At 72.0% G+C, this 57,671-nt stretch carries 48 protein-coding genes and 1 tRNA gene (2 of these 49 only partly in view); 6 read left to right on the top strand and 43 right to left on the bottom strand.

The genetic code is table 11. The features are described 5' to 3' along the window. Nucleotides 1-175, bottom strand: partial view of an MFS transporter gene (locus P2424_RS19860; RefSeq protein ID WP_276477100.1) — the start only. The gene continues 1,295 nt to the left of window position 1, outside the view; only the first 175 of its 1,470 coding nucleotides appear in the window; it begins with the start codon at nt 173-175; the stop codon falls past the left edge of the window. A 478-nt stretch (nt 176-653) separates the two neighbouring features. On the opposite strand from P2424_RS19860, the gene P2424_RS19865 reads away from it, so the two are divergent. After that, nucleotides 654-2,345, top strand: a complete 1,692-nt coding sequence (locus P2424_RS19865) for an APC family permease (protein ID WP_276477101.1) — start codon at nt 654-656, stop codon at nt 2,343-2,345. A 102-nt stretch (nt 2,346-2,447) separates the two neighbouring features. On the opposite strand, the gene P2424_RS19870 is transcribed toward P2424_RS19865, so the two are convergent. From P2424_RS19870 to P2424_RS19910, 9 genes are all read right to left on the bottom strand, one after another. Continuing rightward, complete coding sequence (locus tag P2424_RS19870; RefSeq protein WP_276479038.1) at nt 2,448-3,974, bottom strand: FMN-binding glutamate synthase family protein; 1,527 nt, start codon at nt 3,972-3,974, stop codon at nt 2,448-2,450. Nucleotides 3,975-4,288: 314 nt separating this feature from the next. Continuing rightward, nucleotides 4,289-5,551 (bottom strand): PP2C family protein-serine/threonine phosphatase, encoded by a 1,263-nt coding sequence (locus P2424_RS19875; protein WP_276477102.1) that lies wholly within the window; start codon nt 5,549-5,551, stop codon nt 4,289-4,291. Beyond that, nucleotides 5,548-6,597, bottom strand: coding sequence for a SpoIIE family protein phosphatase (locus P2424_RS19880; RefSeq protein ID WP_276477103.1), 1,050 nt, complete (start codon nt 6,595-6,597; stop codon nt 5,548-5,550). The genes P2424_RS19875 and P2424_RS19880 overlap by 4 nt, the downstream gene beginning before the upstream one ends. Next, entirely contained in the window at nt 6,594-7,154 is a 561-nt protein-coding gene (locus P2424_RS19885) for an ATP-binding protein (protein WP_346660106.1), read from the bottom strand. Before P2424_RS19885 ends, P2424_RS19880 begins: the two co-directional genes overlap by 4 nt. Further along, nucleotides 7,151-7,540: an STAS domain-containing protein gene (locus tag P2424_RS19890; RefSeq protein WP_276477104.1), complete on the bottom strand. Its 390-nt coding sequence runs from the start codon at nt 7,538-7,540 to the stop codon at nt 7,151-7,153. The genes P2424_RS19885 and P2424_RS19890 overlap by 4 nt, the downstream gene beginning before the upstream one ends. Then, nucleotides 7,537-8,448: an STAS domain-containing protein gene (locus P2424_RS19895; RefSeq protein WP_276477105.1), complete on the bottom strand. Its 912-nt coding sequence runs from the start codon at nt 8,446-8,448 to the stop codon at nt 7,537-7,539. The genes P2424_RS19890 and P2424_RS19895 overlap by 4 nt, the downstream gene beginning before the upstream one ends. A 461-nt stretch (nt 8,449-8,909) precedes the next feature. Beyond that, entirely contained in the window at nt 8,910-9,302 is a 393-nt protein-coding gene (locus P2424_RS19900) for a hypothetical protein (RefSeq protein WP_276477106.1), read from the bottom strand. Nucleotides 9,303-9,475: 173 nt separating this feature from the next. Continuing rightward, nucleotides 9,476-10,531: a Gfo/Idh/MocA family oxidoreductase gene (locus tag P2424_RS19905; protein ID WP_276477107.1), complete on the bottom strand. Its 1,056-nt coding sequence runs from the start codon at nt 10,529-10,531 to the stop codon at nt 9,476-9,478. A gap of 373 nt (nt 10,532-10,904) precedes the next feature. Further along, nucleotides 10,905-11,357 (bottom strand): SH3 domain-containing protein, encoded by a 453-nt coding sequence (locus P2424_RS19910; protein WP_276477108.1) that lies wholly within the window; start codon nt 11,355-11,357, stop codon nt 10,905-10,907. Between the two features lie 49 nt (nt 11,358-11,406). Here P2424_RS19910 and P2424_RS19915 point away from each other — a divergent pair, with 49 nt between their 5' ends. Continuing rightward, nucleotides 11,407-12,369: a LysR family transcriptional regulator gene (locus P2424_RS19915; RefSeq protein WP_276477109.1), complete on the top strand. Its 963-nt coding sequence runs from the start codon at nt 11,407-11,409 to the stop codon at nt 12,367-12,369. Nucleotides 12,370-12,407: 38 nt separating this feature from the next. Here the strand turns inward: P2424_RS19915 and P2424_RS19920 are convergent, their stop codons facing one another. Then, nucleotides 12,408-13,061 (bottom strand): TetR/AcrR family transcriptional regulator, encoded by a 654-nt coding sequence (locus P2424_RS19920; RefSeq protein WP_276477110.1) that lies wholly within the window; start codon nt 13,059-13,061, stop codon nt 12,408-12,410. A 254-nt stretch (nt 13,062-13,315) separates the two neighbouring features. Between P2424_RS19920 and P2424_RS19925 the strand changes: the two genes are divergently transcribed. Next, entirely contained in the window at nt 13,316-13,966 is a 651-nt protein-coding gene (locus P2424_RS19925) for a DUF5701 family protein (RefSeq protein WP_276477111.1), read from the top strand. 259 nt (nt 13,967-14,225) lie between these two features. Here P2424_RS19925 and P2424_RS19930 read toward each other — a convergent pair whose 3' ends face one another. The 3 genes from P2424_RS19930 to P2424_RS19940 form a co-directional block, all read right to left on the bottom strand. After that, nucleotides 14,226-14,381, bottom strand: a complete 156-nt coding sequence (locus P2424_RS19930) for a hypothetical protein (protein WP_276477112.1) — start codon at nt 14,379-14,381, stop codon at nt 14,226-14,228. Between the two features lie 557 nt (nt 14,382-14,938). Beyond that, complete coding sequence (locus tag P2424_RS19935; RefSeq protein ID WP_276477113.1) at nt 14,939-15,367, bottom strand: hypothetical protein; 429 nt, start codon at nt 15,365-15,367, stop codon at nt 14,939-14,941. Between the two features lie 359 nt (nt 15,368-15,726). After that, entirely contained in the window at nt 15,727-16,686 is a 960-nt protein-coding gene (locus P2424_RS19940; protein WP_276477114.1) for an XRE family transcriptional regulator, read from the bottom strand. Nucleotides 16,687-16,835: 149 nt separating this feature from the next. On the opposite strand from P2424_RS19940, the gene P2424_RS19945 reads away from it, so the two are divergent. Next, complete coding sequence (locus tag P2424_RS19945) at nt 16,836-17,387, top strand: peptidoglycan-binding protein (RefSeq protein ID WP_276477115.1); 552 nt, start codon at nt 16,836-16,838, stop codon at nt 17,385-17,387. Between the two features lie 12 nt (nt 17,388-17,399). Here P2424_RS19945 and P2424_RS19950 read toward each other — a convergent pair whose 3' ends face one another. After that, nucleotides 17,400-18,335, bottom strand: coding sequence for a helix-turn-helix transcriptional regulator (locus tag P2424_RS19950; protein WP_276477116.1), 936 nt, complete (start codon nt 18,333-18,335; stop codon nt 17,400-17,402). A 253-nt stretch (nt 18,336-18,588) separates the two neighbouring features. Between P2424_RS19950 and P2424_RS19955 the strand changes: the two genes are divergently transcribed. Next, the gene (locus P2424_RS19955; RefSeq protein ID WP_276477117.1) at nt 18,589-20,709 is read left to right on the top strand and encodes an AfsR/SARP family transcriptional regulator; all 2,121 of its coding nucleotides are present in this window, start codon (nt 18,589-18,591) and stop codon (nt 20,707-20,709) included. Between the two features lie 514 nt (nt 20,710-21,223). On the opposite strand, the gene P2424_RS19960 is transcribed toward P2424_RS19955, so the two are convergent. From P2424_RS19960 to P2424_RS20095, 28 genes are all read right to left on the bottom strand, one after another. Next, the gene (locus P2424_RS19960) at nt 21,224-22,441 is read right to left on the bottom strand and encodes a type VII secretion protein EccE (protein WP_276477118.1); all 1,218 of its coding nucleotides are present in this window, start codon (nt 22,439-22,441) and stop codon (nt 21,224-21,226) included. Continuing rightward, nucleotides 22,438-23,907 (bottom strand): type VII secretion protein EccB, encoded by a 1,470-nt coding sequence (gene eccB, locus P2424_RS19965; protein WP_276477119.1) that lies wholly within the window; start codon nt 23,905-23,907, stop codon nt 22,438-22,440. The genes P2424_RS19960 and eccB overlap by 4 nt, the downstream gene beginning before the upstream one ends. A gap of 4 nt (nt 23,908-23,911) precedes the next feature. Further along, a complete protein-coding gene (locus P2424_RS19970) occupies nt 23,912-25,300 on the bottom strand; it encodes a S8 family serine peptidase (protein WP_276477120.1) in 1,389 nt (462 codons plus the stop codon). Next, nucleotides 25,297-26,781: a type VII secretion integral membrane protein EccD gene (gene eccD, locus P2424_RS19975; protein ID WP_276477121.1), complete on the bottom strand. Its 1,485-nt coding sequence runs from the start codon at nt 26,779-26,781 to the stop codon at nt 25,297-25,299. The genes P2424_RS19970 and eccD overlap by 4 nt, the downstream gene beginning before the upstream one ends. A gap of 1 nt (nt 26,782) precedes the next feature. Further along, entirely contained in the window at nt 26,783-30,820 is a 4,038-nt protein-coding gene (gene eccCa, locus P2424_RS19980) for a type VII secretion protein EccCa (protein ID WP_276477122.1), read from the bottom strand. After that, nucleotides 30,817-33,327: a hypothetical protein gene (locus P2424_RS19985; protein WP_276477123.1), complete on the bottom strand. Its 2,511-nt coding sequence runs from the start codon at nt 33,325-33,327 to the stop codon at nt 30,817-30,819. The genes eccCa and P2424_RS19985 overlap by 4 nt, the downstream gene beginning before the upstream one ends. Nucleotides 33,328-33,365: 38 nt before the next feature. Further along, complete coding sequence (locus tag P2424_RS19990; protein ID WP_276477124.1) at nt 33,366-33,728, bottom strand: hypothetical protein; 363 nt, start codon at nt 33,726-33,728, stop codon at nt 33,366-33,368. A gap of 130 nt (nt 33,729-33,858) precedes the next feature. Continuing rightward, nucleotides 33,859-35,283 carry a hypothetical protein gene (locus P2424_RS19995; protein WP_276477126.1) on the bottom strand — a complete coding sequence of 475 codons (1,425 nt, stop codon included), beginning with the start codon at nt 35,281-35,283 and terminating at the stop codon, nt 33,859-33,861. A gap of 6 nt (nt 35,284-35,289) precedes the next feature. Beyond that, nucleotides 35,290-35,649: a hypothetical protein gene (locus P2424_RS20000; protein WP_276477127.1), complete on the bottom strand. Its 360-nt coding sequence runs from the start codon at nt 35,647-35,649 to the stop codon at nt 35,290-35,292. 119 nt (nt 35,650-35,768) lie between these two features. Further along, complete coding sequence (locus P2424_RS20005; protein ID WP_276477128.1) at nt 35,769-36,074, bottom strand: hypothetical protein; 306 nt, start codon at nt 36,072-36,074, stop codon at nt 35,769-35,771. Between the two features lie 78 nt (nt 36,075-36,152). After that, the gene (locus P2424_RS20010) at nt 36,153-36,500 is read right to left on the bottom strand and encodes an aliphatic sulfonate ABC transporter substrate-binding protein (RefSeq protein ID WP_276477129.1); all 348 of its coding nucleotides are present in this window, start codon (nt 36,498-36,500) and stop codon (nt 36,153-36,155) included. 549 nt (nt 36,501-37,049) lie between these two features. Continuing rightward, nucleotides 37,050-37,134 (bottom strand) — tRNA-Leu (locus tag P2424_RS20015). Between the two features lie 147 nt (nt 37,135-37,281). Then, nucleotides 37,282-38,343, bottom strand: coding sequence for a sugar phosphate isomerase/epimerase (locus P2424_RS20020; RefSeq protein ID WP_276477130.1), 1,062 nt, complete (start codon nt 38,341-38,343; stop codon nt 37,282-37,284). Beyond that, complete coding sequence (locus P2424_RS20025; RefSeq protein ID WP_276477132.1) at nt 38,340-39,743, bottom strand: nucleotide pyrophosphatase/phosphodiesterase family protein; 1,404 nt, start codon at nt 39,741-39,743, stop codon at nt 38,340-38,342. The genes P2424_RS20020 and P2424_RS20025 overlap by 4 nt, the downstream gene beginning before the upstream one ends. Further along, complete coding sequence (gene eboE, locus P2424_RS20030; protein ID WP_276477134.1) at nt 39,740-40,921, bottom strand: metabolite traffic protein EboE; 1,182 nt, start codon at nt 40,919-40,921, stop codon at nt 39,740-39,742. The genes P2424_RS20025 and eboE overlap by 4 nt, the downstream gene beginning before the upstream one ends. 13 nt (nt 40,922-40,934) lie before the next feature. Beyond that, entirely contained in the window at nt 40,935-41,810 is an 876-nt protein-coding gene (locus P2424_RS20035; protein ID WP_276477135.1) for a TatD family hydrolase, read from the bottom strand. Between the two features lie 46 nt (nt 41,811-41,856). Continuing rightward, the gene (locus tag P2424_RS20040; protein ID WP_276477136.1) at nt 41,857-42,678 is read right to left on the bottom strand and encodes an EboA domain-containing protein; all 822 of its coding nucleotides are present in this window, start codon (nt 42,676-42,678) and stop codon (nt 41,857-41,859) included. Then, nucleotides 42,672-43,595 carry a sugar phosphate isomerase/epimerase family protein gene (locus tag P2424_RS20045; RefSeq protein WP_276477137.1) on the bottom strand — a complete coding sequence of 308 codons (924 nt, stop codon included), beginning with the start codon at nt 43,593-43,595 and terminating at the stop codon, nt 42,672-42,674. The genes P2424_RS20040 and P2424_RS20045 overlap by 7 nt, the downstream gene beginning before the upstream one ends. Further along, entirely contained in the window at nt 43,592-44,524 is a 933-nt protein-coding gene (locus P2424_RS20050; RefSeq protein WP_276477138.1) for an SCO3242 family prenyltransferase, read from the bottom strand. The genes P2424_RS20045 and P2424_RS20050 overlap by 4 nt, the downstream gene beginning before the upstream one ends. Next, nucleotides 44,521-45,768 carry an inositol-3-phosphate synthase gene (locus tag P2424_RS20055; protein ID WP_276477139.1) on the bottom strand — a complete coding sequence of 416 codons (1,248 nt, stop codon included), beginning with the start codon at nt 45,766-45,768 and terminating at the stop codon, nt 44,521-44,523. The genes P2424_RS20050 and P2424_RS20055 overlap by 4 nt, the downstream gene beginning before the upstream one ends. Nucleotides 45,769-45,897: 129 nt before the next feature. After that, on the bottom strand, nt 45,898-47,265 hold the full coding sequence (locus P2424_RS20060; protein ID WP_276477140.1) for a ThuA domain-containing protein: 1,368 nt from the start codon (nt 47,263-47,265) through the stop codon (nt 45,898-45,900). Nucleotides 47,266-47,278: 13 nt separating this feature from the next. Continuing rightward, nucleotides 47,279-49,741, bottom strand: a complete 2,463-nt coding sequence (locus P2424_RS20065) for a PQQ-dependent sugar dehydrogenase (RefSeq protein ID WP_276477141.1) — start codon at nt 49,739-49,741, stop codon at nt 47,279-47,281. A 285-nt stretch (nt 49,742-50,026) separates the two neighbouring features. Further along, the gene (locus tag P2424_RS20070; protein ID WP_276477142.1) at nt 50,027-51,025 is read right to left on the bottom strand and encodes a sugar phosphate isomerase/epimerase family protein; all 999 of its coding nucleotides are present in this window, start codon (nt 51,023-51,025) and stop codon (nt 50,027-50,029) included. A gap of 9 nt (nt 51,026-51,034) precedes the next feature. Then, the gene (locus P2424_RS20075) at nt 51,035-52,249 is read right to left on the bottom strand and encodes a Gfo/Idh/MocA family oxidoreductase (protein ID WP_276477143.1); all 1,215 of its coding nucleotides are present in this window, start codon (nt 52,247-52,249) and stop codon (nt 51,035-51,037) included. 124 nt (nt 52,250-52,373) lie between these two features. Continuing rightward, entirely contained in the window at nt 52,374-53,459 is a 1,086-nt protein-coding gene (locus tag P2424_RS20080) for a substrate-binding domain-containing protein (protein ID WP_276477144.1), read from the bottom strand. Then, nucleotides 53,456-54,466 (bottom strand): ABC transporter permease, encoded by a 1,011-nt coding sequence (locus tag P2424_RS20085; protein ID WP_276477145.1) that lies wholly within the window; start codon nt 54,464-54,466, stop codon nt 53,456-53,458. The genes P2424_RS20080 and P2424_RS20085 overlap by 4 nt, the downstream gene beginning before the upstream one ends. 124 nt (nt 54,467-54,590) lie before the next feature. Continuing rightward, the gene (locus tag P2424_RS20090) at nt 54,591-56,093 is read right to left on the bottom strand and encodes a sugar ABC transporter ATP-binding protein (RefSeq protein ID WP_276477146.1); all 1,503 of its coding nucleotides are present in this window, start codon (nt 56,091-56,093) and stop codon (nt 54,591-54,593) included. Nucleotides 56,094-56,251: 158 nt separating this feature from the next. Further along, entirely contained in the window at nt 56,252-57,433 is a 1,182-nt protein-coding gene (locus P2424_RS20095) for an ROK family transcriptional regulator (RefSeq protein WP_276477147.1), read from the bottom strand. Nucleotides 57,434-57,630: 197 nt separating this feature from the next. Between P2424_RS20095 and fdhD the strand changes: the two genes are divergently transcribed. Further along, nucleotides 57,631-57,671, top strand: partial view of a formate dehydrogenase accessory sulfurtransferase FdhD gene (gene fdhD / locus P2424_RS20100; RefSeq protein WP_276477148.1) — the start only. Its footprint extends 841 nt past the window's final position; 41 of the gene's 882 nt are visible here — the first part of the coding sequence; it begins with the start codon at nt 57,631-57,633; the stop codon falls past the right edge of the window.

Genomic DNA, 57,671 nt, shown 5'->3' on the forward strand with positions numbered 1-57,671 from the left:
CCAGGTAGAGGCCGGAGACCAGCCACGCCGTCTGCGAGGGAGGCGCGCCCAGCGCCGCGCCGATGGGCACGAGCGCGATGGAGATGATCGTCGAATTGACCGGGTTCAGAACCGAGCCCAGCAGCATCGGCGCCAGCAGCCGCCGGTCGAATCCCGGCCTGTCCGCCTGCCTCATCGCATCCGTTCCCGCCCTGGTCGTGGGTCGGCCGCTCCGGTCGCCCCTGGCCGCGAGCACGGCGCGGCACTCCTCTTCCGTGCGTCTGCCCCTTCACGGCGAGTTCACAGCGAGCGCGACGGCCACCGCCGCCATCGGCCGGTCCGCGCGGCTTCGGTCGGCGGCGAGGGTGTCGTCCTCCTCGCTCGGCAACCGGGCGGCACGTCGCCCGCCCCCGGGCGACGTCCTCGACACCGGTACGGTCTGCCGGACCGCGCCCCTCCGGGGCAACGGCTCCCCTCAGGGAGACCGCGTCGGATCGCGCCCGGGATTCTCTCGCTTCACTGTACATCTTTGTCGTTTCTTTAAAGCCATGGATTCAATCATCGCTTCTACTGGACCCCTGGACGGGCCTACGACGGCGGCCCACCGAAGATGTTGCGCGAAATTCCCAGATGCGGCAAATCGCGACATCTGAGCAAGCAGAGGAGGTTCCTGAATGGCCATGGACAACAAGACCCCGGATACATCAGTATCCGCCGGGGACGACAGTCGGCTGAAACGTGAATTCGGCACCGTGGGCCTGCTGTTCACCGCAGTCGGCTCCATCATCGGTTCCGGGTGGCTCTTCGGCGCACTCGATGCCGCTCAGATGGCCGGACCCGCCGCCGTACTCTCCTGGGCCATCGGCGCCGTGATGTTCATTTTCATCGGCATGACCTATTCCGAACTGGGCACGATGTTCCCGCACTCGGGGGGCGTGGCCCGCTACCCGCACTACTCGTTCGGCTCCTTCACCAGCTTCTCGATGGGCTGGGTCACCTGGATCGCGGCGGCGGCGGTGGCGCCTGTGGAGGTGCTGGCAGTCGTCCAGTACTCCACGAACTGGCTCTCCTGGCTCCAGCGGCTCGACGAGAACAACGAGGCCGTTCTGACCCCGGCGGGAACGGGTGTCTCCGTGCTGCTGATGGCAATTTTCGTGGCCGTCAACTTCTTCGGAGTCCGTTGGTTCGCCCGAATAAACAACGTACTGGTGTGGTGGAAGCTGGCCATCATTCTGCTGGTGATAGCGGTGTTCTTCGCGCTGGGCTTCACCACCGACCACTTCAGCATGGGCGGAGAGGTGGGCGGCTTCGCGCCCTACGGGGCACAAGGCGTCTTCTCGGCGGTGGCGAGCGCCGGTATCGCCTTCTCCTTCTTCGGATTCCGCCAGGGCGTCGAGCTCGCGGGCGAGACGGACAACCCGAAACGGAACGTCCCGCTCACCATGATCGGCTCCGTCGTCCTGTGCGGCATCATCTACGTCCTGCTGCAGATCGCTTTCATCGGCGCAGTGCCCACCAGCGCCATCAAGGCCGAAGGCTGGCAAGCGGTCGGCGCCCACTTCAGCTCGCACGGCGACGTCCTGGCCACCTTCGGCCCGCTCGCCGCCATCGCAGGCATTCTCGGCGCCGTCTGGCTGGCGGGGCTGCTCTATGCCGACGCCATCATCTCCCCAGGTGACACCGGGCTGATCTATGCCGGTGTCACCGCCCGCATCTCCTACGCCATGGGACGCAACGGCAACGCGCCGGCCGGCCTGGCGAAGGTGAACGCCACCGGGGTGCCCTGGGTCAGCCTGATTCTCGCGTTCGTGGTGGGCTGCTTCTTCTTCCTGCCGTTTCCGGGCTGGAGCCAACTGGTGGAATTCGTGACCAACAGCACCGTGCTCTCCTTCGGCTGCGGGCCTCTGGTGCTGCTGGCGATGCGCAAGCAGCTGCCCGAGCAGACCCGTCCGTTCAGTCTGGGCAAGCTGGGTCCGGTGGTGTCCTTCGTCGCCCTGTGGTCCACCAATCTGATCGTCTACTGGACCGGGTGGGACACCAACTGGAAGCTGTTCCTCGCCATCGGACTGGGCTATGTCCTGATGGCGGTGCACCACGCCACCACGAAGCAGCGCACACCCGCCCTCGACTTCCGGTACGGCTGGTGGGTGCTGGTGTGGTTCGCCGGACTGGCTCTCGTCAGCTACCTCGGCGACTTCCCGAAGGAGTCGGAGGACGCGGGGAACCTCGGCGTGCTGGGCCTCGGCCTCGGAGCCGCCGCCACCTTCGTCCTCAGCGGCCTGGTGGTCTGGCTGGCCCTGCGGTCGACGCTGCCCGCGGCCAGGGTCCGCGAGATCCTCGCGGAGCAGGACCCGCAGGACGCCTGAGCCCCCCACTCGTCCCGACCCCGCCGAGCGGGCGGTGCGGGCGCCCTCCACACGCCCGCACCGCCCGCTCGGCCGTCGTACGCGGAAGCGACGAGGTACGGGTCAGGCAGCCGCGAAGCGGTCCGGGTCGGCGGCGGCCCAGTCGGCGGCCCAGTCCTCCGGCGGGTCCTTGAGCAACTGGCCGGGGGCGAGCCACTCGTGCAGGTGCGCGGCGGAGCGGATGGTGACGGGGTCCAGGCGACGGCACAGCATGTGCGGCCCGAGATCGCTCACCGAACTCGCGCCCATGGCGGCCATGATCCGCAGGGCGCTGCGGACGGTGGCGTCCTGGAAGCGGTGCACGCGCGCCGACTTGTCGGTGACGTCGAGCGCCCGGGCCCGCCGCTGGTCCTGGGTGGCGACGCCGCTGGGGCAGGCGTTCGTGTGGCAGTTCATGGCCTGGATGCACCCGACGGCGAACATCATGCTGCGGGCCGCGTTGGTGTAGTCGGCGCCCTGGATCAGCCGCTTGACGATGTCGGCGCCGGTGGCCACCTTGCCGCTCGCGCCGATGCGGATCCCCTCCCGCAGTCCGGAGCCGACCAGCGCGTTGTGCACCGTCATCAGCCCCTCGGACAGCGGAAGCCCCATGTGGTCGCAGAACTCCAGCGGCGCGGCGCCCGTCCCACCCTCGGCGCCGTCGACGACGATGAAGTCGGGCGCGGTCCCCTCCGCGAGCATGGCCTTGCACAGGGCCAGCACATCGCGCCGGCTGCCGACACACAGCTTGGCACCGACCGGCTTGCCGCCGGCCAGCTCTCGCATCCCGGCGAGGAACCGCACCAGCTCGCGTGGCGTGGAGAACACCCGGTGGTAGGGCGGCGAGATCACCGTCCGGCCCTCCGGCACCCCGCGCACCCGCGCGATCTCCGCGTTGACCTTTCCGCCGGGGAGCACACCGCCGATCCCCGGCTTGGCCCCCTGGGAGAGTTTCAGCTCCACGCACTTGACCTGGTCGAGCGCGGCCTTCTCGGCGAACTGGTCCGGGTCGAAGTCGCCGTCCTCCGTGCGGCAGCCGAAGTACCCGGTGCCGATCTCCCACACCAGGTCGCCGCCGTGCCGCAGGTGGTAGTCGGATATGCCGCCCTCGCCGGTGTCGTGCGCGAAGCCGCCCAGCGCAGCGCCCTGGTTGAGGGCGAGGACGGCGTTGGCGGAGAGCGATCCGAAGCTCATCGCCGACACGTTGAGCAGCGCCATGTCGTAGGGCCGCGTGCACTCCGGACCGCCGACGCGCGCGGTCGGCGGCGTCTCGGGGACCGGCACCGGGCCCAGGGAGGGGGTCAGGAACTCGTAGCCCGTGGCGTAGAGGTCCCGCTCGCTGCCGAAGGGCTCCTCGGCGGCGGTGCCCTTCGCCCTCTGGTAGACGAGGTCGCGGGTGTCGCGGTCGTAGGGGCGACCGTCGTGGTTCCGCTCGATGAAGTACTGCTGCAGCTCCGGACGGATGCTCTCCAGCAGGTACCGCAGATGTCCCAGCACCGGGTAGTTGCGCAGCACCGCGTGCCTGCGCTGGAGGAGGTCGTACACACCGATCACGGCGGGCACGAGAAGCAACGCGGCGGGCAGCCACCACCACGGGGACTGCACGGACAGGGCGGCGGCCAGGACAGCCGCGAGCGCGAGAGCTGCGACGCTGAGAATTCTGATCACTGTGGAGACGGTCCCTGATCGGCGGCGAGGCGGCTGGTGCGGCGGCCGAGGCGCACCACGGGTGTCCTCGCCCCGGACCGCACGGCGCCGGGTGCCGACGTGATCACGCTCGCCGCCTCCTCCGTACGGCGGATATGGCGTGTGCGTCGGTCCGTGTGCCCTGCACGCAGAAGTTCACGCCTCCGAGACGGCCGGGGAGTCCCCGCCCCGGCCGGAGCCCCGGCCCGCGGCCGCCCGGCCGCGGAACAGCCTGCCGCTCAGCGACCGGGCAACCGCAGCGCCAGGGCAAGGGTGTCGTCCGGGTGCAGCACGACGGTGTGCATGTCCTCGGCGATCGCCTCGGGGATCTCCTCGATGGGGCGCCACCGGTGCCGGGCCGCGGAGTCGACCAGCCGGGCCTCGCCCTCCAGGGGGTCCTTGCGGCTCTCGGTCAGCCCGTCGGTGTACAGCACCAGCAGATCGCCGGGGGCGAGACGGATACGCAGCACATCCTCGCTGCCCGGCAGCGGGAAACCCACCCCGCGTCCGGCCACCTGGAGGTAGGAGGAAGTGCCGTCCTCGCGTACGACCAGAGCCGGTGGGTGGCTGCCGTTGGCGAGCAGCACCTCCCCGCGGTCGGGGTCCACCCGGGCGAGCAGGACGGTCGCCAGCAACTGGGCGTCGATACTGGCCAGGATCTCGCTCGCCCGCTCGACGATGGTCCCCGGCGGATGGCCCTCCAGCGCGAGCGTCCGCACGGTCTGGGTGACGTTCAGGGCGGCTCCGGTGCTGCGGACCCCGTGCCCCAGCGCGTCGACCACGGTGATGTGCACCGTGCCGTCGGGCAGCCGGAACCAGTCGTACAGGTCGCCGCCGGTGGGGGCGTCGGTGTCAGCCGGGGCGTAGTGCACGGCCAGCTCCAGACCGGGCACGCTGAGCGGTGCAGGGCGCAGCGCGTCCTCCAGCTCGCGCAGCATCTGGCCGTGGGCGCGGCGCAACTGCTCGTCGCGCTCCTCGAGCTGGACGTAGAGGGCCAGGACCCCGCTGTTGGTCTCCGCCAACTCCGCTTTCAGCAGGCGGTGCTCGGCCTCCACGGCGTCGCAGCGGTCCAGTACCGCGCGCAGTTCCTCGTGCACCACCTCGCATTCGGGGGCCGCCCCGCCGTCCGGAGGAGGCACGGCACCGTTCCCGGACGCGCGGGGCGGAAGGTGCCATTCCGCGGCACCGTCCGCGCCGGCCGTCGCGGGCAGGGGCAGTCCGTCGAGCTCGCGCCGGCCGGTCTGGCAGGCGGTGCCCACAGGCGCCAGGACGCACGCGAGGGTTGCGCCGCTTTCGGACGCCTCCCCCGCGCCCTCCCGCACGAGGCTGACCCGGACACCGCGGCCCTCGGCGAGCGCGTCCCGTGCCACGGCGGTGACGGACACCACCAGCCGGGCACGCAGTTCGGCCGGGAGACCGTGGGTCCGGGCGAGGCGGCGCACGGCCCGCCGCACCCCGCCCACTGTGGTCAGCTGCCCGCTCTCCTGTCTCGGCTGGTTCATCGCAGTCCTGTCAGTGCCAGTGCGGTGGCGTCGTCCCGGTGCCGACGGTGCCGGTGTGCCAGAGCCGCGGGCAGCAGCGGCGCCGGCAGTCCCGACAGGAACCGGGAGGGGTCGTGCGCCCAGCGGGCCTGTATACCGTCGGTGTGCACCACCGCCATCCGGTCGGGCGCCAGCGGCTCGGTGCGGACATGCGGGGTGGGGAGATTCCACCCGACGATCCCCGGGCGGCTCTCCATCCGCCGCGGGGTGCGGTCGTGGTGGAGCACGCAGACGCGCACGTTGCCGACCCCGCAGAAGTGCAGCCGGCCCGGTTCGAGGCGCACCAGACCGACGGCGGCGCCGCGGGTGTGCCGCAGAGCCCGGTGCATCTGCGTCATGAGCTCCGGGAGGGCGCTCTCCGGCGCCTCCCGCGCGATGCGCAGCGCCACGCGGGTGGCGCGGGCCGCGGCCTCGCCGTGCCCCAGACCGTCGACCACGGCGGCCGTCACCTGCCCGGCGGTGGCGTGCAGGGACCATCCGTCCCCACAGTGCTCCTCGCCCTCGGCGGGCAGGCAGATCGCGCCCGCGCGGTGGCCGGGCAACCCGTCCGGGCCGGACGGTTCGGCAGACCCTCCGGCCGGGGAGCCGCCGCCGCGGGGCGTCAACCGGGCGGAGGCGACGGTGCCGTCCGGCACCCGGGTGCGGATCACAAAGGCGTCCGCGAGCCGGCTGACCGCGCCCAGGCCGGTGCCGAGCGTGTTCGTGGTCGTGTAGCCGTCGGCCAGGCAGCGCTGCAACTCGCCCATGCCCGGCCCGCGGTCGACGGCCAGCACCTCGAATCCCTCGCCCAGCGGGAGGGGCTGGAGGTAGACGACGCCGTCACCCGCGTGCTTGTCCAGATTGCTGGCCAGTTCGCTGGCGACAGCGGCCGCCTGGTCCGGCAGCGAGCCGTCCAGCCCGCACCGCCGTGCCGTACGCCGGGCCACGTCGGCGGCGAGATGGACAGCGCTGTGGTGATCGATGCGCACCTGCGCCGTCGGCACGGCCCCGGACTCGCCTCCGCTCACCACTCGCTCCACCGTACGGCGGTGACGCTGGCTCCGCTGCCCGGTTCCGAGCGCACCTCGAACTCGTGCATGAGCCGCCGCGCACCGCCCAGACCGTGGCCCAGCCCCGCCCCGGTGGTGTACCCGTCGGCCAGGGCACTGGACAGGTCGTCGATCCCGGGACCCTCGTCCCGCACCGTCAGGCGTACCCCACGCCGGGTGCCGTGGTGCAGCAGCTCGATGGTCAGCGCACCCCCGCCGCCGTGCACATAGGCGTTGCGGGCCAACTCGCTGGCGGCGGTGACGACCCGCGTCTGGTCGACGAGGCTGAACCCGGCCCGCACCGTGGCCGCGCGCACCGCGTGCCGCACCAGCAGCAGGTCCTCGTCCGTGCGCACCGGATGGGTGGCGGTGTCGGCACCCTCCGCCGCACCGGGCGAGCCGCCGGCAGGCTCCGGCGCCCGCTCCCGGGGTTCCGCACGCCGACTCGGGATCGCCGCACCGGCGGCCCCCTCGCGCGCGGGGGCTTCCCGACCGGCGGCCGACCGCTCGCCGTCGGCGCCGCCGAAAGTCCTCACGTCGGCGGCTCCTGCATGCCGGAGGGCGAGTGGCGCCAGCCGAGGGCCGTCATGCCGTGCTCGGCGTTCAACGCCGTCTCCACGCCCTTCAGTTCGATGCCCAGCTCCACCAGGGTGATGGCCACGGCCGGCCGCATGCCCGCCACGACCACACGGGCTCCCAGCAGTTGCGCCATCGTCGAGAGTTCCATCAGCGCACGCGCAACGAAAGAGTCGATGATCTCCACGCGTGAGATGTCGATCAGCACGCCGCGCGCCCGGTCGGAGACGATGCGGTCGGTCAGTTCCTCGGCCAGCGCGAGAGCCGAGGAGTCGTCGAGTTCGTTGAGCAGGCCGGTGACCAGCGTGTCGCCCAGCCGCAGAATCGGTACCGGTCCTCCTCTCACGGCGCCGCCCGCACCTCCGGCGCCCCGGGCGCCGAAAGCGGCCCCGAGACGGTCCCGGACCCGTCCTCCCCCGTCAGCCGTACCGCGGTGGCCAGCGCGTCCGCCAGATTGGCGCGGGTGAGGATGTCCGAGAGGTCGATGCCCAGTTGGACGATGGTCTGGGCGATGGCGGGCCGGATCCCGCTGATGACGCAGTCGGCGCCCATCATCCGTACCGCCTGCACGGTCTGCATCAGATGCTGGGCGACGGAGGTGTCCACCGTCGGCACCCCGGTGATGTCGATGATGGCGACCGTCGCCTCGTGCTGCTGGATGGCCTCCAGCAGCGTCTCCATCACCACCTGGCTGCGCGCGGTGTCCAGGGTGCCGACCAGCGGCACGGCCAGGACGTGCCGCCACAGCCGGACCACCGGAGTGGAGACCTCCAGCAATTGGCGGCTCTGCCTGCGGATGATCTCCTCGCGGCCCTCGACGTAGGTCTCGAAGCACAGCACCCCGGCGGCGTCCAGCAGCCGGTTGAGCAGCAGGGCCGCCGCCAGCATGTCGTCGGCCGCGAGCGACTCCTGCTGCGCCGCCTCCAGCAACACGTCCTTCAGCGCCAGCACGGACAGCGAGATGGCGGTCGGCGAGGAACCCGCACGCGCCCGCCGCATCGACATGTCGCCCACCGCTTCACGCAGCTCCTGATGGGAGGCGACGACCCAGTCCGTGGCCAGCTCACTCGCCATCGCCTGGCGCAGCGCGGTGACCAGCGCGTCCGCCTCCTCGTGCAGGTCCTCCTGGGCCAGCCCCTCACTCAGCGAAACCCGCTCCACCTGCTGCCGCACCCAGCGGTCGGCGATCTCGTCGCCCCGCCGCACCAGCACCTCGCACAGGCGCTCGCGCAGGGCGGACTCGGTGACACTCATCAACGGACCCCTTCACTACACATTTGACTGTCGTACCCACCCGGGCACCGCACACCCACCGGAGCCCTCGCGGGATCCCGGACGCACAGAGCGGCACCGGGCGCGGAAACGGCACCAGGGGAACGGGGGAGGTACTCGCGCGCATCAGCCCGACGGGCGCCGGCCCGGACCGGTTCTGTACCTGTCCTCGGCGGCCTCGGGCGCTCTTCTCACCAGGGTGCGGGCAGGGCCCGGTCGGGAGGGCGCGGCAGGAACTCTGTGGCGGCGGCACTCATGAAAGGTCGATGCTCCCGTCTGCTGACCGGTGGGGGGACGGGAGGAAGTCGACGCGACCGCACGCCACAGTCCGCTCCCGCGGATGGTGTGCCTGCTGTCTAAGCACGGAGTTGCTGCGTTCGTAGCATCTCACACGCCGCCCGGCTCCCCCGGCCGGGGCGCCGACGCCGGCGGGGCCGGGCGAGCTATGCGGCGGCAGCAGCCCTCCCACGGGCAGTCTCCAGCTCCTGGACATGCTTGCTCATCCGCACGCTGAGCCTGCCGTAGGTGAGGAACACCGCGCCTGCGACGGACACCGGGACGGACAGCCCCAGCAGCACGACCGCCTCGGGCCAGTCCCGTTCGTCCGCGCGGGGGGTCTCCGTCCCGCCCTGATTGGCGGTTCCCGCATCGGTGGACAGCCGCGGCTCGCACTGAAACGACTCATCACTGAAGCGGCGCTGCACCTCGTAGGACATCGTGAGGAGCACACCGCACCAGATCCACAGAACGGCCGCCACCATCAACAGCACAATCCCCAAGTTCCCTATTCTGTCGCTGCGTTCGCGGAACCGGTTGCGGATCACGTCCGGATGCATGCGGGGGAAGGTACCACCGGGCTCAGCGGTGCGGACGTGGTCTCCCTGCAGTCGGCGGGCCCGTCGGCGTGACCCGGTGCAGCACCGGCACGGGCGTGCGCCGGGTACCGGGAGCCGTCGGCCCGGGCGACGAAGCTCCGACCGGGACGGATCCGTGCCCGGGCCCGCGCCCGTCACCCCGGAGCGAAGTCCGGCACTCGCACCGGCCGTGAACCGTTTCGGAGCGACTCGGCACCGGCCACGCCGACGAGCGAGGCGGCCACCGCGGGGCGTACCGGGACCAGTGGCGGCTCCCCGCCTTCCATGGTGGCCCGGAACGCCTGGAGGACGCGCACCGTGCCCTCGGCGTGCCGCTCCACCGGCCGCCCGCGCACAGTGAAGGGTGGCGGGACCCTTTCTTCCTCATGAGTGACACCGTCATCGCGTGTCCAGGCCTCGGCACGGACGCGGACGGACCAGGACCGTTCGCCCGGTGCGCGGACGGACTCGGCCAGCGCCCGGGTACCGCGGACGGAGAGCCAGCTCCAATGGCTGTCGGGCTCTCCCTGGAGGAAGCCGTGGCGGGTGACGGCCAGCGCGCCCGTGGACAGCCGGACCACCATGACGACGGCCTGATCCGGACCCGCCTCGTCCGCCCGGAACGCCGTGACCTCGACCGGCCAGGCTCCCGTGACCGCCAGCACGGGCGAGACCGAGTGTGTGCAATAGGCCGTCGCGGCGATACGGGCGCGCCAGCTTTCGGCGTCGCCGAGGAGTCCGGTGATGCCCTCCGGTGACATACCGTGCAGGTAGTCGGCCTCGATCAGGCTGATCCGGCCGACCTCTCCGGCCTCGACCGCCTCGCTGATGACACGGACGTGGGGGTGGCAGACGTAGTTCTCGGCAAAGGAGTAGGTGGCGGTTGACCGTTCCGCCGCGGCGACCAGCAGCCGTCCCTCTTCCGTGCCCGTACAGGCCGCGCACTCGGACAGAACGTGCACGCCCCGCTCCAGGAACGCGATCGCCAACGGCGCGTGTGCGTCGAAGTCGTTGGCCAGGACGACCCCGTCCAGGCGCAGGTCCAGAAGATCCTCCCACCGGTCGGTGAGCGGCACCTGGGGCAGTTCCTTCCTCGCCGCATCCCGCCGATCGGCGTCCCGGTCGCAGGCGGCCACCACCCGCATGCCGACCCGCCGGGCCCAGCCCGCCAGGAACAGCCCTCTCCGCAGCCCGATCACTCCGATACGCATGCGCACATGATCTTCTGCCGCACCGGTCTCACGGCAAGCTGATTTCCGGCAGCCGCCCTCCCCGCGACCGGGAACAGGTGCCGGTGATGCTCATACTGGCAGGTGAGTGATGGCGCCTGTCCCGCGGGGCTGTGGGGAGAGGCGCCATCGATCGCCCGGCGGAGCGTGCTCCTTCCGGGATCGGGAGGAGCACAGCCCGTTCGGTGTCGGCATGCCCCGGCCTGAACCGGATCGGTCGTTCCGGAGGCTCATGGCAGTTGCTGTCGCGCGCCGGTCGAAAGCTGCGCCGGCACCAGTGCGCTTGCCGAAAGCAGATGACACGCTTCCGGCAAGCGCCTTGATGCCTCCCCCCGCAGGCTGCTCGGGCGCGGCATCAGCACCGTTTCGTGCTGCCCCCGTCGTCCAGGTGCTCGTTCCAGACCCAACCGTTGACCGAGGTTCCCGCAGCCCGCACGTGGGAGCACTTGTTGCCGCACTTGTTGACGACGTAGCAGTGGTAGTACACCTTCACCCCGGGACCGGCCACCACCACGGTGCCGCACGCCCCGTAGGGGCCGGCCTGCATCCGGGTGAAGGTCGTCGTCCCGCCCGCTCCCGCGTCCGTGTTGGAGTGGGCACAGGAGCAGTCGACCGCGTCGGCGGACGGAGGCGAGGCCGCGCTGCCCGGCGTCGCACCGACGACTGTTCCCGCCAGGGACAGCCCCGGTGCCCCGACTGCGGCGGCTGCCTTCGCGATGCACCGGCGGGCGATCCTGAGCGTCTCATCGCTCTCCTCGGTGTTGGCGGCGGTACCGCAACCGAGTCTGGTGGGCGATTCGGTGGCCATGGAAGGCATTCAGTGATGACTTGTCGCGCTCGGCGATAGCCTGGCGGGCATGGTTGCAGGTCCAGCGGGAGCCGCAGGGAGCGTCGGTCCGACAGTTCACCAGGATCCGACCTTCCACCAGTTGCGGCTGTTCCTGTTGCTCGCCGAGGAGCGGCACTTCGGACGGGCCGCTGCCCGTGCGTTCGTCTCCCAACCCGCGTTCAGCAAGCAGTTCCGCGCGCTCGAGCACCGGCTCGGAGTCGAGCTGGCGGAACGCGACGGCAGATCGTGCCGGCTGACCGCTGAAGGCACGGAGCTGGTCGGGTACGCGCGGACGGCGCTGGAGGCGCGGGCCCGCATGGCGGAGTTGGCCTCGTCCTCCCGGCTCACGGTGCGGCTGGGGGCGATCGGGGCCGAGACGGCCATGCCGTACACCCGGGACGTGCTGGGCCACCTGGCACGCCACCATCCCGATGTGCGGGTGGAGATACGCAACGTGGACTTCGTCGAGCAGGTACAGGCCCTCGCCCGCGGGGCGGTGGACGCCGCCTTCCTGCGGCCGCCGCTGCCGCCCGACCTGGAGGGGGTGACCCTGGCCCACGAGCAGCGGGTCGCCTGCCTGCCGGCCTCGGACCCCCTCGCGGAGCGCGACTGCGTCGACCTCGCGGAGCTCCGCGAGCACACCGTGGTGGACGTACCGCCCGAAGTCCCCCGGATGTGGTGGGACTACTGGACCGCCAACCCGCGTCCCGACGGCACACCCGTGCGCTTCGGGGCCGTCTGCCGGGACCTGGAGGCCGCCCTGCTCGCGGTGGCTCAGGGACAGGCCATGCTGTTCCTCCCCGAGGCGGCCGGCACTCTCTACCGACGTCCGGGGCTCGCCTATGTGCGGGTCCGGGGGCTTCCTCGGACCACCGCCGCCCTGGCCTGGCAGACGGCACGCCGGGACGACCCGGCAGTCGCGCTGGTGCGGGAGGCGACATGTGCGGTGGTCGGCCGGCAGGCGTGGCGGATCCCACCCGGACGGTCCTGAGTGCGAACGGGCGCCAGGCACCAGGCAGCGAACAGCCGTCAGGCGACGGCGTAGCCGCCGAGGGCGGGTTCGACGAGGCCGAACGCGTCCGCGGCCGCTGCAGTGATCTCGGTGCGGATCCGCGCTTCGTCCTCCCCGACGAGGGTGAGGCGCTGGATGCGGTCGAAGAGGATGCGGTGGACCGCGCCGAGCAGTCCGGCGGCGGTGCGTACGCCCACGTCGTCGGGTTCGGCGCCGGTGGCCTCGGTGAGCGCTCTGGCCAGGGCGGCTTCGCGCAGGTCGTGCAGTTCGCGCAGCCGGGCCGTCAGGGTGGGGCTGTCGGCCACCATGCGCGCGAACTCGGCTCCCGAGAACCCGGCGACCGGATCGGCGGCGGCTACCGCGTCGCCGAAGGCACGTCGCAGCGCGGCCAGCGCCGACTCGCCCGGCCGCCGGTCGGTGACCGCGCGGGCCAGCGAGGCGATGAAGGCGTCCTGGTGGTCCAGTGCCAGGTCCTCCTTGCGCGGGAAGTAGTTGGTGACCGTCTTCTTCGCCACCCGCGCGGCGGCGGCGATCTCGGCGATGGAGGTCTGTTCGAAGCCCTGGGCGAGGAACAGCCGGGTGGCGGAATCGGAGATCAGCTGACGGCTCTCCTGTTTCTTCGTCTCACGGAGTCCGGGCTGCGGCGTCGGCGGTGCGGTGCGGGTGGCCATGGAAAAATCTTACACCGATAGCATTTTTATGTTGACCCCCTTCTTCGTTCATAGTATTTTTACACTGGTAGCAAGATTCCTCGCCGCCGCAGATCCCCGCGATGGACTCCCGCCACTCCCCGCTCGACTCCCACTCCTGCTCCCAGTGGCCCCCTGACCGCCCCGCGCGCATGTGCGCAGTACCGAACAACTGCTCAGCGCCGCCGAGGCCCGCCTTCACGTCCACGTCCGTTCCCCGCTCATCAGGGAGTGCTTTGCCCACCTCGACGTCCCCCGCCCCCATGCCCAAGCTGCCGACCCTCACCACCCAGGCAGAACACCTGATCGCGCTCGGCGTGCACGACCCGGCCCGGCTGCCCACCCACGTCCTCCGATCCTTCGCCGCGGAATCCGCCGCCGACGGCGCCCTCCTCGCCGTCCACCCCGACCGGGTTCCGGCCTCCGCGCTCGCCCCGCTGCTCCGCCACGGGGACAAGCCCGGCTTCGTCGTCAGCGACATGACCGACGTCGACCGCTTCACCTCCTGCGGCATCGACCTGCCCGACGCTCCCCTCTACCTCGCCGCCGGCATCGACCGCGGCGACCATATGGCGAACTGGAGCCCGGAGGAGGCCCTGCCCGCCCTGGCCGAGCAGGGCCGTACGCCCCTGCTGCTCACCGAGGGCATCCACTGGGTGCTCAACCAGCCGGCAGCGCTGGAACGCAACCGATGCTTCATGACCATCGGCTCCCGGCTGCGGAAGCCCGACGGCACCCTGGACGCCCGCACCCCGGCCCTGTGGCTCAGCAACGGCACCGGCCGGGACGGGCGGGAACGCCGCGGAGCCCCGAAGGTCGGCTGGTGCTGGTGGCGCAACCGGCACACCTGGCTCGGTTTCGCCTCCACGGAGGGGCGCAGAATCTAGGACCTGCCCTGTCCGACAGATGAACGTCGACGGCCTTGGCGGGCCTCGAAAGCGCACCTCGTTCCGACACAAGGAGTTCACCACACCGATGGCCATGCACCTGGTGATCGAGAGCGGCCGGATCGTTCGTATGCACCTGTACGAGGACCCGCTGACCGTCACCGAGGCGTTCAACGCAGGTTGAGCGGAAGGCACTCGGGGCCTCCATGACCCGAGGCGGATCCTGACCAGACACTCGCACTCCCACCGGAGGGTGCACTCATCGGCAGACGTTCTTGTGGACAGGACCCAGGGCACGGTAGGGAGCCAGGAAGGAGTGCAGGGCTGACAGCAGTTCCTGCGAGGTCTCCTCCGCCGGAAAGTGACCGCACTCCGGGATGAACAGGCTCGTGACGTCGTCCCCCGCAATCTTCATGGTCGCTCCGACCGCCGCCCCGAGGTTCCGGGCGGCGCCGATCGCCAGAACAGGAAGTGTCAGACGGCGGGTTTTGCGTTCCTCGTTCTGCGCGACGGTCTCGTCGAGCGCACGGTAGGGCTCGAAGCTGGCGCGCAGCGCTTCGGGACCGGCGGTGAGGGCGTCGACGTAGTGCCGGACCGCGTGGTCGGGCAGGGGATGGACGGCCTTCGCGTGAACTGGTAGCCGAAGAAGCGGTGTTCACGCCCCTCGATCAGTTGCTCATTGATACCGCTGAGGCGGTTGAAGGCGAAATGCCACAGACGGTCGTTGGCTTCATTGCCGCTGAACAGGGGCGGCGACGGGGTCAGGCCGGGGATGGCGGCCTCCGCGACGGCCAGCCGGGCGAGCCGTCACTCTCCGAGAACAACATCATCCCGGCTGCCGGTTGGCCACCGAGTCCGGAGCCCAACCGGTGGGGCAGGCCACCAACCCGCGCAGCAGTCCCAAGCGTAGGGGCGCGTACCGGCTGCATGGGGAAGCCCCCGGCCGGCTGCCGGGGGCTTCGCAGGCGCCTGTCAGTAGTACGGGCTGTCAAGCGCGCCGGATGTCCGGCAGTACACGCCGTCATTGCAGATTTCGACAGTCATGTAGGAGGTCGGGTCCTCCCCCCTGAAGCCCAGGCCGTTCCAAGCCTTGTATCCCCCGTGGCAGCCGCTCTTGTTGTAGTGCCACGGACCCTTGTACGTGTACCAGGTCTGATTGCTGTAGCTGTACTGACGAGCCTTGATGCGAACCTTGGCAGCGTGTCCGTCGCACTTCGTGTCCGCGACGGACATGCTGACGGTGGCCCTGTACTTGTCGTGGAAACTGACCGTGGCGCTTCCGCAGGCCCCTACGAAGCAGACGTCCTGCCGTACCGCGTCGGCGCTGGCGGACGCGGAGCCTGTGAGGCCGGCCATGGTCAGGGTGGCGACACCGGCGGCGACGGTTGCTGCACGTGCCATTCGCTTCATTGCTTCCCCCTCAATCGGTCGTTGCGGCAATGACTTGAAGGTAGAGGCTTGTGCTTCTCAGGTCGTCAAACCGGAGATTGACAGCGAAGAGACAACTTGCGCGGTACAACCGTCTGGAACCGTTGCGGTATGGACGGGCAGCCGTCGACCGTGTCCGGTCCGCCTGGTCAGTCGTCGTACGCCTGCACGCAATCAGGTTGGGCCTGGGCGGAGCAGCGGCCGCAGCAGCACACCGAACAGGGCGGGCGCCGTGCAGGCACGTGGCGTACGCCGCCGGGTATCGCGGGGTGCGCAGGCGGAAGAACCACTTGGGGTGCGATGGGCGGAGCCTGGATGTCCTCACGCACCACTCACGACGGCACGGGTGAAGCTGCTGGGAGTTCCTCGCTTCCGCCGAAATCGGTGCAGCCCTTGTTGCCCGACTTCAGCTCCCAGCACGCCCTGACCTGCTGAGGGGTCGGAGCACCCAGCATGAAGGTGAACGCCGCGAGATTGGCGTCATCCGGTACGACCTCGTCGTACGTGCGATCGTCTTTCCGCACGAGTTCGATCCGGTCGCCGGGCGTCGCGGACTTGATGCGCGCCCAGGCGGCACGGCATGCGCTGCTGTAGCGCACCTCGACGTAGGACTTCTCCACCCGTTCGCTGGCCGCTGTCCACGCGTCTCCGCCACAGCCCTTGTCGACAGGGTCCTTGCCGTTGCACGAATCCCCGTGGCAGCTCACCTGCACGTCCTTCACGGGAGATTGCGTGGCGTTCGTTCCCGCGGAACTCCCGTTCTCCGCCTCCGACGTCCTCTCGCCGGAGAAGGCGAAGGCGGCGAGGACGGCCGCACCGGTGAGAAGAGCTCCCAGCCCGGCGAGGACAGCTGTGCCCATCGGTCGGCGTGGACGTCCAGGGGTCTCACCTATTGGCGCCCTTCCGGGCCCGGCCGGCTCTCGGGGCTCGGCCGGTGCGGTCCCCTCATCCTCTACACCTTTCCGGCCCGCTACGTCCGTCTCCTCCGTCTCACCGGCACTGTCCTCACGCCTCGTCCTGCCTCTGTCGCTCCACGTGGCCTCCGCGAACTCCCACAGGGCCAGCAACTGCTCCGGGTCCGTACCCGCCCGGGTGGCGAGCGCTTCGACAGCCTGGGAAGGCGGGAGCTGACTCCCGTTGAGGCAGCGCTCCCAGGACGACTTGCTGTAAGCGGTGGCTTCAGCGAGCTGAGCGAGCGTGAGACCTGCCATGTCCTTGGTACGGCGCAACTGCTCGACGAAGCGCCGCACATCCAGTTCGAGCGCTTCGGGCAATGTCTTCCACCCACTCATCGACCCTGTGGCCCCTCTCTGGTCGTCCCGTCCGTTGACCGCGTCGGCCGCGGCGCGCTGACAATTGTCCATAGCTCCTGCTCACCTGTCCCGCTTTCCTGTCCCGGGCAGGGCAGACAACAGTCGCCAGGCGGGGAGAGGATGTCCTCATGTCTCAACGCCTGGTTCGTCTCCTCACCCTCTTCGTGACGCTCGCCGGAACGGGCTGCTCCGCCGACGGCAGCGACGCCTCGCCCAAGGAGAAGGCCAGCCCGCGATCTCCGTCGGTGGCGGGAGGTCATGTCTATGTCCGTGGCGGCGGCACAGTCACCGACGACTGGGACGACGAGGGCCTTCTCGGTGAGAACCTTCCCGACCGCAGTGACCTGGCGGCAATGTGGCAGACAGTCCTGTGGGCGGACGGATATCTCAAACGCTCCAGTATCGACTGCCACTATTCCAAGGCCACCCGCCGGGCTACGCGTGCCTGGCAGAGCAATCACGCGCTGCCCGCCGACGGCATCGTCGGCCCGCGGTCCTTCGGGCGGGCGACGGAACGGCTCGTCCGGCGCGGTGGAATGACCGTCTTCGAGGGCGAACGGCACGACGTCCCCTTCAAGCTGGCCCACGACGGAAAGTACCTGGTCGAGGACTCCGGCACCTACAAGCCGCTGCGGCGGGACAGGCCCACGCTGCGGGTGTGCGACAGCGCCAGGGAATGAGCGGTGGCCTCCTCAGTCCGTCCAGGCCCGCTTCCCGGCGTCCACGCAGGAATGCCTGGCCTCGATGACAGCGCACACCTGCACGTTCGAGCCGAGATTCTCGGGCGCCGGCGCCATTGCCGTACGTCCGCTCGAGTCCTCCCACCACATCTGTCCGGCACCGGGGGCACTCAGTGAGATGCCTTCTACGTCCTCGGCGGGCGTCACCGCACCCCAGACCGCTACGCACCCGGTGCTGTGGAAGACCTCGATGCGATGGTGCCTGATGTCGTAGCGGCCCACCACCCGCCCGTCCACCTGGCAGCCGGCCTGTACCGGGTCACGCCCTTCGCACGCCTTTCCTCGGCAACGCGGTTGTACCCCGTCGGCAGGGCCGGCAGCCTCGGGCGGGAGAGGATAGGGCCAGTCAGGCCGTCCGATCCCGCGTCCTGACGCATCCGGTACGGACGCCAGTAATACAAGCGAGGCGAACGCGACCGACCATCGGGCTGCTCGGGTGGCAACAGACCAGCCGCTGGGGCGGCCCAAGGTCCGCCGGCCACTCAGGTCTGCTGTACCGGACGCCACTTCGCCGGACGTGGCAGGAACCGGCGAAGTGGCCGGGACATCAGGAGCAGCAGGGCCGGCCGGGGCCGTCGGCACGGGCTTGGTCCGCGCACGGCGGCGGTTCGACTCCTCCCACGCCTCGTTCGCCGACTCCCACAGGACGCTCAGCCGCACCAGCAGGCGGTGGTCGGTCCCTGAGAGCTTCGCCAGTGCTTCCGCCGCCTCCCACGGCGGGAAGGTCACCGCGCTGAGGTAGCGCTGCCAGGTTGACGCGCTATAGGGGGTCTTGGCGGCGAGTGCGGTATAGCTCAGGCCGCCGCGGTCCTTGAGCAGTCTCAGCCGCTCCACGAGCCGACGCACTTCCGGCCGCACGTCCTCCGGCAGTGGGCGCCAGCGTCCCATCTTCCTCTCCCCTCCCCAAGCGCGCCCCCGACACGCCGGGCGCCGCACGCCCGGGCCCGCACCGTCCCAGTGTCCCCCACCGTATTCACCGGGCCGGCCCAGCGTCCCACGGGACTGTCATCCCGGGCCGCATCGTTGCTGGTCACAGCGCTGGTTTCCCATCGTGACCCGGGTTGGGGCCATCGCCTTCCTCCTCCGCAGGTCGCGGCGCAGGCTTGGTCACCAAGCCGGTCAGGCGGCGCGACCGGCCGGGATGAACAGGAACGGCGGAACAGAAGCGGGGGCAGGGGTGTATCGGTTTCACGTACGGGTGCTGGGGAGGCTGGAGCTGGACCGGGACGGTGTGCCCGTGTCCCTGCCGAGGGGACGGCAACGTACGCTGCTCGCCACTCTGGCCCTGAGTCCCGGCAGGCCGGTACCGACTGGTGTAATCGCTGACCGGCTGTGGGACGAAAGGCTTCCGGCCAGCGCCCAGGTGACCATCCGCAACCATGTCAAACGTCTGCGCCGGCTGCTGGACCCGGCCGGAAGCGCGCCTCTCATCCCGTTCGCGGACGGCGGCTACCGGCTCGACATCGCCGACGACGAACTCGACCTGTACCGCTTCCGGGAACTCACCGGGCAGGCCGCGGCCACCGCGGACCCGGAGGACGAGGCACGGCTGCTGCGTCAGGCGCTGGCTCTGTGGCGCGGTTCCGCGCTGAGTGACGTCGAGAGCGCTTCCCTGCACCGGGAGGTCGTACCGACGCTGGCGGAGGAGTACGCACAGGCCCTGCATCGCCGGATCTGCCTCGACATGCGGCGGGGCGCCGACGCCGAGGTGATCACGGAACTGCGGCGCCTGGTGAGCGAGGACCCGTTGCGGGAGCGTTTCTGGGCACAGCTGATGCGGGCGCTGCAGCGTTCGGGCCGACAGGCGGAGGCGCTGGTCTGCTACGAGCAGTGCCGACGGGCGGTGGCGGACGCCCTTGGTGTGGAGCCCAGCGCGGAACTGCGCGAGCTGCACCGGCAACTGCTCGCCGGGGACGCCGGCGTCCTTGGTCCCGAGCCGTCCTCGCCGGTACCGAACCCGACCTCGTCCGGAAGCCGGTCCGAGCCTTCGCGCCGGCAACCGCGTGGGCCGGGGGCGGCAGGTCGTGTGCGACCGACGTATCCGCCGCGGCAGCTTCCGCCCGGCCCCGCCCATTTTACGGGGCGATCACCCCATCTCGGCGCCCTCGACAGGGCCTTCAGGCCCGGCGCAGGGCGGTCGCCCGCCTCTGTAGTGGCCCTCGTGGGTGAGGCCGGTGCGGGCAAGACCGCGCTGGCGGTGCACTGGGCCCACCGCGTGCGCGAGTCGTTCCCGGACGGCCAGCTCCATGTCGATCTGAGGGGTTACGCCCCCGACGCACCGCTTTCTCCTTCGGCGGCACTTGGGATCCTGCTGTCCGGCGTGTACGAGGGTCCGGTACCGGAGGGAGCCGACGCCCGCGGCGCGCTGTTCCGCAGTGTCCTGTCCGGCAAGCGATTCCTCGTACTGCTGGACAACGCCCGCGACACCGCGCAGGTGACCCCGCTACTGCCCGGCGGCGACCACACGGTCGTGGTCACCAGCCGTAACCAGCTACGCGGGCTGGTGGCCCGGGACGGCGCCCATCGCCTGCCGGTGGACCGGCTCACCGCCGCGGACGCCGCCGCCCTCTTCGAAAAGCTGATCGGCCACCATCGGTGTGCGGCCGAACCGGAGGCCGCCGCGCAGCTCCTCAGTCGTGCTGCACATCTGCCGCTGCTCCTGCGGAGCCTTGCGGAACGGGTGAACCGCTATCCCCACGCCCGCCTCGCGGAGGTGTCCAGCTCCTCGTACGGCGAGGGCGAAGAAGCTGAGGTGCTGAGCCCGCACGGAGCTGCCACCGATCCGCCCAGGCTCGTGTCGTGGTCCTACCGCACGCTGCCCCCCGACGCCAGGCGGCTGCACCGGTTGCTGGGGACGCGTTCGGAACGGGTGATCGGCCCCCGGGCCGCTGCTGCCGTGTCGGGCACCTCCCTACGGGAGACAGACAGGCTCCTCGACAGGCTGGCTGAGGTGAACCTGCTGTTGCAGCGGACACCGTACGAGTTCGAACTCGACGCCCTCAGCACTGCCCGGACGCGGGCCGACGCCGCGGCACAGCCGCCTCACCCCGGTGTCAGCAAGGCGGTCTCGGCCGGGGCGATGTCCGGGCGCAGGATCTCGGTGGCGCCCGCGCGGAACAGCACAATCTCGGTCGGCTCAAGCGACGCCGTCACCTGGGCGGCGTACTCACCCGCCACCGGCAGTACCGCGCCGGCGAAGGATGGGCCCAGCGCGAGCAGCGCGTCCAGGCCATGCCAGAAGCCACCGTGCCGGGGCGCCTGACGGCGCACGTGCACGGCCGTGCACCAGCGGCCCGAGCCCTCCCTGGCCGGCACCGGCGGCGCACGCCGCACGTCGGAGATCAGCGCCTGCGGGCCGTTGTCCACGCCGAGCGGTTGCGGAGCACGGGAGGGCCAGGACCCCGGGTCGTCGTCCAGCAGCAGCCGGTCTCCGGCCGCGTCACCCAGCGTCCCCCACAGGGCGGGACCGCGGGTGACGGCGGTGACTTGCACGCCTATCGCCAACAGCCGACAGGCCAGAAGTCTTCCGAACAGGGATTCGCCCAGCACCCCGATCCGCACTCCCACTGCCCGCAGCGTGACGGAGCGGCCCGTCCGGTCGGTACCGAGATGGATGCCGGCGAGTGCGTCGTACAGCGGGACCCCGGAGCCCGCCTGGGCACCTCCGCCGACGCCGCCGGTGTTCCAGCGGGTGGCAGGCAGGCCGACAAGACCGGGACCGAGGGACCGTCCCGACGGAGGGCCGGGCGCGTTTTCCGCCGTGTGCGGCATCGTGTTCACCGTTCTCCCATCCCGACCGCGAAGCCGGTCGTCTCCACCAGCGACCGCCCGGGGCAGGCCAGCGGCAACGTCGCCACCAAGCCGTCCTCCTGGTTGCCCGTCAAGGGCTGTGCCAGGCCGGACTCGCGCACCAGGCGGTCGCAGGCCCGGACGGCGCGCTGAGCGAGCGGGCTCACCCACCGCACCGCGGTCCGCACCTCGGTGACCGGCTCGTCGCCGTGCTCCGTGGCAGCAGGACCACTGAGAGACACGGTCGCTGCGGCGACGACACGCTCCGCTCCGGATTCGGCAAGCGCGACGAGGAGATTCCGCCACCCGTCGGCCGAGCGGATGTCGGCGACAGCCGTGCAGTGCGTCGCGGCCGCTCCGGCCCAGCACCCCGGCGTGGCACGCCCGTTCCCCTCCGGGTCGCCCACCTCCCGCAGCAACGCCTGTACCGCGTCGGCGCCCAGGGGCCCGGTCGGCACATCCGCCTGGGCCAATACGGCACGCAGCCGCGCGGTGGCGGCGGCGGTCGCGACCCGTGCACCCACCGCCCCGCCACCCCTGCGTTCCGCGGCTTCGGGCGCCTCCCAAAGTTCGTACCGCAGGACGAGCCAGGAACTCACCGCTACCACATGGCGCTGCGCGGGGAGTTGCCGATAGGCAGTGGTGGGCTCGAAGTGCTGCTCGACGTCCCAGGACGGCAGCCCGTGCTGCTCCACCAGAAGTTGAGCGGCGGCGGGGCGGACCGGATCGGTCCGCAGCCAGTTGGCGAGCAGACCGACGGGCAGGCCGGGGTGTACACCGGCGGGAAGCCGCAGTACGGCGGCGAAGCCGCGCCCGTCACATACGACGCCCACTGCCGGTCCGTTGCGGTTGGTGACCGGAGTGATCTCCAGAGCGGGGAAGAGGGACCCTGCGAGACCGAGGCGCTCCGGGTCCCGGTCCGGCGGCGCACCGTCCAACCGGGCGGTGTCGTCGGGCCGGGCTCGCTGCCGGGGAGCGGGGGCGGCGAAGGCACCGCGGCGCAGCCACCACACCAGATGTCCGCCGGCTGTCCGGCCACGCACCCGCAGCACCGTGAGCGCCGCGACGAGGACTCCCGCACCAGTCAGGGCGTAACCGCCCGCGCCGTCGAGGGCACCGCCGGCGGCAGCGCAGCCCGCACCGGCCTGAAGTGCGACGAGGCGTCCCCGCCGCACGCGCCGGAGCCATGGCACCGTTGTGGTCATTCCCGCTCCCCCTCGCCGGACTTGTCGCCCTTGCTCCTGTCCTTGGCTTTACCGTCCGTACGTTCCGGGGGTTCCGTGCGACCGCCCTGCTGCTCCTCGGCAGCGGAGCGCGGATCCAGCACCGGGCCCCTCGGCAGCAGCTCTACGAACCCTTTCGGCAAGGAGGGCGCCTGCTTCGCCACGTAGCCGAGCCGGGTCACCGCGTCGGCCGAGGCGAAGGGGTAGGCGGTGCCTGTGTCGGTGACCAACGTGTATGTTCCGCCGGAGCCGGCTGACGCCGTGGCCCGGACGACCGCGCCCCCGCCCGGCGGAACGTACAGTTCGTCCACCCGGCCGAGTGGCCTGCCGCCTGCCGCCGAGACCGGGGCGAGGCCGTCGGGCCGCGGCATCCGCTCAGGCAGCGTCACCGTCGCCTGCCACGGGGCGTCGCCAGGGGTGCTGCCCGGGGCCGTACTGACGCAGAGCGGCCGGCCCCGATCGCGGGACGCGGCCTCGGGCAGCCGCTCGGGCCAGGCCGGATCACCCGGCGCAGCTGCCTCGGAGCGCGGTGCAGCGGCCGCCTGTGCAGGCGTCAGCTCGAGCTCGTCGACGCCCGTGGTGCGCAGCAGTGTGTAGACGAACTCGGAAACAGCGACCAGCCCGTCGTCCCGCACTTGGTAGTACTGCGGGTTGACACCGCCCAGGTCGCTCCCCGCCAGGTCACCGATGGTGGCACGTACCGGTAGCCGGGCGTTCGGCTCGTCGCCCTCTCCCTGCACCGACTGAGGTGTCCGCATCGCCGGCCCTTCCGGGACGGTGGCCAGGACCTCGTCCGCCAGCGGTATCTGTTCGCCGCGCTGGAGACCCAGCGCGTCACGGACCGGCTCGGACAACGAGAACCGGCGTCCCTGGGTCAGCAGCCACAGGTCTCCGCCCGGTGACTTGGCGATCACGGTGGCCTCAGCATTCCCGGACACGGTGTCGGGCACCGCGACGTACAGGTGGGTCCTCGTCTGCTGACCGGATTCCTCGCCGGGCACCGTGCAGACCGTCCACTCCTCGGTGGAGAGTGCGGATTTGCCGGGCAGCGCGTCGGGGGCCGCCGGGATACCGACGGGCGGCCCCCGCCGCACGCCCTTGAGCGCGTCCGCTCGGACCTCGGTCCGCTTACCTCCGCCCACCAGGAGTGCGGAGGACAGGTTGAGCGCCGGGTGCAGCACCCCGTCCGACATCACGTAGCGGTCACCGCTGCCGCTGACCACCACGGCGCCGTCACCCGGCAGGTCGGGGCCCTTGCCGCCGCCCAGCCAGCCTGCGATGCCGAAGCCGGCCATCACCAGGACACCGAGCGCGACCCCACCGCCCAGCGAGCGGTTGAGACGGCGCCGGGGATCACGCAGGGCCTCGTCGGTGCCGCGCAGCAGGCCGGTCTGCTGACGCCGGTTGCCGTACGCATGGGCTTCCGCCAGTTCTCGGGTAGTCGCCATCAGCTCAACTCGTCCGGTGGGTTCTGTGGATTCGGCCACGCCGGGTCCGGGGGGCGCTGCCGGTCAGCCCGTCCAGGGCAGGTGCTATCGGTGGCCGGGACCGGTCGTCACCGGAAGGGGCGGTATCGGCGCGACAGGCCCCCCGGCCGCCGACGGGCGCCGGTCGCCAGCGTCGGGCGGCGGCGCGGCGGACGGCAGGGGCGCCGAGCACCGCGAGCAGCACGGTCACCAGCAGCCCGCCGCTCCAGGCAAGGGCAGCCGCACCGGTTGGCGAGAGCAGCGGCCGCGGACGTGGCACGGCCTGCACGGGAATGGCTCCGGGCCGCGCTTCTGCTTCCTGATCCTCTTCTGATCCGGTCCCCGGGTCTTCTCCTGCGAGATGGGTGAGGGCACCGAACGGGTCCACGACCCCGGCGCCCGTACGGTCGTTCGCGCCGCCGCCGACGGGCGCCGCCGCGCCCATGAGCCGCTCGCGCACTTGGCGGGCTGACAGTTCGGGAAAGCGCGAGCGGACCAGTGCCGCAGCGCCGGAGACCTGCGGGGCGGCGAAACTGGTGCCCTTGTCCCGGCGGTAGCCTGACCCACCTGCTGCCAGAACGACCTCGTCCTGACCGTAGCCGGCGAGGTCGACCCAGCCGCCCCTGTTCGACTCCCGCATCGGCTGCCCTGTCGTCCGCACCGCGCCGACCGCGAGCACCCCGTCGTAGGCCGCCGGGTACATCTTCTTCCCGTTGGTGCCCTCATTGCCCGCGGCAGCGACCACGACGACGTCCTTGGCCACCGCGTGGTCGATCGCCTTCCGGACGGGGGCACGGTCGACGGGCAGCGCGAAGGAGAGGTTGAGCACCTGCGCGCCGCTGTCCACGATGCGGTCGATGGCTGCGGCCAGGACCTCTGCCGGGGCGTTCTCCACCCCGCCCACCACTCGCACCGATACGATACGTGACGCCGGCGCCACCCCCGTGACGCGGGCCTCCCCACCCCGGCGTGCGGCGATGAGCCCGGCGACAGCGGTGCCGTGGCTCTCGCAATCGAGCGCGGGCGGCTTGGGCCGCTGGGCCCGGTACCCCTTCTTCGTACGCACCGTCGCCAGTTCGGCCCCCTGCCGGACGGCACCGGACAGTTCCGGGTGACGGTCGTCCACCCCGGAGTCGACGACACCGACGGTGACCCCCTCCCCTTCGGCGAGATCCCAGGACTGTGCCAGCCCGAGGCGGTCGGTGAGGCTGCGGCCCGGAAGCGCGTCCGGCAGCGGCTCACCCTGCTGCGGGGGACGACGACACGACGTATCGACCCGGTCAGCCGCGAGGGCGGCAGGAGCGGGCAGCGACAGCTGCCCCAGCACGGCCGTCACAGCTACGGCGGCCGCCGCGCGAACCCTTCGGCCTGTCATGCCTTCAGCTCCAGCAGAGCCGTATAGACCTCCCACACGGCCAGGATCAGCGGCACCACCGCAAGCAGCAGCAGGGTCTCCACCGTGTCCAGCAGCCGCGACAGCCGGGGGTTGATCCGGCGACGGCCGCTGAAGAGCCCAACCGCGCATGCCGCCAGGGCGATTGTCAGCGCCAGCGGCAGCACCACGCCGAGGAGCGGCAGCGAACGCCCGGCGAAGTCCAGGACAAGCAGGACGGCCGCGCCCAGCAGGACGGCCACGCCCGTGGCGAGCGCGACGGCCATTTGCGTGGCCTCCCGGAAGAGCCGCGCCCGCAGCAGTGCCAGCACACCGAGCACTCCGGCCAGCACACCGGTCCACAGGTCACCTGTGCCCAGCAGCACCAGTGTGCCACCGAGTACGACGGCGTTGCTGCCCGCGAGCAGCCCCGTCAGCAGTTCCCGTGCCCGGTCGACACGGACCCGGAGAGGCCCGTGGCCGATGAGCCCCGGCAGCTGCTCCAACTCCTCCACGTCGCGCGCGAGCTGCGGCCCCGGTATGTGAGCTAGGCGCAGGGCGAGGGCCGGCCACAGCGTGGTGACGGCCAGAGCGAGGGGCGCGCACACGGATGCGGCCTGGGCAGGCATGACATCCCACACGGTGGCGGTGAACGCCCCGACAGCCGCCAGCACTCCTCCTGCCACCAGCACCGCGAACGGCCCGTCCCCGCCCCCGACCACAACGGGCCCGGCGGCTCCGACGACTGCCACGACGGCACACGCCAGCAGCAGATGCGCGGCGCCCGCCCCGCCGAAGGCATCGAGGCCGCGTACGGCATCCGGCGTGCCGGGGCCGAGCAGCCGTACGGCTCCGACCGCAGCGAGAAGTGCGGCGAGGACCACGGCGTAGGTGGCCGCCCCGGAATCGGCGAACGCCCGGGAGAGCAAGGCTCCCAGACCGATCCCGAGCAGTGCGCCCGCCAGTCCGAGGAATCCGGCAAGCGCTCCGGGTGCGGCGGCCAGCGCTCCCGCGGCGGCTGCGACGGCGACCCCGGCGAAGACTGCGGCGGTACGGCGCACCGCCACGGAGGGCCAGGCGCGTTCAGCGCTGCCGGCGCCGATGACCTCCACGACATCGTCGTAGAGGGGCGGGCCGAGGTCCTCGATGCCGTGCCGCAGGAAGAGGATGTCCCCTTCGTGTACGTCCTGGGCGCCGAGAGTGCGGGCGCCGTCCAGTCTGGCGCCGTCGGCGGTTCGCAGAGCCCAGCCTTCGTGCAGAGCGCCACCATCCGGGCCGGGTTCCTCGCCTGCGTGCCGCAGTAGTGCGGGCATCAGCCGGGAGAGGGGGACGCCGAGCGGTACGGCGAGGTCTGCGCGACCTGTCGGGCCTGCTATGGCGACCCGGCAGAAGGCGCTGCCGGTGCGGGCTGTGCTGTCCGCCACCGCGTGCGCGTTCACGTTCGCGTCGGTATCGCCTGCCGTGGGCAGGGTGGGAGCTGTCATGTCACCTGTCCACACTGAGGTCGGAAGCGGAGGTTGAGGGCGGGTCGTCGCCGTCCAGAGCCGGGGCTTCGCAGCGCACCAGCTGCACCGGCGTCGTGCCGAGCTTGCGGTGGAGCATCAGTGCCCGGCCGCGGTTGCGCCGGGCCGAGCGGTGGCCCCACACAGCGCTCTCCTCCCTGGGCATGCTCATCAGCAGTCCCGGGAAGTTCAGCTCCCGCATCCGGGACAGCACCGGGTCTCCGGTGGCGCGCCCCGCTCCGCCTGCCTGTCGCGTCACATACAGGTGCAGTCCGACGGCGCGGGCCTGCGGCAGGAACTCGACGAGCTGTTTGAGCGGGTTGCCGGCCGAGGTCGCCACCAGGTCGTAGTCGTCTACGAGGAGGTAGATCTCGGGCCCCGACCACCAGGAGCGGTCGCGCAGTTGTTCCGGGGTGACGTCGGGGCCCGGCAGCCGCTCCCGGAGACCGGCGACCAGGCCGGCCACCACCTCGATGGACGTGTCGTGGTTGGTGGTGTAGCCGAGCACGCTGTCCCCGGAGAACTCACGGAGCATGGTCATGCGGTAGTCGAAGATGACGAGTTTGGCCTGCGACGGCTGCCAGGTGTCGATGACCTGATGACCCACCGCCCGCAGCAGGGAGGTCTTCCCCGTCTCGCTCTCCCCCAGGGCGATCAGCCCGTGGTCTTCTCCGGGCCGGAGGACGACCGGCTCCAGTCTGTTGCCCTCCACCCCGATGACCACGCCCTTGCCCTCGCCGTCGTCCGTCCGCTCCTCGGCGGCAGGTACTTCTGCCAGGGAGTACTGGGTCGGCAGCAGCCGCACCCTGGAGGCGGGGGCGCCCTGCCACGCGTCGCCCACCTGCCGTACGAGATCGGCGACACCGTCCGCCAGCCCGGCGTCCGAGCGTTCCCCGTCCAGGCGTGGCACGGCGGTCAGGAAGTGCAGCTTCTCCTTCGTGACTCCCCGGCCGGGCTTGCCGGCCGGGACGGTGCGCTGGGCCTTGCGGTCCACCTCGGAGTCGAGCGCGTCGCCGAGCTTCAGCTCCACCCTGGTGCCGATCAGGTCGCGCAGCCCCATGCGCATGTCCAGCCAGCGATTGCCGGAGACGACGAGGTGGATGCCGTAGGTCAGCATGCGTCCGGCCACGCCCATCAGGGCCTCCTCCAGCTCCGGGAAGCTCTGGCGCAGCACCTGCCAGCCGTCCACCACCAGGAACACATCGCCGAACGGGTCCTTGAAGCGGTCCTCGCCCGCTCGTGTGTCCGCGCGCAGGGCACGGTAGTCGGCCATGGAGTCCACGCCGATCCCCCGGAAGCGCAGTTCACGCTCTTCCAGCACCTCCAGCACCTCGGCCACCGTACGGTTGACGACTTCCGCGTCCAGCCGCCCCGCGACACCGCCGACATGGGGCAGCCCGGACAGGGCGAAGAGCGTGCCGCTGAAGTCGAGGCAGTAGAACTGCACCTCGCGCGGGGTGTGCCGCAGAGCCAGCGAGGCAATGAGAGTGCGCAGGGCCGTCGACTTGCCGCTGCGCGGTCCCCCGACGACCGCGACATGCCCGCCGGCGCCCGACAGATCCAGCGTCAGCGGCTCGCGCCGCTGGTGGAAGGGCCGGTCGACGGAACCGATCAGAGCGTGCAGCTGCGGCCTGCCGGGCGCCGCGCCCAGCCCACGGCTCTCCCGCACGGCGAGGTCACCGTACAGGCCGTCGAGGGTGTCGGGCTCCTCCAGCGGCGGCAGCCACACCTGGTGCGCCTGCGGGCCCTGCACCTCCATCTGCTCGGCCATCACGCTGAGGACCGTGGTGTTCAGCTCCTCGTCCGCGCCGAACTCGTCGTCGGCCAGGACCGGCTGCGGCTCCGGCTCGCGCAGTCCCGCCGGCACGGGCACATATCCGCTGGGGAAGGGCCGCACATCGCCGGGGCCGCTCAGCGTGGCGCCATCGCCTTCCTCAGCGGTGCGGTAGGCGCCGGAGACGTAGGCGGCGCGGAAGCGCTTGAGGGTGGTGGTGTCCGTCTTCAGGTAGCCGTGCCCCGGCGCGGAAGGCAGGTGGTGGGCGTCGGGGACGCCGATGGCGGTGCGGCTCTCCTGCTCGGAGAAGGTGCGCAACCCGATGCGGTACGACAGGTGCGCCTCCAGACCACGCAGCCGTCCCTCGTCCAGCCGCTGCGAGGCGAGCAGCAGGTGCAGCCCCAGGGAGCGGCCCAACCGTCCCATCTGCACGAACAGATCGGCGAAGTCCGGTTTTTGGGCGAGCAGTTCGGAGAACTCGTCCACGACGACGAACAGGCTGGGCAGCGGCGGCAGCGCGGCCCCACGCTGCCGGGCTCGCTCGTAGTCCCGTACGGACACCAGGTTCCCGGCGTCCCGGAGCACCTCCTGCCGGCGGTTCATCTCACCCGCGAGGGCCTCCCGCATCCGGTCCACGAGGCTGAGGTCGTCCTCCAGGTTGGTGATCACGGCGGCGACGTGCGGCAGTTCGGACATCCCCGCGAAGGTGGCGCCGCCCTTGAAGTCGACGAGGACGAAGTTGAGCTGCTCGGAGGAGTGCGTGGCGGCCATTGCCAGCACAAGCGTGCGCAGCAGCTCCGACTTGCCGGAACCGGTCGCGCCGACCAGCAGCCCGTGTGGGCCCATACCGTTCTGCGCGGACTCCTTGATGTCCAGCTCCAGCGGGCCGCCCTCGGCCGAGAGGCCGAGGGGCGTCTTGAGCCGGTCCCGCATCGGGCGGGCCCGCCACAGGGTGTCCAGGTCGAGGCGTCCCGCGTCGCGGATGCCCAGCAGCCCCGGCAGCGAGGTGTCGGCCGTCCCCAGGTCCTCGCTGCGTACGGTGGCGGCGTCCAGCCGGAACCCGGACAGCTGCTGGGCCAGTGCCTCGGCCTCGGGCACCGACAGGGTGTCCGCGGTGCCGAGGTCGTCGCTGCTCTCCCCCGTGAGCACCCGCAGCGCCCCGTCTGTGACATCGAGACGTACCCCGTGTGCCTCGGTGAGAGTTGCCGCCTGGCCGTCCAGGTCGAGGACGGTGACACCCTGCATGCCGTTCGGGTCGAGCAGCGCCTCCGAGCCCATGACCAGCCCGCCGTCGAGCACGACGAGAAGGTGCGGCAGGTCGGGGTCGGCCTCGGCGTCACGGCTGAAGCGGGTGCGGCGGCTCAGCTCGCTGCCGAGCAGGTCCTCCAGTCCGGCGAGGCTGCTGTGCACCATGCGCACCGGGCCCGCGTGGTCGAGCTCGTCCGGGTGGTGCGCGTGCGGGAGCCACTTCACCCAGCCCCAGTCCGCGCCGTCGGGTTCGCGCGCACAGATCAGGACCCGCATGTCCCGGGGGGCGTGGAAGGTGGCGGCGTGCGCGATGAGGGCACGGAGCAGACCGCGGCACTCGGCCGGGTCCCCGGACACCGCGAGGGAGGCGAAGCGACGCAGCGCCACCTGCACCGGCAGCCCGGGGAGGACGGAGTGGGCATCGATGAAGTGCTTGAGCGCGACGGCGCTGAGCGGGTCCAGGTCCTCGACCGGCGCGGACTCCCCCGGCACCAGCGGGGTGGCCAGATACCGGGGGCCGACGCCGATGCGTGCCACGCCGAAGTCGTCGTCGCCCGCGCGCCGCTCCCACAGCCGCCGGCCGTCAGCCACGGCCCACAGCGCGTGCGGCACCGGGGCGGACCAGACCAGAGCGTCCCGCTGCGCCTGCGCCGTCCGGCGCACCTCGGCACGGGTGCGGTCCAGGTAGCGCAGATACTCGCGCCGCTCGCTCTGCGCCTGCCCCTTGGTACTGCCGCGCTGCCGCAGGAGGGAACCGACGACCATGGCGAGGGACGAGACCAGGAACATGGTGCCGACGACATATCCGATGGGCCCGCGTCCCATCGTCAGCATGTACATCACCGAGCCGAGCCCGCTGAGCGCCGGGAGCGCGGTGAGCCACACATTGCTGTTCGGGTCGGGCCGCGGCAGCTCCGGCGGGGCCTTCAACACGACCTCGCCCTCGGGGACGGAGGGCTGGGGGGCGCGCGGAGGGCGGCGGAAGGTGACGGTGGTCATTCGCCGACCCCCCGCCTGCCCTCCTGGTAGGCGGCGTGATCCGCGAGGTAGCCGTGCTCCTCCTCCAGGTCGGTGAGTTCACCGTCGGCGGCGTCGGTGACGGCGTCCCGCTCGCGGGCCCGGTCCCCGTCGGTCACCTCTTCGTCGGTCCTGGCCCGGTCGTCCTCTTCGAGGGTGGGGACATCGGCGTCGCCCATCCCGTCGTAGCCGGCGTCCCTGGCGGCGCGGGCGATGATCTGCCGCGGGTAGATGTCCCCTCGCAGGTCGTTGTGGTACTTGAGTTCGTCGGCGGGCTCCTGCGGTACGTCGGTCAGGTTGCGTACGGCCTCCATACCGAGGGCCACCCCGAAGCCGGTCGGCTTGGGAGCGAGGCCCGCGACGGCGTTCGCTCCGGCGAGCATGGAGGTCTTCAGATCCGACCTGCGCAGCCCGTCACCTTCAACGGCCTCGTAAGCCCTGTCCACGTAGCCGCTGACACGCATGACGGCGTTGTTCGTATCGTGGACGGGGCCACCGCCCTCCCCGGCGTCGGAGAACGCCCCGTGAGCGGTGTTGTACTGCCACTCCCCGAGGTCCCTGCCGAACTGCTGGGCGACGTCCTCGTCCGTCGTCACCATCAGCTCGAAGAGGCCGTCGTGATGCGATTTGGACAGTTTGAAACCGTGGTCGTACGTCTCACCGAACACCTCCACGCCAGGAACGGGCCCGGAGGATCCGGACGTGGGGTTGTAGGCGAGCAGGTCCATGTACTTGACGGCGGTCTCCCCGATGGCACCGTGCATCGCGCTGGTGTCCGCGCGCGGGCCCTCGTTCACCGACCTGAGATGCTCGTAGTTGGCGCCGGTGCTTTCCAGGACGTTTCCGGCTGCCGCGAAATAGGGCTCGGCGGCCTCGCTGTTGTGGTCCACGCCCTCGGGCAGTGTGGTGCCCGCCCGGATCAGGTCGGCGACCCCGTCGGACCCCTGCCATTCGCGCACCAGGACGTCATGCGTGAGGTCCATGTCCGAGAGCATGTTCGCCGACGCCTCCTCGTTGCGTGAGGCGGCTGTCAGGAGACCGTCCACACCGTCGACCTCCAGCCACGGATAGGGATCGCTGCCCATCTCGGCCACGCTGTTCGATCCGTTGTGCCGGGTGATGTCCGCGTTCTTCTCCTCGATCACCCGTTGCACGTCGAGGGCCGAGTTCACCATGCTCCGGCTGAAGGCGTCACCGGACGCGACCGTCGCATGCGACATGAGGTTCCCGAAGTTCCCGTGGTCCTGAACAGCGCTGCGCAGCCCGCTGCCCGGCCACGTCCCCATGTCGTCGAGCTTCTGGTCGTAGCCGTAGACGAATTCCTTCATGCCGGGCGGCATGGGGGCTCCGGTACCCGGGTCGCTGCCGCCGACGGCTTCGTTCATGGAGGCGTTGATGCCGTTCGCCACGGCCTCCTGGACGGCGAGCAACGGATCCTCGAAGGTGTATTCCTCGCCGACCGGTGGACGCGGGGGATTCATGGCCCCCAGCGTGGCGAGGGAATCCGCCGTGAGGTGCTGGAGGAATTCCTGGGTGTACTCGTCGAGCTGTGAGGTGTTCGCATCGAAGTCCTCGCGGACGTTCCCGTCCGCGTCGAACATGTCGTCCACGGCGGAACCGAGTCCGCTGCTGTACCGCTCCAGCGCGCTGGAGCTGGGGTTCTCCTTCTCCAGCTCCTCGTTCAACCTGCTGCCGTTGTACGCCGCCATTTCCTCGGTGTGCCAGAGCCGCAGCGGTCCCTCGGACGTGTCGTAGCCCGCGTCTTCGAGTTCGACGGCCAACTCGCCCATGTCCCGGCGGTACTTCTCGATGACGTCCTTGATGTCGCCGTCCGCCTCTTCGGCGGCCTCGACCGCCTGGTCCAGATAGATCTTGCGGATCGCTGCGACCAGTTCGTACGGCGGGACCCAGCCGCCCTGGCCGCGGGCGGCCTCGTACTCGACGTAGTCGTAGACCACTTTCGGTGCGATGGACGGGTCGGGGGCGAGCGGGTGCCCGGCGGGGCGCGTGCTGCTCGACGCGGGCATCTGCAGCACCCATACGCAGTTGTCGTAGTCGTTCTTCGCATCGTCGCTCAGGTCCTCGATGCGCTGGTCGAGGCCGCTGCCGTAGCCGCCGCCGCCGTCGATGACCTGCTCGTTCTCGTCCTCGGCGCCCAGCGCGAAGCCCATCCCCTTGAGGATGTTGCCGACCACCGTGTCCATCTGCGCGCCGTTGTTGCCGAGGTCGTTCGCGGTGAGGGTGTCGCGCTGCTCCTTCTCCAGCAGCTCCGCACCGTTCAGCGAGCCCGAATCGGCGCTCTGCTCGGACGCCAGTCGCGCCAGCTCACCGGCCGACCCGGCCTCGCCTGCCGCGATGGCGTACTGCACCGCGGTATCCGCCATGTCCTCGGTGCTGACCTCGTCCGAGAAGTCCTGCCGACGCTGCCACGGGTCCTTGTCGGTCATCTCTTTGACGTCCGACTTGCCGAACTCGACGCCTGCTCCCACCGCGTGGCCCCTTTTCTCCTCGCCTGCTTCCCGTCGGCTCACATACCTTCGGCGACGCCACGTGAGACGACGCTCTGCCCGGCCGCGTCGGTCGGGCCGGCGGCCCGTATCGCGCGGTCGGCCGCGGTGTCGGTCCCCTCCCCCAGCTCGGCGACCTGGTGGTCGGCGGCGCTCATCGTGTCTCTGTCCTCGGCGGCCCGCCCCGCGCTGCCCGCCTGCCGGTCGCTGTTACCGTTCAGCGCGTTCACGTACGCGTCGGCGCCGCCGAAGCGGGCCGGTGACGCGTCCACGCCCCGGAGGTACCGGCGGGCCTCCTCGGCCGCGTCGGCGGATCTGGTGCTGGTCCTGCCGCCCTCGCGCCATCCGTCGGGCGTGTACTCAAGTCCCTCGTCCACTGCCATGCCGTCTGCTCCGGTGTCGTCGGTACGGTCTCGATGTCGGTGTGCCCGGATGCCGGGCTTGCCCTCCGCGCTCCGGCAGGACGGTGCTTGGGCCTGCCGGAGCCGGGGTGCCGAGCCCTCAGCACCCCCCTTACTCACCCAGCACGCCCCGACCGGCCCTACGCGCGCTGCACCACGCCCGGTCCGGCTCCTTGCCGGAGCCGTCGGCGGCGGAGCGCGACCCCGTTCCGGAATCGCGCCGCTCTCGCCGGTCTCCCCCCTTGCCTGTACGCGCCGCCCCCTGGGCGCCGCCCGCAGCAGGGGCCGGACCGGCGAGGCGATGGCGGGCCGAGGCGTCGGCCGCGCGGGCGCGCCAGGTGTCGGGAGACTCCCCGAACAGCCGGGGCCGGGTCCTGGACGCGGCGGCCGCCCCCCGCGCGGTCGCCGCTGCCTGGGACCCCGCTCCGGGCGGAGGCAGATACGGCCGCCCTCCCTGGGCCGCCTCCCGGGCGGCGAAGCGGTTGGCCACCTCCGCCTTGTGCGCGAGGTTGCCCGCAGCCTGCCGGGCCAGTTGGGGCTGGGCCGGTCCGGTATGGGCGAGGCTGGGCGGCAGGACGCCGCCGTACAGCCCCGCGAAGCCGCTGCCCTGCGGGGCCGGGCCTCCCCCGACCGCCACCAGGCCGACCCCGCCGGCTCCCGCCAGAGCGCCGGGTCCCCCACCGAGCCCCGCCAGCCGGGTGGCGTAGTCGGTGACCTCTCCGAACGGCCGCCCCGTCAGCGGGTCGATCCAGCGCCCGGAGACGGGGTCGAACTCCCGCCCGGTCGCCGGATCGACCAGGAAGCCGGTGTTGGGGCTGCGGACCCAGCCCGCGAAGTCACCGCCGTCGACGCCGACGACCGAGGAGTAGGGGTAGGCGTCGGTACCGATGGCCGCCCCGTTGGCGGCGAGGTGGGTGGGAGCGTCGGTGCTGCCGCCCGCGGTGGCTGCGGAACCGCCACCCGCGCCCACCGGCCCCGCACCGCCCCCCGGCACCCCGCCACCCGCCGCCGCACCCACCTCCGGCGCCGGGGGCGCGTTGCCGCCGATGACCTCACCGAAGACGGCGACGAGCGTGTCCCGTTCGCTCTCGGCTTCCCCGCGCAGTTCCTCGATCCGGGAGCCGTGCATGGCCAGGGCCTTGTCGGCCTGGAGCGTGACGGCCCCGTTCCCTCCCGAAGTGGCGTCCTGTTCCTTGCCCGCGCGGGCCTCCACCTCATTCCGGTACTCAAGCAGGAGGCTCTGGGCCCGTTCGGCGGCCATGGACGACGCCTCTCCCGCGTTCTGGAGCTGGCGGCTCACGGACATGGCCAGTGCGGCCGCGCCGTCTCCCCAGCCGCCGACGCCGCCCAGCCGGTCGGCCAGCTCGACCAGCCCGATACCGGGCTCGGCGGCTGTCTCGGCGGCGATACCGTTGAGGCTGTCGCTGCTCCCGGTCGCGGCACCGGCCAGCGCCGTCCACGCACCCGCCGCAGCCTTCATGGCGTAGTCGTTGGCACTGAGGATCACATCGATCGTCCTGTGGAAGTCGTCGGCCACGGCGGCTCACTCCAGCTCGTACTGAGCACCGCCGTGCGCACGCGCGGCGGCAGCGGCCATGCTGTTCTGCAGGGCGGCCTCTTCGTCGGTCATGTCCGCGATATCCGCCACCGTGCCCGCGTTGCCGACGATGTTCTCCACCGAGATCCCGGCCCGTTCCAGTTCGTCGAGCATGCCGCGGGCCGCCCCGCGCAGCGCTTCCTCGGCGTCCGCCCCGTTCGGTACCTTGCCGAAGATCCCGGCGGGCGAGGCGATACTGAGGAAGGTCGCCTTCAGCAATCCGAGCCCTTCCAGCCCCGCCAAGCGGGCCTGCGTATTGCGCGAGGCGTCGGCGTTGTAGTGCTCGGTGCCACCCGTTCCCTCCATGGCGTGGTCTCCCCCGTTGTCGTCCTGTGCTCGCCACCGGCTCGTCCGTCGCCTTCGCGTACACCGTGCGTACGCCCGACGTGTTGTGCGCAGTGAACGCGGCTACGCACCGCACGCGGTCACATACTCGCGGCCCGGCGCATCGCTGCACCGCCCTCGGCGGCGATGTCGCGGGTGTTGCCCACCGCCACGTTCTGCAAGCCCAAGTCGTCGACGTAGCGCTCGACGCTCTTCTTGTACTGCTCGTTACGGTCGCTCAGGACCATCGCGAGCCCCTCGTCGATCTGCCCCTCGGGGAAGAGCGCCGCGATCCTGGTCATCACGTCGCCCCAGATGGCGTTGCACTCCTCGACCTGCTGCCTGCCGACGCTCTGTACGTCGCTGAGCCCCACATCGCTGAACTGGTAGTGCCCGTCCGACCCCATGTGCTCTCTCCCCTGTTGTCGTGTCGCCCCCGCGCCGCAGGCACCGCCGAGGTCCCGCCGCACCGGCCTGGTCGGCTGTCAGGCCCGCATGCCGCTCTGTACGCCGGATGCCGTTCCGCCGGCGGCCGCCTGCTGTATCGCCTGGTTGGCGCGTTGGTCGGTCTCGTGGCCGTGCTCGCCGGTGAGGTTGAGGTCGCTCTTGAGCCCTTCCAGCGCATCGCTCAACGCCGTGCCTGCGCCGGCGAGGTTGCTGTAGCTGTCCATCGCGGTGGCGGTGCCGCTGCCCTTGTACGCCACGGCGATCTGCTCCCCCTGGTTGCCGACCGCCTTGGCGGAGGTACTCATCCGTTCGAAGGCGTCGTCGACGATGCCCTCGATCCCTTTGACCGCTTCGGTGCTGATGTTGACGTCGTAGTCACCGGACATGCCCGCTCCCCGTGCTGGCCCGAACCCGCCTGCAAGTACGTTCCAGACGTTACGGGCCGGCGGTAGCAACTCCGTAGCACTCGCGTAGCGCTGCTCGGCCGACGAGCGATTCGACTCCCTCCGTCCGGTCGGGAGCAGCCGAGCCGTGCTGTAGGTCACGGGGGGCGGACAGCACGGCCCCGGACGGCAGGCGTGAGCCGCTACCGGAGGATTCAGGCCGCCGTCGACGAGAGTGTCGTGCTGGACGGGCTGGGGGCGCCCGCGCCCCCCGACCACACCGCGCTCCCAGGCACAGCCCTGCTCCACCGCCCGGACACAAACCGACGGACCAGCGTCCCGGAAAGCCGTCTCCAAGATCGTCCGCTCAGCCGGCGATGCCACCGCCACACTCCAGCAGGCCAAGCCACAGGACAAAGCCGAGCTCTACAGCCAGCTCGGGCTCCAGCTCACCTACGCCTCGAACAAAGCCACAGTCCTCGCCGAGATCACACCCGGCACCGGAAACAGCAAATCCCCACGGCATATAGGCAACCGTGGGGATTTGGTACGTGTCCGAGGGGGGACTCGAACCCCCACGCCCGATAAAGGGCACTAGCACCTCAAGCTAGCGCGTCTACCATTCCGCCACCCGGACCGGGCCGCGCCACGGAGCTGGGCTGTCGTGGCGACGGCCGTAACGATACCAAGGGTTGGGAGTGCTTCTCACCTGGGTTTCCTGGCACTCCGCACCTTTTGTCACGAATGTCGTGGAATATGCCTCACGGCTCCTCGAGGAACGGCGTCACCGGTGGCGCCTGCCGCGCAGGTAGGCGGCCGAGCGGCGGGCCGAGGTGAAGGAGCCGGCGGGGTTGGCGTCGGGGTCGACGGCGTCGTCGCGCTCCATCAGCCAGTGGTGGTCGGTGCGGCGGCCCCGGTGGCGTCTGAGGACGGTGCCGATGAAGTGCTCGTAGTCGATGTCGCCGTCGCCGACGTCGACCATGTGGTAGCCGTCCGGTGACGCTTCGTCGTGCTCGCCGTCCTTGACGTGGAAGAGGGGGTAGCGGTGCGGGGCCGCCAGTACGTAGTCGAGCGGGTCGAAGGGGGCCGGGGTGCCGTCGGGGCGGACGCTGAAGCGGTGCTGTCCGGCGTAGGCCCAGTAGATGTCCATCTCCAGGTGGACCAGTTCCGGATCGGTCTCGGCGAGCAGCACGTCGTAGAGGCGCACGTGCGGCTTGTCCTCGGCGAAGCCGAACTCCATCTGGTGGTTGTGCTGGTAGAAGGTCAGCCCGCGGGCGCGTGCCGCCGCGCCGTAGGTGTTGAAGTCCTCGGCGGCGCGCTTCCAGCCGTCCACGGTGCGGCCGTAGCGGTCGGGGCTGGCCGCGGTTCCCACGTGGGGCAGCCCGAGGGCTGCCGCGTCGTCGACGACCTTCTCCAGTTGGGTGGCGAAGGTGTAGGCGTCGGGGTCGGCGGAGTAGTAGCCGACGTGGCTGCCGATGCCGCGCAGGCCGTGCTCCCGCATGAGGCGCTTGAGCTGCCGGAGGGTGAGGTCGCCGGTGCCCTGGGTGTAGCCGGCGAACTCGACCGAGTCGTAGCCGTAGCGCTCCAGCTCCCGGAAGACGGGGCCGAAGCCGAGCTGCTGGACCTGATCGCGGAGGGTGTAGAGCTGGATGCCCAGTTTGCCCCGCGGGACGATCGGGCGGCAGCCCCGGTGGTCCGCCGCCTCGGCGGACTGCGGTGCGGCGGCGGCGGGGCGTGCTCCCAGCAGGGTGGCGGCGGTGGCGCCCGCGGCGACGCCGAGGAAGCCGCGGCGGCGCAGCCTGCGGTGGAGTTCGGCGTACTGCGGGTCGGCTGACGGGCTGCTCATGAGGCGTCTCCCAGTGCGAGGTCGAGAAGCAGGCGTTTCACTTCGGTGGCGGGGAAGGCGGCGGCCGGCCCGTTCCGCCCGCGGTCGCCGAGCGCGTCGGCGCGTGAGCAGAGGAGCAGGGGGCCGTCCTCGGTCCGGTCCGGGAGCCGTCCGTGGCTGCCCCGGATCGGAGTGGGGTCGAGGGGGACGACGGCCATGCGGTAGCGCATGCCGGTCTTCTTGCGGGCCAGCGCGGCGGCGGCGCGGAGTTTGACGTAGGGGTCGTTCGGGTCCATGAACAGCTCGACGGGGTCGTAGCCGGGCTTCCGGTGGATCTCCACGAGCTGTGCGAAGTCGGGGGCGCGGCGATCGTCCAGCCAGTAGTAGTAGGTGAACCAGGCGTCGGGTTCGGCCACGGCGACGAGTTCGCCGGAGCGGGGGTGGTCCAGGCCGGCCTCCTTCTTCCCGGTCTCGTCCAGGAGCTGTTCCAGGCCGGGCAGTCCGGCCAGTGCCGCGCGGGTGGCGGGCAGGTCGGCGGGGTCGCGGACGTAGACGTGGGCGAGCTGGTGGTCGGCGACGGCGAAGGCGCGGGAGGTCCACGGGTCCAGGTACTCCATGCCGTCCTGGGTGTGCACTTCCAGGAGTCCGGCGCGGCGCAGCACGCGGTTGATGTCGACGTGCCGGCGCACCCGGGTGATGCCGTACTCGGAGAGGGCGACGACGGTGCGGCCCTCGGCGTGCGCGTCGGCGAGCAGTGGGGCGAGGGCGGCGTCCACGTCGGCGGCGGCGCGGTGGGCGCGCGGGTCGTCGGGGCCGTGGCGCTGGAGGTCGTAGTCGAGGTGGGGGACGTAGCACAGTGCGAGGTCGGGGTGGCGGGTGCGCAGGATGTGGCGGGTGGCGTCGATGATCCACTGCGAAGAGGTCAGGTTCGCGCCTGGGCCCCAGAAGGTGAAGAGCGGGAAGTCGCCGAGTTCGGCGACGAGTTCGTCGTGCAGGGCCGGGGGCCGGGTGTAGCAGTCGGGTTCCTTGCGGCCGTCGGCGTAGTAGACGGGGCGGGGGGTGACGGTCCAGTCGGTGTCCGCGCCCATCGCGTACCACCAGCAGATGTTGGCCACCGTGTAGCCGGGCTGCCGGGCGCGGGCCGCGTGCCAGAGTTTCTCGCCGCCGACCAGCGCGTTGTGCTGCCGCCACAGCAGTACGTCACCGAGTTCGCGGAAGTACCAGCCGTTGCCGACGATGCCGTGCCGGGCGGGGAGTTCCCCGGTGAGGAAGGTGGACTGTGCGGCACAGGTGACGGCGGGCAGGACGGTGCCGAGGGGGGCCTGCGCGCCGTCCCGGGCCAGGGCGCGCAGGTGAGGCATGTGGGTCAGCAGTGCGGGGGTCAGCCCGACGACGTCGATGACCAGCAGCGGGGTGCTCACGGCAGCTCCTTGAGGCCGAGACCGGTCAGCAGGTCGCGGGCGGTGGACAGTTCGGCGGCCAGGCCGTCGGCGAGCTGGGCGCGGGTGGTGGGGCGCAGTGCCATCGGAAGGGCCTGCCAGGTGTAGGTCTCCACCTCCAGGTGCCGGGTCAGCGGAGTGGGGCCGCCGACCAGGTGGGCGAGGGTCTCGCCGAGGACGTCGGTGGTGGCGGTCAGCGGTGGGTCGAGGGGAGCGTGCAGCGGTACGTGGAAGTGGGAGCGCCAGGGCCCGCCGGTGGGCAGCGCTCCGGGGGCCAGGGCCCGGTCGAGGTCGTCGGTGGCCCGGAGCGTTCCGTCCGGGGTGCGGGCGCGGGTCTGGTGCAGGAAGCGGGGTTCGGCGAACTCGGCGAGGGCGGCGCGCACTTCGGGGCGGTCCGGGTGCTCTGCGTGCAGCGCGGCGGAGAGCTGGGACTTGACCACGGGCAGGCCGGCCTCGGCGAGCCCGGCCAGCGCTTTGGCGGGGTCCTCGAAGGCGGTGGCCAGGTGGCAGGTGTCCAGGCAGCCGCCGATCCGGTGCGCGGGCGGGCCGTCCTCCCCGCCGAGTGCCTGGATCAGGTCGGCTGTGGTCTCCACCGTGCAGCCGGGCTCGGGTTCCAGTCCGACGCGGATGGAGCGGCCCGTCAGCTCCTCCAGCGCGTCCAGCCGGGCGGCGAGGGTGTGCAGCCGGGTCAGCGCGCGGTGCCGGGCCTCGGCGTCGAAGCCGGTGCGCCAGGCGAGCGGGAGGGTGGAGACGCTGCCTTCGCGGACGTCGTCCGGCAGCAGTGCGGCCAGCAGCCGGGCCAGGTCGGTGGTGTGCTCCAGGCGGGCGTCGTCGGTCCAGTCGGGCCGGTAGACGCGGTACTTGACGTGTTCGTTGCCGAAGCCCTGGTAGGGGAAGCCGTTGAGGGTGACGACCTCCAGGCCGGCGCGGTCGAGTCCGGAGCGCAGCCGCCGGACGGCCGCGGGGTCGTCGGTGAGGGTGCGGGCGGCGTCGCGGGCGAGCCACAGGCCGATGCCGAGCCGGTCCCGGTGCAGTCTGCGGCGTACGGGCTCGGCGTACGCGGTGAGTTGCTCCAGCACGCCGTCGAGTTGTTCGGCGGCGTGGACGTTGGTGCAGTAGGCGAGGTGGACCGTGGTGCCGTCGGGGTGCCGGAATCGCATGGCCGCGCTCTCCTCACTCTCCGCCGCGCAGGATGGAGTTGCCCTGGAACAGGTGCTGCTCGCGTGCGCCGGGCGGCGGGACGTCCAGGGCGAGGCGTCCGCTCTGGCCGTAGAAGGCGACGGGGTTGCGCCACAGCACTCTGTCGACGTCGTCGTCCTCGAAGCCGGCGGCGAGCATGGCGTCGGCGACGTGGCCGGTCTTGAGCGGGTCGCTGTGCCCCCAGTCGGCGGCGGAGTTGACCAGCACCCGCTCGGTGCCGTGCACCCGCAGGATGCGGACCATCCGGTCGGGGTCCATCTTGGTGTCGGGGTAGATGGAGAAGCCGAGCCAGCAGCCGCTGTCCGCCGCGTCGCCCACCGTCGTCTCGTTGAGGTGGTCGAGCAGCACCCGCTCGGGAGGGAGCGGGGACTCCCGCAGGACATCGAGGGTGCGGGCCAGCCCGGCGGCCTTGTCCCGGTGCGGGGTGTGGACGAGGGCGGGCAGTTCGTGGTCGTGGGCGAGTTGCAGCTGTGCGGCCAGTGCGTCGTCCTCGGCGGGGGTCATCGAGTCGTAGCCGATCTCGCCGACGGCGACCACCCCGTCCTTGAGGAGGTAGCGCGGGAGTTCGTCCAGTACCGGGAGGCAGCGCGGGTCGTTGGCCTCCTTCGGGTTGAGCGCGAGGGTGCAGTGGTGGGCGATGCCGTACTGGGCGGCCCGGTAGGGCTCCCAGCCGAGCAGCGCGTCGAAGTAGTCGAGGAAGGTCGCGGGCGAGGTGCGCGGCTGGCCGAGCCAGAAGGAGGGCTCGACCAGGGCCCGGACCCCGGAGGCGTACATCGCGGCGTAGTCGTCGGTGGTGCGGGACGTCATGTGGATGTGCGGGTCGAAGATGCGGCGGGTCGGCCTGGTCATGGGCGTCACGCTCCTCGCTCCGGGCGCTGCTGTGGCGCGCGGCTGGCTACGGCTCGGGGGAAGGGCGGGGCGGGGTCGTCGGTGGTGCGGCGGCCGGACGGGGCGGGTGCACAGGCGCGGGCTTCCCGGTCTCCCCCGGCGCCGCGAGCCGGGCCAGTCGCAGCACCCGGTCGAGGTCCGCGGGCACGGAGCGGCCCGCCGCGGTGCGCTCGCGCGCGTAGTCCTCCAGCATGCGGGCGAGTTCCGCGTCCCCCGAGGCCCGGTGTGCCAGCCCGGCGAGCACGGTCAGCGGTACGCCGGTGAACAGGCACTTGAGCACACCGTGCCGCCACTGGTGCGCGTCCAGGTGTGCTGCGGCGTACGGTCCGAGCGCGGCGGCGATCAGCCGGGTGTCGTTGGTCCGCAGCGCGTCCTCGACCAGTTCCAGGGCCGCGGCCTGTTCGGGCGGCGGGTCCAGATGCGGCAGGGCCAGCAGGACGGCCCGCCGCTCGTCGCCGGTGCCGTGCCGGTAGAGCCGGGTCAGCTCCTGGATGCCGGGGGCGGCCGCGTGCAGGATGAGGACGCGGGCCGCGTCGACCGGGTCCGGCACATCGGTGCCGTCCGCGGCCGCTCCGCGGCAGGTGCGGCCGGCGCGGGCGAAGTGCAGCTCCCAGCGCGGGAGGCGGGGTACGGAGCGGGTGGGGGGCGGGTCGGGCCGGTTGCCGGACGGTGCACTCGCGGTCCGCCGGACGCCGTCCGGCGGGACGTCCGGGGCCGGGCGGTGCCGGTCGTCCGCCGCTTCGGCCAGCGCCCGGTGCAGCCAGGCGCGGGGCTCCGCGGCCAGTCGCAGCTCCAGGCCGGTGCGCAAGGAGGCGAGCGGGGTCAGCACGGGATCTCCTCCTGCTCCGGGGGGTCGTGCCGTACGGCGGCCGCCTCGGCCCGGGCCTCGGCCTCGGCGGCGGTCAGGAACGCGAGCGAGTCGGCCGCGCGTGCGGGGCCGGCGTGCGAATCGCGGGGCAGTTCGACCGTGACCAGGCCGTCGTAGTCCGCCGCGCGCAGCGCTGCCAGCACCGGCGGGAAGTCGATCTCGCCGTCTCCGAACGGCAGGTGCGTGTGGTCACCGCGCCGCATGTCCTCGATCTGCACGTGCCGCAGCCAGGGTGCCGCGTCCCGGACGCAGTCGGCCGGGGGACGCGGTTCCAGGCACTGGCAGTGTCCGATGTCGAGGGTGACCCCGAGGAGTTCGGGGCTGCCGAGTGCGGTGCGCAGCCGGTGGAACCCGGCCAGGTCCCCGAGCAGGTGGCCGGGCTCCGGCTCGACGGCCACCGGGACGCCGGCAGCACCCGCGGCGTCCAGCACCGTGCCGATACCGTCCGCCAGCCGCGTCCAGCCGGTCTCCGGCTCGGTGCCCGTCGGGAGGGGGCCGCTGAAGCAGTGCACGGCGTGGGCGCCCAGGTCCGCGGCGACGCGTACGGCCTTGAGCAGCAGATCGATGCGGGCGGTGCGGGCTTCCGCGTCCGGGTCGAGCAGCGTGGGGTGGTGCTTGCGGCGCGCGTCGAGCACATAGCGCGCTCCGGTCTCGACGGTGGCCGTCAGCCCGTGGCGGTCCAGTGCGCGGCCCACCTCGGCGGTGCGGGCCGGGAGCCCGGGGGCGAGGGGATCGAGGTGCATGTGGTCGAGCGTCAGCCCGACGCCCGCGTATCCGAGGTCGGCGAGCAGTCCGAGGGCGTCCTGGAGCCGCAGGTCGGCCAGGCCGTTGGTGCCGTAGGCGTAGCGCAGCGCGGAGGCGGTCCTGGACGGGGTCATGTGGGGCTGACCTTCCGGGAGAGGCGGCGGGCGAGAGGCAGCAGGCCGAGCAGTGCCGCGGCGGAGAGCGAAGAGGTGGTCCGGGCCCGCGGCGGGTGGGAGGTGCGGCAGCCGCGCGCGGTGAGTGCGGCCTGGAGCGGGAGCATGGCGCGGATCCCGCCGCCCACCGCGCGCTGGAGCAGCGGCGGCGAGGGGTTGAGCGCGGCGTGTGCCAGCGGTCGGGCGGCTGTCGCCGCGTAGGCGGTACTCGCGGCGAGGGTCAGTGGTGCCCGCTGCCGCGTCAGCACGGCCGTGGTCGCCGCCACCGCGCCCAGTGCCGCCAGCGGCACCGCCGGGGCGCCGCCCTCCGCCTCTCGGCGGGAGACGGAGGTGACCGCGAGGGTGTGTGCCCCCATGAGGGCGGCCGCGCCCAGCACCGGTGCGGAACCGGGCCCCGGCGGGGGTGCCGGGGTGCCGTCGGTCCCGGGCGCTGCGGGGCGCGCGGTGGCCGCCGCGCCCAGGAGTATGTCCAGGGAGCGGGCCGCCGCCATGGCGGCGGGACCTGCCGGGGTGTGCTTGAGGCGGAGGTCGTAGGCCCACACGGTGGTGGCCAGCGCGGTGGCGGTGAGGAGCGGGAGGCGGCCGGCGCGGGCGGCCAACGCCAGCCCGGCGGCGGTCAGTCCGGTTGCCGCCGCGAGGGCGGACCGCGGCTGGATGCGGCCCGAGGGCAGCGGCCGCTGCGGGCGCTCACGGGCGTCTTCTTCTTGGTCGGCCCAGTCGTTGAGCGCCATGCCCGCCTCGTACAGGCACAGCGAGGCTCCCGCGGCCAGCGCAGTCCCCCGGCCCGGGCCACGGCCGGCCGCCACGGCGCCGACCACCGCGTCGCCGGGCACGGTGGAGACCGCGGAGATCCGCAGGAGTTGCGCCCAGGCGGCTCCTCGGCCGGTCATCGGGCGGCTCCCGTGCCGTCGGCGGACGCACCGTCGGCGGACGCGGCACGCTCGTCCACTCCGGCGGCGCCGCCCGGCCCGTGCCGGAAGCCGTACGCGAGGTCGAGCAGGGCCCGCCACTGCCCCGGCAGGTCGGCCGGACCGCTGTCGGGGTCCTTGAAGTAGAAGCCCAGTCCGGGCACCGGGCCGGTGCGGCCGCGTTCGTCGGCGCGGGCGAGCAGCCGGGCCAGGTCGAGGACGAGCGGGGCGGCGAGCGCCGAGTCGCAGCCCTGCCAGGTGGTCTGCAGCGTCATGCGGGAGCCGAGGAAGCCGTCGAAGGCGATGTGGTCCCAGGCGGTCTTCCAGTCGCCCATCGCCGGGACGTCGTCGATGTGCACCTCTCCTTCCGGGAGGGTGCCGAGGTTGTCGGCCAGGACCCGCGCCTTGCCCGCGTTCTTGGCGGCCGCCGCCGCGGGGTCGGCGAGTGCCGCGCCGTCTCCGCCGCCGAGCAGGTTGGTGCCGCTCCAGGCGCGTACGGCCAGCGCGCGCTGCGCGAACATCGGGGCCAGGACCGAGCGCAGCAGGGTCTGCCCGGTCTTGCCGTCCCGCCCCGCGTACGGGACGCGGGCGGTACCGGCCGCTGCGGCCAGTCGAGGGTGGTGGAGGCCCGCGGACGGGGTGAAGTTGACGTACGGGCATCCCGCGCGCAGGGCCGCGGCCGCGTAGCGGGAGCTGGGCGGCAGGGGGGTGTGCGCGGTGCCCGGCGCCTCCTCGGATACGGGCGGGGACGGCTCGGTGCTGGCCACGTTGATCACCACGGTGCGGGCCAGGCCGTGGGTGCGGGTGAATTCGGTGAGGTCGGCCGCGTACCCGGCGATCAGTTCTTCCTCGGCGTCGGCGTCCTCCGCGGCCGGTCCGGCCGGCGGGGCGCCGGGGCGGAGGGCGGCGTCGGCGGTGGCGAGTTCGGCGCGGACCGCCGCGGGCAGGCCGTGCGGGAGGACACCGGCTTCGGCGAGGGCCTCGGCCCGCTTGGGCAGCGGGCAGGAGGCGGTGTCGTGTCCGCCGAAGACGAGGGAGTCCAGCGGTGGCAGCCCGGCACCGGCGAAAGGCTCGGTCTCGGTGACCATCCCGACGGGTGGATGCAGCCGGGCTGCGAGCGCCGCGGCTCCGGTGATCGCGGTGGTCGCCACGGAGCCTCTGGCGCCGATGAGCCACACCCCGGTACGGGGCGGCCGGACGTCGGAGCTGTCGGTGCGGTCGGTCACGGTGTCCTCCCTGATGTGCTGCGTACGAGGGGCCGCCGGGGGGGCGCGGGACGGGGCCACGCCTGCGCCCCGGGGGCGGGCAGGCCGGGCCCGGGCCGGGTTCGGGCCCGGCCCGGGCGGCCGCTGGGGTCAGCGGGGTGCCGACGCGCGGATGCGTACGTCGCGGAAGGCGACCTCGTCCCCCTCCCCGTGGTTCTGCAGGCCCACGTATCCGTCCGTGAGGCTCCGGGCCGGGTCGGTGTTGGTGAAGTCGTTGATCAGTACACCGTTGAGATGGACGCGCAGCCGCTCGCCCTCGACCCGGATCTCGTAGGTGTTCCACTCCCCCGGCGGGTTCAGCGCGGCGTCCCGTGCCTCGCGGTCGGCCGACTGGAAGCCGTAGACCGCTCCGGTGGTCCGGTCGTCGGCGTCGGTGGCGTCGATCTGGATCTCGTACCCGCGGTCCACGGCCGACCAGGGGTCGTCGGAGGCGGGGAAGCCGACGAAGACACCGGAGTTGTCGTCCCCGTCGGCACTCGCCATCCGCCAGTCGAGCTTGAGCGAGTAGGAGCCGTAGGAGCGGGCGGCGTACCACAGCAGGCCCATCCCGCCGCGGGTGGTGAGGGTGCCGTCGGCGCTCTCCTCGAACGAGCCGGGACCGGCCTGCCGCCACTCCTCGGTTCCGGGACCGTCGCCGGTTCCCTCGTACAGCGTCGTGTAGCCGTTCTCCGGACGGCAGTCGGCCCGCGCCGCGCCGGTCGCGTACCGGATGCCGCCCAGCAGGTGCGCGCGGAAGGCGGGATCGGCCCAGGACTCCCGGGTGTGCCCGGCACCGGTGTAGAAGGCGCGGCCGCCCGTGTACTCCTGGCACCAGGCCAGCGGGTGGTCCTCGCCCATCGTGCCGCCGGTGTAGGAGTCCTCGTCCAGGGACGCCAGGATGCGGGCGTGTGCGCGCGGATCGGAGCGATAGTTGTACCACTCGTCGGTGCGCTCCCAGTCCGCGCCCAGCTGCGCGGTGGCGGGGTGGGCGCGGTCCTCGATCCGCACCGTGGCGGGCTGGATCGCCGGGTGGGACGCGAAGTAGGCGCCCGCGAGCCCGCCGTACCACTCCCAGTCGTACTCGGTGTCGGCGGCTGCGTGTACGCCCACGTAGCCGCCGCCGTCACCGATGTACTCCTCGAAGGCCGCCTGTTGGCGCGGGCCCAGCACGTCGCCCGTCGTCGAGAGGAAGACGACGGCGTCGTACCGGGCCAGCTTCTTCGGGGTGAAGGCGGCGGCGTTCTCGGTGGCGTCGACGGTGAAACCGTGCTCGGCGCCGAGTTCCCGCACGGCGGCGATGCCGTCGGGGATGGACTCGTGGCGGTATCCGGCGGTCTTGGAGAAGACCAGCACGCTGCCGGCCGCCTGCTCGTGCCCGCCGGGGTGCTGCGCGGCCTGGCTCGGCGCGGCGAGCACACCGGCCAGCAGCGCACCGGCTGTCAGGGCGAGGCGGGCGCGAGGAGTGGATGCCCGGTTCATGCGCGTCCTCCGTTCAGCCGGTGGTGACGGTGAAGCTGTCCAGGTCGTAGAGCGCCCCGTCGCCTCCGGTGAAGACGAGGCAGAGCGTGTCCGCGTCCGCGGGGACGCCGCTGATGTCGGTGCTCACCTCGGTCCAGCCGTCCGTGGCGGAGATCTGCGCGGTGCCCAGCAGTGGTCCGTCGGGGCCGCCGGCGCGGACTTCGAGCGCGGCGTCCGCGGTGCCGGCCACCCGGGCGGTGAGTTGGGTGACGTCGGCGGGCGCGTACGGCTCGTAGGCGATCCACTGGCCGTCCCGCGCCCCGGTGACGGCCTTGCCGCCCTCTGCTTCGGCGGGCTCGCCGGTGCTGACGCCGTCCGCCGCGCTGGTGAAGTGCTCGGCCTGGCGGTGCTTGGGCTGCAGGATGCTCTGCCCGTGGCTGGTGAGCGGGGGTTGCCCACCTGCGCCGTTGTCGGTGTAGGAGGCGTCGAAGACGCCGAAGATGTCGGCGTTCGGGTCGTGTTCCCCGTCGGCGAGGGTCTTGATGGTGCCCTTGCAGCCCTTGGCGGAGGTGAGGGGGTGGCCGTGGCTGTCGTGGCCGAGGATGTAGGCGACCTCGACCCGGGAGCAGTCGATCTGCTCCTCCTCGGGGTCGGTGACCTGCACCTCGAAGGGGATCTCGTCGCCGAAGGAGAAGGGCTGCCCGTCGGCGGGGAGCTTCAGTTCGACCTGGGGCGCCGTGTTGCCGACGGTGATGTGCACGCCGGCGGAGCCGGTACGGCCGGAGGGGTCCTCGGCGGTGACGGTCGCCGTGTAGGTGCCGTTCGTCTCGTAGGTGTGTGTCGGTTCGGCCTCATTCGAGGTCGCGCCGTCGCCGAAGTCCCAGCTCAGTTCCGTCGTGTCGCCGTCCTGGTCGGTGGCCTCGGCGGAGAAGGAGACGGTGAGCGGGGCCTGGCCGTCGCTGACGTCGCTGCTCGCCTCGACGACGGGACTGTGCCCGTCGGTGGCGTTCTCGATGCGGTAGAGGGCGGAGTTCTCGTCGCCGTTGAAGTAGCCGGTGCCGTAGTCGAGGACGTACAGCGCACCGTCGGGGCCGAAGTCCATGTCCATGACCTGGGTCCCGGACCACGGGAAGTCGTTGATCCGCACGTTGCCGCCGTTCCGGTCCTGCTCGACCCGCTTGATCCAGCGGCGGCCGAACTCTCCGGCGAAGAAGTCGCCGTCGTACTCGCGGGGGAAGGCCACCGGGGAGTCGGAGTGGGGGTCGTGGCGGTAGACGGGACCGCCCATCGGGGACTCGGAGCCGTCGCCGAACTCGGGCACGGAGTCGCCGTCGTAGGGGATCCACGCCGGCTGGGCCGCGGGGAGCCGGGTGCGTCCGGTGTTACGGGGCGAGGTGTTGCGCGGCGCGGCGCAGTCGAATTTCTCACCGGAGGTGCCGGTGGCGAAGTCGTAGTCCGTGTAGGCGTCGTTCTTGCCGGTGCAGTACGGCCAGCCGTAGTTCCCCGGCCCGGTGACCCGGGCGAACTCGACCTGGCCCGCGGGGCCGCGCTGCGGATCGGCGGTGCCCGCGTCCGGTCCGTAGTCGCCGACGTAGACGGTGTCGGTCTTCTTGTCGACGGTCATCCGGAAGGGGTTGCGGAAGCCCATCGCGTAGATCTCGGGCCGGGTCTTCGCGGTGCCCGGGCGGAAGAGGTTGCCGCGCGGGATCGTGTAGGAGCCGTCCTTGCGGACCTTGATGCGGAGGATCTTGCCGCGCAGGTCGTCGGTGTTGCCGGCGGAGCGCTGCGCGTCGAAGGCGGGGTTGCGGTCGGCGCGCTCGTCGATGGGGGTGTAGCCGTCCGACTGGAAGGGGTTGGAGTCGTCGCCGGTCGACAGGAGCAGGTTGCCCTTGGAGTCGAAGGCGATGTCGCCGCCCACGTGGCAGCAGGTGCCGCGGTCGGCGGGGACGTCGAGGACCTTGCGCTCGCTGGACTCGTCCAGGGTGCCGTCGGCGCGCAGGACGAACCGGGAGAGCCGGTTGACGCCGGCGAACTTCTCGAAGTCGGCGGCGGTGCCGGTGTCGGGGGCGTCGCCCTCGGGGGTGTCGAGCGGCGGCGCGTAGTAGAGGTAGACGAAGTGGTTCTTGGTGAAGCGCGGGTCGACTCCGACGCCCTGGAGGCCCTCTTCGTCGTGGTTGTAGACGTCGAGGCGGCCGGCGGTCTTCGTGTCGCCCTGCGCGTCGGTGAGCCGCAGGGTGCCGTCGCGTGAGGTGTGCAGGACGGAGCGGTCGGGCAGCACGGCCATCGTCATGGGCTCGCCCATCTCGGCCACGCCCTTGGCGAGGGTCACCTGCTGGAAGTCGCCGGCGGCGCGCGGATCGGCTTTGCCCGGGGTGATGGTGGGGGGTGCGTCGGCGGCCTGGGCGGCGACCGCGGTGGCGCCGGTGAGCAGGAGAGCGCCGACGAGTGCGGCTACCCGGGTGCGGAGACATCGTTGTCCGCGGGGTCGAGTGTGCACAGCGGATCCTCCCTGGTGGGGGTGGGTTGACTGGTGCCGTGCGCTGCGCCCGCGCTGCACTGGAGGGGGCGCGCTGTTGTCCCGTACGCCTCAAGGACGGTAGCCGCGTTTATCCGGAGCGGGAACCCCTTTGACACGCATCCCCGGTAGTTTTGTCCACACGCAGGACAAAGGCCCGGGAGCGCGCGGCGGCCCCGCGCGACCGCACCGAGGCGGAAGCGCGCAGGGCGGAGCCGGGGCACCCGGAGCGGTGCCCGCGGCCCCGCACCGGCGCCGTGCGGGCGGTCAGTTGCCGAACGCCGAGTCGAACGAGGCAGTCGGCGGTTCGTAGTCGAACGCCCGCAGCCGCGCCAGGGCCTCCGGCGCACCGGCGAGCCGGTCCATCCCGGCGTCCTCCCACTCGACGGACACCGGCCCCTCGTAGCCGATGGCCCGCAGCATCCGGAAGACGTCCTCCCAGGCGACGTCGCCGTGCCCGGCCGAGACGAAGTCCCAGCCCCGGCGCGGATCGCCCCACGGCAGATGCGAGCCGAGCCGACCGTTGCGACCGTCCAGCCGGCGCCGGGCCTCCTTGCAGTCGACGTGGTAGATCCGGTCCCGGTAGTCGTAGAGGAAGCCCGCCGGATCCAGGTCCTGCCACACGAAGTGCGAGGGGTCGAAGTTCAGTCCGAAGGCGGGGCGGTGCTCGACCGCCTCCAGGGCGCGCTGGGTGGTCCAGTAGTCGTAAGCGATCTCGCTGGGGTGCACCTCGTGCGCGAACCGCACGCCCTCGGCGTCGAAGACATCCAGGATCGGGTTCCACCGCTCGGCGAAGTCCGCGTAGCCGCGGTCGACCATCTCCGGCGGCGTCGGCGGGAACATGGCCACCAGGTGCCAGATCGAGGAGCCGGTGAAGCCGACGACGGTGCGCACTCCGAGCGCCGCGGCGGCCCGCGCGGTGTCCTTCATCTCCTCGGCGGCCCTGCGGCGCACCCCCTCGGGGTCGCCGTCGCCCCAGATACGCGGGGCGACGATGGCGCGGTGACGCTCGTCGATGGGGTGGTCGCAGACGGCCTGCCCGGTGAGGTGGTTGGAGACCGCCCAGCACTCCAGACCGTACTTGTCCAGCAGGCGCCGCCTGCCGTCCACGTACCCGGGCTCGTGCAGCGCCTTGTCGACCTCGAAGTGGTCTCCCCAGCAGGCCAGTTCCAGACCGTCGTAGCCGAAGTCGCGGGCGAGGCGGCAGACCTCCTCCAGCGGCAGGTCGGCCCACTGCCCGGTGAAGAGGGTGAACTTTCGTGCCACGGTGACCTCCTAGGCGGTTGCCGCGGCCGCTCCGGCCGCGGATGCCTCGTGCTGGACCGGTGTGTAGACGCAGTCCCGCCCGGCGCTCTCCTCGACGGCGGCCAGCACGCGCTGGACCTGGAGTCCGTCGTCGAAGGAAGGTGCCGGCGGGGTGCCCGTCGCGATGGCGTGCACCAGATCGCGGGCCTGATGGGTGAAGGTGTGCTCGTAGCCGAGCCCGTGGCCGGGCGGCCACCACGCCTCCAGGTAGGGATGGTCGTGCTCGGTGACCAGGATGCGGCGGAATCCGGCTTCTCCCGCGGTCTGGGTGTGGTCGTGGAACTCCAACTCGTTGAGCCGCTCCAGATCGAAGGCGAGGGAGCCGAGGGTGCCGTTCAGCTCGACGCGCAGTGCGTTCTTGCGCCCCGCCGCGACCCGCGTGACCTCGAAGGAGGCCAGTGCCCCGGAGCCGAGCCTGCCGGTGAAGACCGCGGCGTCGTCCACGGTGACCGGGCCCCGCTCCCCGTCCGGTTCGCCCTCCCGCAGCGGGCGCTCGCGGACGAACGTCTCGGTCTGCGCGGAGACCCCGGCCAGTGGGGCGCCGGCCAGATGCTGGGCGAGGTCGACGGCGTGCGCCCCCAGGTCGCCGAGGGCCCCGGAGCCCGCAGCCTCCCGGCGCAGCCGCCAGGCCAGCGGGAAGGCGGGGTCGACCAGCCAGTCCTGGAGATAGCACACCCGCACGTGCCGCAGCTCCCCCAGCCTGCCGTCCGCCACCATGCGGCGCGCGAGCGCCAGCGCGGGGGTGCGGCGGTAGTTGAAGCCGACCATGGCGACCTGGCCGCGCTCCCGGGCCGCGCGCGCCGCCGCGGCCATGGCCTCGGCCTCCTCGACCGTGTTGGCCAGCGGCTTCTCGCACAGCACGTGCTTGCCCGCCGCCAGCGCCGCGATGGCGATCTCGGCGTGGCTGTCGCCGGGCGTGCAGATGTCGACGAGCTGGACGTCCGGGCGGGCGATCAGCGCCCGCCAGTCGGTCTCGGCTGCGGCCCAGCCCAGCCGCTCGGCCGCGGTGCGCACGGCCGCCGGGTCGCGCCCGCACACGGCGGCCAGCGCGGGCCGCAGCGGCAGGTCGAAGACCCGCCCCACGGTGCGCCAGCCCTGCGAGTGTGCCTGGCCCATGAAGGCGTAGCCGACCATGCCCACGCCCAGGGGCGGCGCGGTGGCGGGCGCGGTGCTGTCGTACGGCATCGAGGTCCTCCCTCTGGAGGGGCTCCTGCTCCGGCCCCGGGCCGGGAGGTGCCCCCGGATCTGCGTCAGCGGTCCGGACGGTGCGGCGGGCGGTCCCGGCGGAGGGGGCCGCCCGCCCGGGCTGTCAGGTGAAGCCGATCGGGAGGTACTCCTCGACGTTCTTCTCGGTCACCACCGCCGAGTAGAGGGTGACCTGGGCGGGGATCTCGTACTCGGCCATGCCCGCGATGCCCTTGCCCTGGCCGAGGGCGCGGGCCAGGTCGATGGCGGAGGCGGCCATGGTGGGCGGGTAGAGGACGGTGGCCTTGATGACGCTGTCACCGTCCTTGATGGCCTGCATCACGCGCTTGGATCCGGCGCCGCCGACCATGAAGAACTCGTCCCGGCCGGCCTGCTTGATGGCGCGTTCGGCGCCGACGCCCTGGTCGTCGTCGTGGTTCCACAGCGCGTCGAAGCTCTGCTGCGCCTGGAGGAGTTCGGACATCTTCTGCTGCCCGGACTCGACGGTGAACTCGGCGGCCTGCCGGGCGACCTTCTCGATGTTGGGGTAGTTCTCGAGCGCGTCGTCGAACCCCTTGGTGCGCTGCCGGGTCAGCTCCAGGTTGTCGATCCCGGCCAGCTCCACGACCTTGGCGCTCTTCTTGTCCTTGAGCTGTTCGCCGATGTAGTGCCCGGCGTTGAGACCCATCCCGTAGTTGTCGCCGCCGATCCAGCAGCGGTAGGCCTGCTGCGAGGAGAAGACGCGGTCGAGGTTGACCACGGGGATGCCGGCTCGCATGGCCTTGAGTCCGACCTGGGTGAGGGCCTTGCCGTCGGCGGGGAGCACGACGAGCACGTCGACCTTCTTGTTGATGAGCGTCTCGACCTGGCCCACCTGGGTGGCGTTGTCGTTGGAGCCCTCGGTGGCCTCCAGGGTGACGTCCTGGTATTTTTCGGCGCGCTTCTTGGCCTGGGTGGTGATGGCGTTGAGCCAGCCGTGGTCGGCCTGCGGGCCGGCGAACCCGACGGTGACCTTCTTGCCGGGCTTGTCGTCGGCGACCTCGGCCCCGGCCGAGTCCGTGCCGGCGTCGTCGTTGTTCTCGTTGCTGGTGCAGCCGGTGGCGAGGAGCGCGGCTCCGGCTGCCGCGGTACCGAAGAGCATGCTGCGGCGGCTGGTGGCCGGGAGGCGGGACTCGGGTGGGGTGTCAGGGGTGCGTGGTCTGATGTTCATGGCGTGGAACGACCCTTCTGGACCAGGACGGCCGCGACGATGATCGCGCCCTTGGCGATCTGCTGAATGTCCGTCTGGAGGTTGTTGAGGGCGAACAGGTTGGTGATGGTGGTGAAGACCAGGACGCCGAGCACCGAGCCGAGGATCGTGCCGCGACCGCCGCTGAGCAGCGTGCCGCCGATGATCGCGGCTGCGATGGCGTCGAGTTCGTACAGGTTTCCGTTGGTGTTCTGGCCCGAGCCGGTGAGGATCACGAGCATGAACGCGGCGATTCCGCAGCACAGTCCGGAGAGCAGGTAGAGCAGCAGCCGCTGCCGCCGCACGGCGATGCCGGCCAGCCGTGAGGCTTCCGGGTTGCCGCCCACCGCCACCGTGCGGCGTCCGAAGGTGGTGCGGTTGAGCAGCAGCCAGCCGAGCACGCAGACGAGCGCGAACACCAGGACGATGGGCGGGACGCCGAGCACATAGGAGTCCTTGACGCCGAGGTCGAGCACCGCGTCGACGGTGACGACCTGCGTCCGGCCGTCGCTGATCTGCAGCGCCAGCCCCCGGGCCGAGGCGAGCATGGCGAGGGTGGCGATGAAGGGCACCATCGGCCCGTAGGCGACCAGCAGCCCGTTGACGAGTCCGCAGCCGACGCCGACCAGCACACTGCACAGCAGCATCCCGCCGAGGCCGAAGTCCTGGGTGGCCAGCGTCGTCGCCCACACCGAGGCGAGCGCGACGATGGCACCCACCGACAGGTCGATACCGCCGCCGATGATCACGAAGGTGACGCCGACGGTGACGACGCCGATGACGGACGCCTGGGTGAGGACGAGGCGGAGGTTCTCGGCCGCGAGGAACTCGTCGGGTTTGGTGAGCGCCCCGACGACGGCGAGCGCGACCAGCACCCCGATGAGCGAGAGGTGCCGCACGTCGAGCGGGAGGCGGCGGACGGCCGGAGGCCGGTCCGCCGGGGGTGCGGGCGTACCGGGCTCACTGGCCGTGGTTGCTGGCGAGTTCATGACGGGTCACCTCTGAGGAGACGGAGGCCGGTGGGTGGATGCGCGGGCGTCGCCGCCGGAGGGCCGGTGCGGGGGCGCGGCCCGCAGCCGCACCCCGGCAGCTGTCGGGAGGTGCGGGGGCCGCTCATTCCGGGGTGCCTTCCATCACGAGGTCGAGCACCCGGTGCTCGTCCAGCTCGTGCGAGGGGGCCTCGTGCACCACACGGCCCTCGCGCAGCACCAGCACCCGGTCGGCGAGGCCGAGGACTTCGGGCAGTTCGCTGGAGACGAGCAGTACGCACACCCCGGAGTCGGCGAGCCGCCGGATGACGGCGTACAACTCGGCGCGCGCACCGACGTCGACGCCGCGGGTGGGCTCGTCCAGCAGCAGCACCCGGCAGCCGCGCAGCAGCCAGCGGGCGAGCACCGCCTTCTGCTGGTTGCCGCCGGAGAAGGTCCGTACCGGCCGTTCGGGGTCGTCCGGGCTGAGCGCCAGCTCGCGGGTGCGCCCGCGGGCCTCGGAGCGCTCCCGGGCCCGGTCCAGCCAGCCGCCGCGGGAGAAGCGGGGCAGCGAGGAGACGGAGACGTTGCGGGTGACCGACTCCAGCATCAGCAGCGCCTGGGACTTGCGCTCCTCGGGCGCCAGCCCCAGCCCGGCGCGTACGGCGGCGGGGATGCTGCCCGGACGCAGCGGCCTGCCGTCCACCAGGACGCGCCCCGCGGTGGGGCGGCGCGCACCGTAGAGCGTCTCCAGCACCTCCGAGCGGCCGGAGCCCACCAGCCCGGCCAGCCCCACGATCTCGCCGGGCCGCAGCTCCAGGTCGAGGGGCTCGAACTCGCCCGTCCGCGCCAGCTTTTCGGCGACCAGTACCGGCTCGGCACGCGGCGCGTCCTGCGCCGAGCGCCGGGGGAAGACCTGCCGTGCGTCCCGGCCCGTCATCCTGGCGACCAGTTCGTCGGTGGGTGTGCTGCGGGCCGGCAGGTCGCGGGCGGCGACGCGGCCGTCCTTGAGGACCGAGACCCGGTCCCCGATGCGCCGGATCTCCTCCAGCCGGTGGGAGATGTAGACGACGGCCACGCCGTCGGCCGTCAGAGCGCCCACGATCCGGAAGAGGTTGTCGACCTCGTCGGGGTCCAGGGCCGCCGACGGCTCGTCCATCACGATCAGCCGTACGTCGTGCGAGAGGGCGCGGGCCATGGACACGATCTGCGCTCCGGCGGAGGAGAGGGAGCCCACGAGCGCGGCCGGGTCGATCTCGGGGTGCCCGAGCCGGGCCAGCAGCTCCGCGGTCCGCGCCCGCGCCACCCGGGGACGGACCAGGCCGCGGGTGGCGATCTCGTGGCCGAGGAAGACGTTCTCCGCCACCGACACGTGTTCCACCAGGTCGAGTTCCTGGTAGATGGTGGCGATGCCCAGCCGCATCGCGGAGACCGGGGTGGGCAGCCGGACCCGTTCGCCCCGCCAGGTGATCTCACCGCCGTCGGGCTGGTGGGCGCCCGCGAGCACTTTGATGAGGGTGGACTTGCCCGCGCCGTTCTGGCCGAGCAGGCAGTGCACCTCGCCTTCCTCGACATCGAGGTCGACACCGTCCAGCGCACGGACACCGGGGAACGATTTGGTGATTCCGGACATCGTCAACAGGGGCATGCAGGACCTCCGTCCCAGGGGGTCGTACGGGAGTTCGCCGTGCGGGAGCGGTGCCGTCGATCGGTTTGCGGTGCGCTGTGCGTCGTACGGGCCGGGGACACTTCGCGGCCGGGAGCCGGGAGGTGGTGCGTGCGGGACCGGCGGAGTGCCGGCAGGGGCTACGCGGGCGAGAACAGGTGGTCGCTGGTGAGCCGGGCGGCGCCCGTCACCCCCGCGACCTGTCCCAGCTCGCCCAGGACGATGGGGAGGTTGCCGGTCGCCAGCGGCAGCGACTGGCGGTAGACCTGGGTGCGGATACTGGCCAGCAGAGTGTGGCCGAGCCCGGTGACGCCGCCGCCGATGACCACCAGGCCGGGGTTGAAGAAGCTGACCAGGCTCGCGATGACCTGGCCCACCCGGGCGCCGCCCTCCCGGATGAGGTCGAGCGAGGTGCCGTCCCCCGCGGAGGCGGCGGTGGCGATGTCGGCCGCGTCGAGCCTCCCCTTCTCGGCCAGCAGCCGGGCCAGTTCGGGCGACCGGCCCTCCCGGGCGGCCTCCTCCGCGTCCCGGGCGAGGGCGGCCCCGCCGAAGTACGCCTCCAGGCAGCCGCGGTTGCCACAGGCGCACTGACGGCCGTCGGGCTCCACCTGGATGTGCCCGATGTCGCCCGCGCTGCCGGTGGTTCCGCGGTGCACCTCGCCTCCGACGACCACTCCGCAGCCGATCCCGGTGCCGATCTTGACGCAGAAGAAGTCCCGCACCGAGCGCGCGACTCCGGCCTGCATCTCGCCGGTCGCCATCAGGTTCACGTCGTTGTCGACCATCACCGGGCAGCCCAGTTCCTGGCTGAGCGCCTCCCGGACGGGGAAGCCGTCCCAGCCGGGCATGATCGGCGGTGCGACGGGAGTGCCCTCCGGAAACCGGACGGGCCCGGGGACACCGATGCCCGCGCCGTCGAATCCGTCGGCGACCCCGCTGTCGCGGAGTTTGGCCACCATCGCCAGCACCTGGTCGAAGACCGCGACGGGGCCCTCTCGGACGTCCATGGGCTGGTTGAGGTGGCCCAGGACCTCCAGTTCCGGGTTGGTGACCGCGACGTCGACAGAGGTGGCGCCGATGTCGACCCCGAGGAAGCGGAGGCCGGGCGCGAGCCGGATGTTGTGCGAGCGGCGCCCGCCCCGGGAGGCGGCGAGGCCGTCCGCGACGACCAGCCCGGTCTCCAGCAGCCGGTCCACCTCGACGGCCAGCTTGGAGCGGGACAGGTCGACGCGGTCCCCGAGTTCGGCGCGGGACCGCGGGCCGCCGTCACGCAGCAGGCGGAGCAGCCGCGCCTGGTGCGCGTTCGCGGGCCGTGCAGTCATGCGCCTCACCGCTACCCCTCCAGCCGTACCTCTCGGCGTCGTGTCCGGGAAAGTACGGGGAACGTAGCAGCGGCGGCCGGAGTTGGAAAGAAGTTCTGCACAAACCCGTGCGACTTCTTCCCGGGAATGGACAAAGAGGGTCCCCGCAGGAGCCTGCCGGCTGCCTTAGAGTCGGAGCGACCAGGAGGTGAGGCACCATGGGCAGGGTCACCGCACGACGCCCCGTCGTACGCGTCCG

Source organism: Streptomyces sp. WMMB303 (assembly GCF_029351045.1).
GTDB lineage: Bacteria > Actinomycetota > Actinomycetes > Streptomycetales > Streptomycetaceae > Streptomyces.

Coding starts and splice junctions, on each gene's coding strand:
- P2424_RS19950 (WP_276477116.1), bottom strand. CDS start 18,335: ATGGGACGCTGGCGCCCACTGCCGGAGGACGTGCGGCCGGAAGTGCGT.
- P2424_RS20075 (WP_276477143.1), bottom strand. CDS start 52,249: ATGCCGTACGACAGCACCGCGCCCGCCACCGCGCCGCCCCTGGGCGTG.
- P2424_RS20085 (WP_276477145.1), bottom strand. CDS start 54,466: ATGAACTCGCCAGCAACCACGGCCAGTGAGCCCGGTACGCCCGCACCC.
- P2424_RS20010 (WP_276477129.1), bottom strand. CDS start 36,500: ATGTCCGGTGACTACGACGTCAACATCAGCACCGAAGCGGTCAAAGGG.
- P2424_RS20000 (WP_276477127.1), bottom strand. CDS start 35,649: ATGGAGGGAACGGGTGGCACCGAGCACTACAACGCCGACGCCTCGCGC.
- P2424_RS20090 (WP_276477146.1), bottom strand. CDS start 56,093: ATGCCCCTGTTGACGATGTCCGGAATCACCAAATCGTTCCCCGGTGTC.
- P2424_RS19945 (WP_276477115.1), top strand. CDS start 16,836: ATGTCTCAACGCCTGGTTCGTCTCCTCACCCTCTTCGTGACGCTCGCC.
- P2424_RS19920 (WP_276477110.1), bottom strand. CDS start 13,061: ATGGCCACCCGCACCGCACCGCCGACGCCGCAGCCCGGACTCCGTGAG.
- P2424_RS19875 (WP_276477102.1), bottom strand. CDS start 5,551: ATGAACCAGCCGAGACAGGAGAGCGGGCAGCTGACCACAGTGGGCGGG.
- P2424_RS20060 (WP_276477140.1), bottom strand. CDS start 47,265: ATGAACCGGGCATCCACTCCTCGCGCCCGCCTCGCCCTGACAGCCGGT.
- P2424_RS19955 (WP_276477117.1), top strand. CDS start 18,589: ATGAACAGGAACGGCGGAACAGAAGCGGGGGCAGGGGTGTATCGGTTT.
- P2424_RS20035 (WP_276477135.1), bottom strand. CDS start 41,810: ATGACCAGGCCGACCCGCCGCATCTTCGACCCGCACATCCACATGACG.
- P2424_RS19905 (WP_276477107.1), bottom strand. CDS start 10,531: ATGCGTATCGGAGTGATCGGGCTGCGGAGAGGGCTGTTCCTGGCGGGC.
- P2424_RS19900 (WP_276477106.1), bottom strand. CDS start 9,302: ATGCATCCGGACGTGATCCGCAACCGGTTCCGCGAACGCAGCGACAGA.
- eccB (WP_276477119.1), bottom strand. CDS start 23,907: ATGGCGACTACCCGAGAACTGGCGGAAGCCCATGCGTACGGCAACCGG.
- P2424_RS19865 (WP_276477101.1), top strand. CDS start 654: ATGGCCATGGACAACAAGACCCCGGATACATCAGTATCCGCCGGGGAC.
- P2424_RS20080 (WP_276477144.1), bottom strand. CDS start 53,459: ATGAACATCAGACCACGCACCCCTGACACCCCACCCGAGTCCCGCCTC.
- P2424_RS20020 (WP_276477130.1), bottom strand. CDS start 38,343: ATGAGCAGCCCGTCAGCCGACCCGCAGTACGCCGAACTCCACCGCAGG.
- P2424_RS19935 (WP_276477113.1), bottom strand. CDS start 15,367: ATGGCACGTGCAGCAACCGTCGCCGCCGGTGTCGCCACCCTGACCATG.
- P2424_RS19940 (WP_276477114.1), bottom strand. CDS start 16,686: ATGAGTGGGTGGAAGACATTGCCCGAAGCGCTCGAACTGGATGTGCGG.
- P2424_RS19930 (WP_276477112.1), bottom strand. CDS start 14,381: ATGAAGATTGCGGGGGACGACGTCACGAGCCTGTTCATCCCGGAGTGC.
- P2424_RS19910 (WP_276477108.1), bottom strand. CDS start 11,357: ATGGCCACCGAATCGCCCACCAGACTCGGTTGCGGTACCGCCGCCAAC.
- eccD (WP_276477121.1), bottom strand. CDS start 26,781: ATGACAGCTCCCACCCTGCCCACGGCAGGCGATACCGACGCGAACGTG.
- P2424_RS20050 (WP_276477138.1), bottom strand. CDS start 44,524: ATGACCGGCCGAGGAGCCGCCTGGGCGCAACTCCTGCGGATCTCCGCG.
- P2424_RS19960 (WP_276477118.1), bottom strand. CDS start 22,441: ATGACCACAACGGTGCCATGGCTCCGGCGCGTGCGGCGGGGACGCCTC.
- eccCa (WP_276477122.1), bottom strand. CDS start 30,820: ATGACCACCGTCACCTTCCGCCGCCCTCCGCGCGCCCCCCAGCCCTCC.
- P2424_RS19990 (WP_276477124.1), bottom strand. CDS start 33,728: ATGGCAGTGGACGAGGGACTTGAGTACACGCCCGACGGATGGCGCGAG.
- P2424_RS20095 (WP_276477147.1), bottom strand. CDS start 57,433: ATGACTGCACGGCCCGCGAACGCGCACCAGGCGCGGCTGCTCCGCCTG.
- P2424_RS20045 (WP_276477137.1), bottom strand. CDS start 43,595: ATGACCCCGTCCAGGACCGCCTCCGCGCTGCGCTACGCCTACGGCACC.
- P2424_RS19895 (WP_276477105.1), bottom strand. CDS start 8,448: ATGAGTGTCACCGAGTCCGCCCTGCGCGAGCGCCTGTGCGAGGTGCTG.
- P2424_RS19970 (WP_276477120.1), bottom strand. CDS start 25,300: ATGACAGGCCGAAGGGTTCGCGCGGCGGCCGCCGTAGCTGTGACGGCC.
- eboE (WP_276477134.1), bottom strand. CDS start 40,921: ATGCGATTCCGGCACCCCGACGGCACCACGGTCCACCTCGCCTACTGC.
- P2424_RS20005 (WP_276477128.1), bottom strand. CDS start 36,074: ATGGGGTCGGACGGGCACTACCAGTTCAGCGATGTGGGGCTCAGCGAC.
- P2424_RS19915 (WP_276477109.1), top strand. CDS start 11,407: ATGGTTGCAGGTCCAGCGGGAGCCGCAGGGAGCGTCGGTCCGACAGTT.